Genomic DNA, 57,671 nt, shown 5'->3' with positions numbered 1-57,671 from the left:
CCTTCAAGGGCAGGAAGTTCGACTTCTGCATGTCCAACCCGCCCTACGGCGTCGACTGGAAGCAGTACGCCAAGAAGGTCACCGAGGAGCGCGACGAGGCGGGCCCGTACGGCCGGTTCGCCCCCGGCCTGCCGGCGACCTCGGACGGGCAGATGCTCTTCCTGCTCCACCTGGCCCACAAGATGCGGGCGCCCAAGGACGGCGGCGGCCGGGTCGGGATCATCATGAACGGCTCGCCGCTCTTCAACGGCGCCGCCGGGTCCGGCCCCTCCGAGATCCGCCGGTGGCTGCTGGAGAACGACCTGGTCGAGGCGATCGTCGCGCTGCCGACCAACATGTTCTTCAACACCGGCATCGCCACGTACATCTGGATCCTCGACAACACCAAGCACCCCGACGCCAGGGGCCTGGTCCAGATCATCGACGGCACCTCGTTCTGGACCAAGATGCGCAAGAACCTCGGTTCCAAGGGCCGTGAGATCTCCGACACCGACCGCGAGAAGGTCGTCAGCCTGTACGTCGACTTCCTCGACGCCGACCCCGACTACTCCAAGGTGCTGAGCAACGACGAGTTCGGCTACTGGACCATCACCGTCGAGCGACCCCTGCTTGGCGAGGACGGCAAGCCGGTCGTCGACCGCAAGGGTCAGCGCAAGCCCGACCCGAAGAAGCGCGACACCGAGAACGTCCCCTTCACCTACGGCGGCTCGACCGCCGGCCGGGCCGGCAAGATCGAGGTCATCAACGCCTACTTCGACGCCGAGGTGAAGCCGCACGTCCCCGACGCCTGGATCGACTGGGCNAAGGNNAAGNCCGGCTACGAGANCCCCTTCNCCCGCCACTTCTACAAGTACGTCCCACCCCGCCCCCTCGCCGAGATCGACGCCGACCTGGAGAAGCAGGTCGCCAAGATCCTCGACCTGCTGCGAGAGGTCGAGGGTGATCGCTGAGAGGCTCGACCTCGTCGACTCCGGTGTGTCCTGGCTCGGGAAGGTCCCGCCGCACTGGACCACAAAGCCACTGTGGTCCATGTTCGAACGCATCAAGGATGTGGACCATCCGGAAGAGCAGATGCTGTCCGTCTTTCGCGAGTACGGCGTCGTGGCGAAGGACTCGCGCGACAACATCAACAAGACTGCCGAGAACCGCAGCATCTACCAGCTCGTCCACCCAGGCTGGCTGGTCGCCAACCGGATGAAGGCATGGCAAGGTTCGGTTGGCATCTCCTCGCTCCGCGGGATCGTTTCCGGTCACTACATCTGCTTCGCGCCGCGCCATAGTGAGGACGCCCGCTACCTCAACTGGCTCCTTCGCTCGACCACCTACACCAACGGCTACGCACTGCTCTCGCGCGGAGTGCGCATCGGTCAGGCCGAGATCGACAACGACGAGTTCCGGCTGATGCCGATCCTGCTCCCGCCGCTAGGGGAGCAGCGCGCCATCGCCGACTACCTCGACCGCGAGACCGCCCGCATCGACACGCTTATCGAGGAGCAGCAGCGCCTGATCGAGATGCTCCGCGAGCGGCGGCAGGATCTGATCCGAGCGGCGATCCTCGGATCGGCAAACCCCTTCTCACCACCTGCTGAAGCAGCGTTCACCGCGATTGGTCACCACTTCTCAGTGACCCTCGGGAAGATGTTGGATGCTGGCAAGGCGGTTCGTGCCGAAGATCGGCTGCTCCCCTACATCCGAGCTGGGAATATTCAGGACGCCGGGCTGAAGCTCGACGACGTGAAGGAGATGCCCTACTCGGAGGCGGAGGCGGCGAACCTCAACCTACTCAAGGGCGACTTGCTCGTAGTTGAGGGCGGAGCCGTCGGGACGAACGCGTTGGTTCGGGAGGACATGCCTGGGTGGTCCTTCCAGAAGACCGTCAACCGACTCCGTCCACTCGGTAATTGGTCGTCCGCTTGGCTGGGTTATGTCCTGCGGACCTACCGGGACATCGGCGTGATTGACATCGTATGCAACAAGTCGACGATTCCGCACCTGACGGCCGAGAAGCTCCGCGCCATGCGCATTCCTTCCGTGGATCCGCAGGAGCAAGTGCTCGTGGCCGCAAGACTTGATCGTCAGACCATAAAGATCGATGTCCTGATCGAGGAGACCGCGCGATTCATCGAGCTCTCCCGAGAGCGCCGGTCGGCGCTCATTACCGCCGCCGTGACGGGACAGTTCGACGTTGGCGAGGCCGCCTGATGGCCGACCACAACGAGGTCGTCTTCGAGTCCGAGATCTGCGCGTACCTGGAGGCTCACGGGTGGCTGTACTCGGCGAACGACACCGGGTATGACCGTGAGCGGGCGCTCTTCCCCGCGGATGTGTTCGCCTGGTTGGAGGAGACTCAGCAGGCGGCGTACGGGAAGGCGTTGAAGGCGGCCGGGTCGGCGGCGAAGTTCCTCGATGTGCTGGCCACGGCGCTCGACAGGCCGCTGGAGCACGGCGGCGGGACGTTGAACATCCTGCGTAACGGGGTCGTCTACATCGGTGGTGGCCGGTTGAAGCTGGCGCAGTTCCGGCCGGAGACCAGCCTGAACGCGACGACGACTGCGCAGTATGCGGCGATGCGGGTGCGGGTGATGCGGCAGGTGCGCTTCTCGACCGCCGATCAGCGCAGCATCGACCTGGTGTTCTTCGTCAACGGGCTGCCGGTGGCGACGGTGGAGCTGAAGACGGACTTCACGCAGTCGCTGGACGAGGCGATCCGCCAGTACCGCAAGGACCGGCGCCCGGTTACGAACGGTCGGGCGGAGCCGTTGTTGTCGTTCGGGCATCGGGCGCTGGTGCACTTCGCGGTCTCCAACGACCTGGCGGCGATGACCACCAGGTTGGAGGGGGAGAAGACGCACTTTTTGCCGTTCAACATCGGCCATGACGGCGGGGCGGGGAACCCGCCAGGTGCCGAGGGGCGGTCGGCGACGGCGTACCTGTGGGAGCGGGTCTGGGAGAAGGACGCCTGGCTCACCATCGTCGGGCGGCTGATGATCGTGGAGACCCGGGAGGAGTGGGACGTCGCGACGGGGACGTCGGTGCGACGTACCAGCATGCTCTTCCCGCGGTTCCACCAGTGGGAGGCCGTGACGACCATCGTCGACGCCGTACGCGAGGAGGGCGTCGGCCACCGGTACCTGATCGAGCACTCGGCCGGGTCGGGGAAGACGAACACGATCGCCTGGACCGCACACCGGCTGGCGCGGCTGCACGTGGACGACGAGAAGGTCTTCGACACGGTCCTCGTGGTCGTGGACCGGACGGTGCTTGACGGGCAGCTTCAGGAGGCGATCCGGCAGATCGACGGGTCCGGCAGGATCGTGGCCACGATCAGCCCGGAGGACGTCCGCAAGGCTGGCGCGACGTCGAAGTCCGGGCTGCTGGCCGCCGCGCTGCGGAACGGCGAGCTGATCATCGCGGTGACGGTGCAGACGTTCCCGTTCGCGATGGACGAGATCCAGGCGGACAAGGGGCTGACGGGCAGGAAGTTCGCCGTGATCGCCGACGAGGCGCACTCGTCGCAGTCCGGCAGGATCTCCTCCCAGCTGAAAGCCGTGCTCACCGCCGAGGAGATCAAGGACCTCGCCGACGGCGGCGAGGTCGCCCTGGAATCGCTTCTGGCGGCGCGGATGAGCGAGCGGGCCGACTCGCCGAACATCTCCTACTTCGCGTTCACCGCGACCCCGAAGGCCAAGACGCTGGAGATGTTCGGGCGGAAGGGGCCGGACGGGAAGCCGGTCGAGTTCCACCTGTACTCGATGCGGCAGGCGATCGAGGAGGGGTACATCCTCGACGTTCTGCGTGGCTATCAGTCGTACGACACCGCGCTGAAGATCGCCGGTAAGGCCACCGCCGACAGCGAAGTCGAGGAAAGCGCCGCGCGTAAGGGGCTGATGCGGTGGGTGAAGCTGCACCCGACCAACATCAGCCAGAAAGTCCAGATCATCGTCGAGCACTTCCACGCCAACGTCGCCCACCTGCTGGAGGGCAGGGCGAAGGCGATGGTCGTCACCGACTCGCGCAAGGCCGCGGTGAAGTACAAGAAGGCGATCGACGCCTACATCGCTCGCCGGGTCGCGGAGGATCCGTCGTACACCTACCGCACGCTGGTCGCCTTCTCCGGGTCGGTGACGATGGACGAGAACGAGGTGTGGACCTCGGAGTGGGGGCCGGTGCCGGCGGAGGACGTCGAGTTCACCGAGACCAACCTCAACCCCGGCGCCGGCGCGGACCTGGCCGCGGCGTTCAAGGGCGGGACCTACACGATCATGCTGGTGGCCAACAAGTTCCAGACCGGCTTCGACCAGCCGCTGCTCTCGGCGATGTACGTCGACAAGAAGCTCTCCGGGGTCACCGCCGTGCAGACGCTCTCCCGGCTCAACCGCACCCACCGCACCGCGGGCGGGGAGATCAAGCGCACGACGTTCGTCCTCGACTTCGTGAACACGCCCGACGACATCCGGGCCGCGTTCGAGCCGTACTTCACCGGTGCGACCCTGGAGACCGAGACCGACCCGTACGTCGTCGCCCACCTCGCCGCCAAGCTCGCCCAGACGGGGATCTACACCGCCGACCAGGTACGGAACGTCGCCGAGTTGTGGGTGAAGCGGAAGGGTAACANCGCGCTCTCGGCCGCGATCGCTCCGGCGAAGCACGAGTTCGCGAGCCGCTACGCCGCCGCGATCGAGGCCGACGACAAGGTCACGCTCAGCACCCTCGACCTGTTCCGTCAGGACGTCTCCACCTACGTCCGGCTCTACGACTTCATGAGCCAGATCGTCGACTACGGCGACCCGCACCTGGAGATGCTCTCCATCTTCCTACGCCTCCTGGAGAAGGTCATCGCCGACTCCTCCTGGGCCGCCGAGGTCGACCTCTCCGACGTCGTCCTGGTCGGGGTCAGACACGAGAAGCGGATCGCCGTCGACATCTCGCTGACCGGCGACGGCGAGCTCAAGGGAATCAGCGCCGCCGGGACCGGCGCCCGCAAGGAGCCCAGGTACGTCGCGCTCCAGGTCGTGATCGACAAGATGAACGACCTCTTCGGCGCCGAGTCCTTCACCGAGTCCCAGATCCGCGAGTTCGTCGACGGCCTGGTCCAGCGACTCCTCGCCTACCCCGACCTCGTCAGGCAGACCCAGGTCAACTCGAAGAAGCAGTTCATGGACTCCGACGACTTCAAGGCCGTCGTCACCGAGGCCGTCCTCGACAACCAGGANGCCCACAACACCATGGCCGACTACTTCTTCAGCGACGGCCCTGGGATCAACAGCGTCATCCTTGCCCTCGCGGACGCCTTCTACGAGGTCGCCACGTCACAGGAGACCGACTGACAGAATGTCCGGTCAGGGGCGCTTTCGTCCCTCGGGAAATCGGCCTGCTCCGAGCCACCGGCATCAGTCGGGTCACGGCGTCCAAAGCGTCGGCATGGCCGTCGCGAGATGACCGAACGCCGCCTACAGAAACCCGATCACCGGATCCTGGCCCTCTGCCTCCGAAGACCGTGACCTACCGAAACCGGTCCCTCACCGCGCCAGTATAGCGGCGCTCCAGAGCCCATAGGCGCGGGTCTCGCGCCGGATCCGCCAGCACCCGTCGTGACCGGCCACCGAGCCCTGGGCGCGCTGCGTCGATCATGCGTGCCTGAGCAAGGGCGTACTCGGCGGGGCGCCACCGGANCCGGTCATGTTCAGCCCGAGGCCGAGCTCGCCTTGCCCGGCCGAGAGTGGTTGGTCCGTGACGGGGCAGGGCGCTGGCTTGGACCATCTCAGGGTGGGTAGGAGACTCATGCCAGCGTAATGGCTACTCAAGATCCACGGTCACGCGGCGCAGGCGCTCGGGTGTGCACCTCGTGAACCCGGACGACGAACCAGCACCCGGCAGCCGCCGGCACCCCGGGACACACAGAGTGCCCGTGACCTGCACGAACACACACATGACGGCACTATGCGATACTAGACGGCAGGCTGTCCTACGGGCTTTTAACCGGCGGGTTTCCCGCCCTGCAGCTGCCGCGAACCTTGAACGATATTGGTTTGGCCTGCATCGTTCGAAAAATTGACCCTCCGGCGCGGGTCCGTCGGGCCGCGCGTGTGCTCGATGTGTGCTCATTGTGTCGTCACCCGCTAAACGATCTCCGTTTGTCGCGCTGCGTCGCGGGCGAACCCGGCCGCCGGGAGAGGCGGGCTCGCGGCGATGTACCAGATGATTTTGATCGCTATGGCGGGCCAGTGCTGCTATGTCGGAGATCAACAAGCCGAGAAGTCCTGATATCTGACTATGCCTGCGGTCGCGCGGTCGGCTCCGACGCACGAGTCTTGTCAACGGTTTCCGAAAACTGGATCTGGATCTGGCTCAGCCACCCCGGGCGGGCTGGACGCCCCGGCCCCCGGCACCGCCACCGCCCCCACCGCCCCCACCCGCGCCGAACAGCCCGCCCCCGCCGCTCAGAGCTCCGCCTCTGGTGGACGATGAGTTCGTGCGTGCCGACGGCAGCGCCGCGTGCAGGTCGGCGAGGATGACCTGGTTACCGGCGGTGAGGCCGGACGTCACCTCGGTCCGGTCGGCCCCCACCGCCCCGGTGGTCACCCGGACGGTCACCGCCTTGCCCTTCCGCAGGACCGAGACCGTGCTCAGCCCGCCGACCCGGTGCACCGCCGAGGTCGGCACGGTCAGCATGTTCCGGACCTCCCGTACCACGATCGACACGGTCGCGCCGGTGCCGTCGAAGAGCTTCGTCCGCGTCGCCGCCAGTGCGATCTTGACGGGGTAGGTCGTGGTCGACCCGGTTGTGCTGTTCAGGACGCCGATCGAGGAGACGGTGCCGGTCAGCGGCGTCGACACGCCGTCGACGGTGACGTCGGCCCGGTCGCCGGGCCGCACCAGGTCCACGGCGGACAGCGGGACCGTGGTGACGACCTGCTTGCCACCGGCGCCGAGCACGGTGATGGCGTTGGTGCTGGAGAACGCGCCGACGGTCATCCCGGGTGAGATCGAGACGGCGGCCACCGTCCCGGTGACGGGGCTGGTCAGGGTCGTCTCCGCCAGGTTCTGCTGGGCCAGCGCCACCTGCGCGACAGCCGCGTCGATGGCGGCCTGGTCGGCCGCGAGCTGCTCGGCGGTGACGACCCTGGCCGCCCGGCTGGACGTACCGCCGCTGGACGTACCGCCGCCCACGCTGCGGGACGATCCCGCCGAGCTTCCGGAGCGGACGGTCGATCCTCCACCGGAGGAGCTGGGGGCGGGACCGTGGCTGGGGGCGGGAGCCGGCCCACCCGTCGCACCTGGCACCCACGGGGCCGGCGCGCTCAGCGGACGGGCGCTCGAAGTGGCTGGTTGGGTTGGTTGGGTTGGTTGGGCTGGTTCGGTCGGGATGGCCGAGGCGGCCGGAGCTGTCGGAGCGTCGGCTGTCGGAACGCCGGCTGTCGGAACGCCGGCTGTCGGAACGCCGGCTGTCGGAACGCCGGCCGTGCCGAGGTCGCGGACCGCAGCGTCCAGGTTCAGTTTGGCGGCGGCGAGTTGGGACACCAGCGTGGCCAGGTCCGACGGCTGTGACGGCCCTGGCGATGTGCTGTACCTGGCGACGAGGGCACCGATCGCGTGCTGGCACTGGAGGGCGTCAACGGAACCGGTCGGGTCGGGATCCTCGATCTTCACCGTGTACGGCGTGCCCGCGTCTAGACCGGTGAAGGCATAGGAACCGGTCACGGAGGCGACCACGGCGCCGTCCCGGAGCAGAGTGATCGCGTCGTCGGCGCCGGCGGTCCCGCTGATCTTCCCGGTGGCGTCCGACGGGGCGGCGAGGACCGGCGTCGTCGTGTACGTGATCGGCGCGCGGGGCGGCCCGGCGACCACCACGCAGCCTCCGCCGGGGGACGTCAGCTTCCCGAGATCGGCGCCGAGGCCGGCCAGCACGCTGTCGAGGGACGACTGGGCATTCTCGACGTCCTGCTGCGCTGTGGTGACCGCCGTCAGGAGGGTGCCCGGCTCCGTCGTCCCGTTGTCCGTCGTCCCGGCTGGAGCCGCCGCCGGGGTCGGCGCCGGGGAGCGTCCGGTCGAGGAACTGATCAGTTCGATGCCGGCGGACGACGAGCCGCCCCGGAACGAGCTGCCCGTCACGTCTGCCAGGGAGGTGGCCACGNCCCCCGCCGCTGTGAACGTGCCCGGGCCCGTCCCCGAAGCGGTCGCCGACGAGGTCTGGCCCGACTCGTCCGCGGTCAGTGCCAGCCGCGCGTTCGCCAGCGTCGCGTTCGCCGCGTCCAGGGCTCGCCGCAGCGGCCCCGGGTCCAGGCCGGCCAGCGTCTGCCCGGCCGTGACCTGGTCACCGATCGCCACCGGCACGGCGGTCACCGTTCCGGCGACCGGAAACGCCAGTGTCGCCTTGTTGACTGTGGCCACCGTTCCGACCGAGGTGAGGGCCTGGGTCACCGACGCCATGCTGGCGGTGGCCAGCCGGTAGGAGGGCCCCGGGCCCGCCGTGACCGCGAGCCCCGTTCCGACGCCGGTACCAGCCAACAGCACCGCTGCCGTGCCGCCCACCACGACCTTGCGGGGCCGACCCAACCGGCGGCGCGACGGCCGCGGCTTCTCCTCAGGCGCTGCCTTCTCGGACACTGCCCCTTCAGGCATTTGTGGACCCGGTGCGACCGGAGCCGGTGGCGCCGGAGCCCGCACTGCCGCCCCCCTGGCCGCCGAAGCCGCCGCCGCCGAAGCCGCCGCCGCCGAAGCCGCCGCCGCCGAAGCCGGCGGTGCAGCGGCCGTTCGTCTTCGGGCTCAGCGTGATGTGGGTCGCCGTGACGGCGCCAGTGTCGTCGGTCTGGCCGTTCGCGGTCGCGCACTGCCCGACGGCCAGTGCCTTGGCCGTCGCGGTGACCGACTGGGTGTACCTGGTGTCCCCGTTGACCTGCGCAGTGTAGGTGATGGCTGCCCCGCTGCCGCTGCCGCTGCCGCTGCCGCTGCCGGTGACGGTGACGGTCGAGCCGGACACCGAGGCCACCTTGCCCTCCGCGCGCGCGCCGAATTCGTCTCGGAAGCCTCCCGGCCCTCGGGTGCCCAGCGAGCGCGGACGCGGGCTGCCGCTCGGCCGGGGCTGGCCGGTCGGCCGTCGCCCGGCGGTCGGCTGTGTGCAGGCGTCCCCGACCGGCTGGCTGATCAGCACCGTCGTGGCGGTGAACGAGGTGGGCCTCGGCCTGGGGCTGGGCGCCGCCGAGTCCGGCGTGCCACCGGTGCCGCCCGCGCCGCCGGCCGGCGAACCGGATGCCCCGTTCCCGGTCGGCACGTCGGCGGCGAAGACGCACACCCCTGGCCTGACGTCGGCGAGGGTCGCGGCGATGATCTGGGTGAACGTGGTCGTCCCGGTGAACTTCACCGTCACCTGCCCCGACGGCTGGCTCTGGACCTCGATGCTGCCGGAGCTGGCGCTGGCGGCGTCGACCTCGGCGATGGTGCCGAACGCGGCCGGGCCGCCGGCGCCGGATCCACGGCCCCCCTGACCGGGCGGGCCGCCCGGCTGGCCGGTGCTCGGACTGCCCTGTGCCGACGCCGCGGTCGAAGAGCCACCGCAGCCGGCGAGCGCCGCGACCAGCATGGTCGTGGCGGCGGCGAGGGCGAGCCGCGTCGGGCGGCCGCCGGTCAGGGACCTGGTGAGCGGTGCTTGACCAGTCAAGATCTCGATCCTCGTCCTGGGATGGCTACTCGCTGCGGAGTGCGTCGATGGGAGCCAGCCGGGCGGCCCGGCTAGCGGGGTAGACGCCGAAGGCGATACCGATGGCGACGGCCACGGCGATCGCGCCGAGCACCGCCCACCACACGATCGCCACCGGGTTGTCGATGAAGTGCGGCAGCACCAGGGCGCCGGTGATGCCCAACAGCGCGCCGACCACCCCGCCGGCGAAGCTGAGCACGGACGCCTCGGCCAGGAACTGGCGTCGGATCGCCGCCGGTGGTGCGCCCAACGCCTTGCGCAGCCCGATCTCGCGGGTGCGCTCGGTCACCGAGACCAGCATGATGTTCATCACGCCGATCCCGCCGACCAGCAGGGACAGTGCCGCGATGCCGGCCAGCAGCACGGTGAGGGTCTTGCTCACCGAGGTCGCGGTGTCCAGCAGCGACTGCTGGCTGGTGATCGTGAAGTCGGCGCTGGCCGGGTTGGCGATGCCGTGCTGGTTCAGCAGCAGGTCGGTCGCCTCCTGATAGGCCGCTGAGAGCGTGGACGACGAACGTGCCTCGATGTAGATCGAGGAGACCGAGGTGCGGGTCGTCCCGCCGAACAGTCGGCTCGCCGCGGTGGACAGCGGCACGACCGCCTGGTCGTCGAGGTTGCTCGTGGTGTTCGAACCGGCCGGATCGAGCACCCCGACCACCGTGAACGGAATGTTGTTGATCGTCACGCTCTGGTCGACCGGGTCGCGTCGGCCGAACAACTGCTCGGCGGTGTCCGAGGCGAGGACGGTCACCGCCGCCGACTGGGCGTCGTCCGTGGTGGTGAGGAAACGGCCCTCGGCGAGGGTGCGGTTGCGCACCGGGCGCCAGGCCGCAGTCGTGCCGACCACCGTCGTCGTCCAGTTCGTGGCCCCGTTCACCAGCGTCAGTTGGCCCTGCTTGACCGGGGCGACCCCGACGATGTCCGGTGTGGAGACCGGTGACGACAATGCGGCCGCGTCCGTCATGGTCAGCGTCGAGGCGGAGCCGAACCCGCCGCGCAGGCCGGTGGTGGGGCTCGTCGAGCTGCCTGGCGAGACGATGAGCAGGTTGCTGCCCAGGGCACTGATCTGCGATCCGACCTTGTTCTGCGTGCCGACGCCGAGGCCCACGGTGAGCACCACCGCGGCGATCCCGATCAGGATGCCCAGCACAGTCAGCCCGGAGCGCAGCCGGTGCGTGCGGATCGCGTCCCACCCGGTGCGCAGCGTCTCCAGCCAGCCCATCAGGATGCCGCCGTGTCGGACTCGACCAGGCCGTCCCGGATCCGCACGACCCGGTGCGCCCGGGCCGCCACGTCCAGCTCATGAGTGATCAGGACGATCGTCCGGCCCTGCTGGTGCAGCTCGTCGAGGAGGTCCAGCACGTCACCGGTGGCGGTGGAGTCCAGGTTTCCGGTCGGCTCGTCGGCCAGGATGAGCGACGGGTCGCCGACCAGCGCCCGGGCCATCGCGACGCGTTGCTGCTGGCCGCCGGACAGCTCGCCCGGCCGGTGCTCAACCCGGTCGGCGAGGCCGACCCGGTCGAGTGCCGCGACGGCCCGCGCCCGGCGGACCTCGCGGCGCATCCCCCGGTAGGTCAGGGGCAGCTCGACGTTGCGCCACGCGGACAGCGACGGCAACAGGTTGAACTGCTGGAACACGAAGCCGATCCGGCGGTTGCGGATCTCGGCCAGGTCGGCCTCGCTCATCCCGCCGACGTCCTCCCCAGAGAGCCGGTAGCTGCCCGAGGTGAGCACGTCGAGGCAGCCGATGATGTGCATCAGCGTCGACTTCCCGGACCCGGACGGCCCGACGATCGCGACGTACTCGCCGGTTCCGATCCGGGCCGAGACACCACGCAGCGCCGTGACGTCCAGCGATCCCGCCCGGTAGGACTTGGTCACCTGGTCCAGCTCGATGACAGGGGCGTTGACGACGAGGGTGTCGTTGTCCGAATACGGCGGGAGCGGCGTCGCCGGACCCGCCGTCCCTCCCGACCTTGCCTGCTCTTGCCCTGCCTGCTCTTGCCCTGCCTGCTCTTGTCCTGTCTGCTCTTGTCCTGCCGGTTCCTCCGGCGTCCAGGCCAGTTCGTTTTCCGTTGTCCCGACCNCCTCAGCCNCCCCCGCCGAAGCCGCCGCCCCGACCAGCGGAGCCGCCACCCCCGCCTCCGGGGAAACCGCCTCCGCCGCCGAACCCGGCACCGCCCCCGAACCTGCCCGTACCGCCCTGGCCCGTGGCCCGGCCCGGGCCGGTTCCGGACCCGCTCCGGGTGGCCACCTGCGGGGTGTCGACCACGACCTTGTCGCCTTCCGACAGCCCGGAGACGACCTGCGTGAAGCCGCCTCCGGTGGGTCCGGTCGTCACGGTCGTGGCGGTCTTCCTGCCGTTGGACAGGACGTAGACCGTGGGCTTGCCGTCGGCCTGAGTGATCGCCGCTGTCGGGACGACCAGAACGTCGCCGAGCTGCTTGTAGGTCAACGAGACTGTCGCGGTGTCACCCGCGTGCATCCCGCCGGGGCTGCCGGTCACCTTGATCATAACCGGGAAGGCTGCCGTCCCTCCGGAGCTCGACGCGATGAGGCCGACCGACGACACCGTCCCGTAGACCGTGTTCCTGCCGGCGTCGGAGGTGCCCGCACCGCCCTGGCTCGCGGGACCGGAACCGGCTCCCGGCCCGCCGCTACCGCCAGTTCCACCGCCACCACCGCCACCGCCGCCACCGGGGAGCCGGCCGATCGGCACGCCTCCGGTGCCACCCGTGCCCGGCACGATCGTCGCCTGGTCGCCCTTCGCGATCAGACCGACCCCGCTGGAGTCCACGGTGGCGTTTACGATCCACGAGTCGGTGCTGATCACCAGGATCTGTGCGCCGGACGACGAGCCGGACGAGCCCGACCCCGAGCCCGACCCCGACCCCGACCCCGACCCGGCGGCCGACCCCAGGCCGGACGAGGCGGCGCCGCCCGATCCGGACCCGCCTGCCGAGCTCGCGGATCCGCCGGACTGGCCTGATCCGCTCCCGCCGGAGGATGCCGCCACCTGCTGGCCGACCACCAGGGACAGGCTCGCCACGACACCCTTGACCGGTGCGGTGAGAGTCGCGCCGTCCAGCGCGGCCTGCGCGGTCGACACCCCGTCGGTCGCGGTCGTCACCGAGGCCTGATCGACGGCGAGCTGTGTGCTGGACGCCCCGGAGTCCTGGTCGGAGGCTAGCTTGGCCTGGCTGTTCGCCAGCGTTAGCTTGGCTTGGACGAGACTCGCGGTCAACGACGCCGAGTCGATGGTCGCCAGCGGCTGGCCGGCGTTCACCGGGTCGCCCTCGCCCACCAGGACGCTGGTGACCTTCCCCGCCGCCGTGAAGTTCAGGGCTGCCTCGGTGGCTGGTTCGATCGTTCCGGTCGTCGTGATCGACTGTTTGATGGTCCCGATGCTGGCGGCGACGGTCCGCGACGAGGAGGCGGCCGGCCCGGACGAACCGCCGCGGGTGAACACGTAGGTCGTGACCGCCGCGGCGACGACGACTGCCGTGACCGTGGCGACCACCCACCGGTGGCGCGCGATCAGCCGGACTGGAGAGATCATGAGCCGCCGTTCGCGGATGGCAACTGATTCTGCACGGCGGCAAGCATCGCGGGGATAGCTGAACCTGGCCTTTACGGCACCTGTGCGTCAGCTATGAGTTCACCGGCCCATCGTCGCGGTTGGCGGTCGGGTCGAATGCTGGTGATTGATTGATGTGAATCCGGGGTTTGTGTTGTCGTGCCGTTCCGGCGGTGGTTCGCTGCCGGTGCCATTGCTGCTGGAGGCGATGGTCGACGCGCTGCTGGCCGGAGTGACGTCAGACCTCGACGAGCGCCAGCCCTGGCACGACCAGGTCGCCCAACTCGCTCATCGTCTGCACGAGGCACGGCTGTCTCGCCGCGACGGTGCTCGGCTGTTCGCGGGCGTCTTCTTTCCCCTGCCCGACGCGCTGGCGTACGGCGAACAATTGGTCTCCGCTCTCCGCGTGGGGGGACTGTCCAGCCGAGATGCCGCGTGGTCGACGGACACGATCACTTACTACGTGGTCAGTCACAGCACTGAGGAACAACTGAGGAACAACTCGCCGCCGCTCTGCCCGATCCGTCCGCGAGCGCCGCACGGCTCATTGGCCCGGTCGGTCCACGACGTCACCCGCAGCTGTTCGCTGCGCTCGACCATCTCCCTGCTCCGCACCAGAAGGAGCACTTCGACTTCGGCCTGCGTCTTGTCATCGGCGGCATCCGCCGTGCCGTCGGGTAAACAGGATCATGGGCGGCCGGTGCCTACCCGCGGCGATCCGAGTACCGTCGCCCAGGCCATGAGATGGCCCTCGGCCACGCGCCACGCGCCACGCGCCACGCGCAAGCCGTCCAACACGATCGCGATCCGCGTGGTGCGGTGCTCCCTGCTGGCGGTCGGATTGGCAGACCTGACGGCCTGCTGCTATTGGGAGATCAGGGTATCTGTCATTGGTAGAGTAGAGACATGGTCGACGTCGGCTCGCCGGCCGGTCATTTCATCATCGCGGGCAGCTCCGCACCGCGAGGGGCAGTGGTCCACTCGGGCGCGGGACGTATCGTGCCGCTGCGGACGCGCCCGCTGAGCATGGCCGAGCAGGACGTCGACAAGCCGACTGTGAGCCTCGCCGCGCCACGCCCCCGACGATGTGGCGCTGCAGGAGCAGGCAGAACACGAAGACCGGCAGGCAGGCCAGGTCGCTGCCGGCCCCCAGGCCGCGGCGATCCCGAGCACCGTCGGCACGAAGCCGATGGTGATCCGCACCTGGATGCACAGAGGGATGGCCTTGCTCGGGTGGTAGGCGGCCCGGGTGAGGCCGGTGACCACAGTAGTCGTTGGGGACGGGGCTTCTCGTAGGTCAACTCCTGTACCGGTGTGCCGGAATTTCCTAGAAACCGCGGTCCGTCGCCACCACGATGGTCCCATGATCTTGATTACTGGTGCGACCGGCACCGTCGGTCGCGAGGTGCTGCGCCTCCTAGTCGGCCGGGGCGCTCGGATTCGGGCGATGACGCGAGAACCAGCCCGTCTCCGTCTTCCTGATGGCGCGCTGATCGATGTCGTGCAGGCCGACTTCGAACGTGCTGACTCGCTCCACAGCGCGGTCGCTGGTGTGGACAGCGTCTTCCTGCTGACCGCTCCGAGCCCCACCGGCTCGGTCGCCGAGCATGACCTGGCCATGATTCAGGCGGCCCGTGCCTACGGCGTCCGGAAGGTTGTCAAGCTGTCCGCCATCGGCGGGAAAGCCGATGACGCCGACAATCTGCCCTCGCCCAGGCACCGTGCCGGCGAACAGGCGCTGGTCGCCAGCGGACTGACCTGGTCCGCGCCGGATTCGATCCGTCCATCGCGGACTCCGCCGTCGACGGCTACCAGCTCGTCCGGGACGGCGGTAACGCAGTCATCACCGACGATGTCGACCTGTTCGATATCAGGCCCCGGCCAGCGCGGCTTCGTACGCGCCGAGTCCTGATGCGCCCAGCGGGCCGGCTCGGGCAGGGCAGATCCCGCCGGATCGGAACCGGGCCATGGCGAGGGCGGCGGCGCTTGAGGATCGGCTGTTCGCGACCGCGCCGCCACCGACGCGGGGCCGGGAACATGGTGCCTTCGGCCGGACCGTGCGCGGGGAGTGGGTGACCGCGGATCTGGTCGGCCCTTCCAACCTGCGCCTTTTCCTCGGCGTCCTCGACCGGCCGCTGGAACCCGCGCAGCTGGGCGCCTACCGCCGGCAGCGTGGCGCCGCCAGCCGCGACTTCGATCGGCTCCAGGTTGCCGTCGGGCGGCGGTTGATGGTCGTCGTGGCCCGTGGCACGGACCGTGAGCCCGNCTGGGTGGAAGTGACCGGCCATCTCGGGCCCCCGCAGGCTGGCGAGGTCTGACGCCGGGACCCATCGACGAAGTCTCCCTACGGCGGCGCGCACGGCGACGCTAGAAGGTGTCACAGGGCGGACCCTGAGCGTAGGAGCCGGGGATGGTCAGGGCGTAGCCGATCAAGGTGATGGGCGGGACCGAGGACGGCTTGCCGGGCGGCAGTCGCGAGGATGGCCTGTGCGCGGGCGGGGAGGCCGAGCCGGTTCCAGTGGAAGATCACGTGTAGTGCGATGATGGCACGTATCCAACGGGTAAGCTGGCCCTCTTCGCGGAGCTTCCGGAGCGTTCCGCCCGCGTCCTCGAACGCGTCGAGCCAGCTGCCGAGGAGGTCTGCGCGGGCTTCGCCGACGAGGAGACGGTGGACGTCGCCTGTGAAGGAGGCCCAGACCTGCGGGTCCGACGGCGGGTTGGCGAAGACCGAGCGCTGCTCTGCGATCCGTGCCCAGACATCTCCTTGCTCGTTGAAGTCGAGTCCTGCGGTGCGCATGAGCGCCGTGCACAGCACGAGGGAGTGTTCGCGCCGGTTGGTCGGGTTGGTGGCGAGGAACGACAGCAGGTGGTTGCTGTCGTGGTGGAACAGCTCGTGGGCGGCGTTCATGCTGGCGGGGCCGCCGAAGGCGTGGACCTCTGGCTCGTAGATGTCGGCGGTCCAGCGGACTCCATCGGTGAGCAGCGCGTGGGGGCGGTCGGTGGTCGTGTCGTACTGGCCGTCCGTGTCCTGCGCGGTCAGGTAGCGGATGCGCCAGGCGCCCTTGCGGATGAAGAACGCGGATGAAGAACCAGGAGGTGATGAGCCCGTCCGCCTCGGCGCGGGGCAGGATGCGCGCCAGGTGACCGATGGCTTGGTCTTCCCGCCCGCGGGGCTGCGGGCCGGGGTAGCGGATGTTCAGCTGTTTCCATGGGGTCTCGTGCATGTCGGGCCTTCCGGTCAGCAAAGCAGGAGGCAGGCGTCCCAAGACGTCGTGGTCCCGGCCACGGCGAGCTCGGCCCCGGCCGACCCGTCGAGGAAGCCAGGGGATGCGTCCGCCGCAGCGGCGGTGTCCTGGTGCAGACGCAGCAGCGGTGCGAGGGCGATAGGGGTTCGCGCGTCGGCCGCGATCCGGCGTGCGGTGGCGAGTAGCCCGGCGGTCCCGTGGCAGAGGCCGGGTTCAGTGAGCCGGGCCAGTTGGGCCGGGTCGCGGATGCAGGCGGCGAACGCCGTTTCAGCGAGGTGCTCGCGGGTGGTGTCGCCGAGGGCGCGGGCGGCGAGCTGTTGGGTGCGGGCGATACCCGGAGCGCCGTAGCACCACGACGGCCGCAGCGGGCCGCGTTGGCGGGGCTCGCCGCGGTCGAGGTCGTCGAGCGTGACGAACTCCGGCCACCACGATCNTTCGCTGGCTGGCCGCCGCCAGGTATCGAGCCACTGGCAGATCGTCCTGAGCGCCTGTTCCTGTCCGTCGACTCGGACGCCGTCGAGCAGGGCGAGGGCCAGAAGCGCGGCGGGGCCCGTGATGCCGTGGGCGATCCCGTGGTTGCCATGCCCACCGGGCGGGCCGGCCTTCGTGCGGCTGGGGCCGTGGGGGCACCACCAGCCGGGCAGGCCGTCGATCGGCTCCGTGAGAAGCACCAGGTAGGCGAGGACCTCGCGGAGCAGGTCAAGATCGTCGAGGCGGCGGGCTACGACGCCGAGCCCGGTCACCCCGCCGGGCCGGGCGGCCACATGACGGCGCCCGCAGCCGCACACGACCCGGTAGAGATCATGCTGGGTCACGGTCGACCCGGGCCGGGGTGAGATCGTGGGACTGGTGCGAACGGGCGNCCCCCGCCGGCCTCGCCCCGGCCAGCGCCGCCCCGCAGTCACACNCCCCGACCGGAAAATGCGCCTCGACCCGGGGTCCGGGTCCTCCCGCCAAGCCAGCGTCCACCCGTCCTGCCCGGCTGCTTACCACGTTTCTTCTTCCCGCCCCCGGCGGCACGGCGCTCAGCCCGGTTCGGCCCCNCCCGGCCCGGCAGCNCCCCGTCCGACGACGGCGGCAACGACGGGTTCCCCGAGTTCCGCGAGCCCGCCCGCCTCAACCGGTCGACCTCCGCCGCCAGCTCCTCGACCCGACGTTCCTGCCCAGCCAGCCGCTCCTCCCGCTCGGCGATCCCGGCCCGCAGCTGTTCGATCAGCCCCGCCCGCGCCACCACGAGAGCAACCAGCTCCTCACGCGACATCTCCTCCGGCGGCGGCACCCCACCACATCACCACACGCACCAGATCCGATGCGCCACACATCAGCCAACAGTCGGACCCGGAACGAGCGCCAACCACTCACAGCAACATCAACAATGAAGCTGAATGTTTACGACGGGCCATGGTGCGGATCATGGCCCAGTGGACGAAGGTGGCAGAGCTGGCCGGGTCGCGTTCGTAGTCCCGAGCGAGGCGGCGGTGGCCGGCGATCCAGGCCAGGGTGCGGTTCCACCACCCACCGCTTCGGAAGCGGCTGGAAGCCTTTCTGTCCTTCCTTCTTCCGGACGATCTCCACGGTGGTCTTCATGACGGTGGCGGCCCAGGTCACGANCCGGCCGGCGAACCCGCCGTATGCTCGGACTACTACGAGACCTCCGTCCCGCTCCACGGCCCTCGGCCGGCCACGAACCTGCCCGCCACCAGACAGGACAGAGGTTGTCGAGGAACGTGAGCAGGCTGTCCGGTGGCCGGTAGCGTTGGGCCTACGACTCTCGGACGCGAAGACCCGCGTACGTCAGGACTGCTCCCGCCCTTCCCGGCATGCCCCGGTCAAGGCTGTCCTCAGCTACGTCGTCCACGAACAGGAACCGGCAGCTGGGGGCGGTGAAGTAGTGGTCGACCAGCAGTTGGCGGGCGCCGTCGCGGTCCTGACGGTTCGTTCGTTCGGGCGCTGACGCATGGTCGGCGGCCGGTGGCGATCACCACCGATAAGGCACCTGTCTACCCGAGGCTCCTCGACGAGCTGCTGCCTGGGATGCCTGCCATGTCGACGCCGCCCGGGAGAACAACCGGATCGAAGCCGACCACGGCCGACTCAAAGCACGACGCCGCGCGGGCTGAAATGGCTGCGCTCGGTCCAAACTCTCAGCGCCGGACACGCCTTAGTCCAGAACGTCCGCCGCGGCCACTTCCGAACTCGGGATCGACAGCAACCCACAGCTGAGGCTGGCCGCCGCGTTCACCGAACTCGCTACCGCTATCTGACCGACAGACGCCCCGGCCCGCTGGCANGCCCAGCTTCCCCGTAACGCAACAGAGCCCCCGGGGATCACCCTCGGCTTGCTGGCAGGCGGACACGTCGCCGACGGCCACGTCCGCGCCGGCGCCGCCGTCAGTCCTTTCCGAACAGGCCGAGATAGCGGCGGGNGCTGTTCGGGCTCAGGTTCGGGTTGTGCAGGGAGGATTGCACGTTGTCAGCTTCCGCGTTGTTGTAGTAGGCCTCGTAGGCGAGGAGTCCGGCGTTCGCCGCGAAGAACTCGTGCATCTTCTCGATGTAGAACGGGTTGTCGCCGCCACCGCCGGTCGAGCGCACCAGTCCCCATTCGGGGACGGCGAACCGCTTGCCGTGGGCGCGGGCGAAGGCGGCGACGGTGCACAGCCCGGAACGCTGCTGGCATTGCCGGGTCCAGACCTGCTCCGTCGTGGACGCCGGATAGGAGTCGTAGGAGTCGATGCTGACGACGTCGACGTAGGCGTCGCCGGGGTAGGCGGACCAGACGTCCGCGCCGCTGCCGGGCAGGCTGTCGCGGTGCGCGGTCATGTTCCAGTCGATCTTCACGTGCGGAGCGGTCGACCGGATCGCGGTGGCGGCGTGTTGGAAGCAGCTTTTCCACGCCTGCGGATCCCGGACGTGCCACCAGAACCAGTCCCCGTTGAACTCCCAGCCGAGGCGCACGTAGGCGTCGCCGCGGCCGTACTTCGACAGAGTCTGCCCGAACTGGGCCCAGTAGCCGTCGTACTCACCGCGAGCGCACGCCTGTTCATTGCCGTTCTGCGGGTACAGCGGTTGCGCCACCGACAGCTCCCCGGGAAAGGCTGCCCGGGTGAACGCCCCGACCGGCCAGGACGCCGTGGTGATGCTCGGNCAGTTGGCGCGGTCCGTGAAAACGATCGCGAGGTCGACGGGACGGCGGGTCCACGCCGCCCACGCGGTCACGTCTGCCGGGAAGTTTCCATTGGCGCCGGATACCCAGCCCAGCCCGGACGGTGCCGGCTCCACGGCGGAGGGGGGCGTGGTGGTTGGTGACGGCCGCGGAGCGCGGGGACGCTCGGGCTGATCCGAGCAGGCCGCCACGCCCAGCACAACAGCCATCACCATCGTCAGTGCGGTCAGCGGCATCCATAACGGCCTGCCCGGGCGAGCCCGGTACCCGGCCCGACCTCGCTGCCGGGCCGTCACGCTGCACGTTCCATCGGGTCCCTCGGTCCTTCCTGGCGCTCCGGTACCACGAAAACCAACCATACCGTTACGTCAGTGTCGTATCGGACAGTCGTCGCGGATGTGGCGGGCGAGCCCAGGATCGATCATGCTGGCAGGNCGGNCGATCGCGGCGNTCAGATGCCGGNGAACACCGAGCCCCCGCGGGTACTGCTCCACGGGGACACCTGGACCTGCTTGACTTCGATAAGAGTGGCGGCGTGCCGCCATATTTGCTCAGTTGACGGCACGCAGGCTGGTACCGCCCCTCCTGCGCAACCGGTTCAACGTGTCGGCGGTCGTGTCGTCGGCGGGAAGGAATACCACCAGCTGCTGAGCATCGGCGGGTGGGAGCTCCAGGACCTCGCGGTCAAGCCGCAGTTCACCAACCACGGGGTGTGTCCACCGCAGCGGACCGCGCCGTGGTAGCGCGTGCCGGTTCAGTCGCTGGGTGAAGTCGTCGCCGGCGACCGGAGCGAGTTCCGCCCTGAATTGGGCCGAGCGCTCGGCCGACGGGCCGTGCCACAGGTCGAAGGCTCGTTCGTCGGCGATCTGATCCCATTCCGGGAAGACCTCGCGGGCGCGCCTGTCGGTGAAGACGAAGCGCGTGAGGTTGGGCCTGTCGGTATCGAGCAGCCCCGACGGTCGGGCGACCAGGTCGAAGCCACTGGTGTACGCGAGGATGTCACCCAGGCGGTTGGTGACCAGTGCGATCCCTGGCTCGAGCTGGTCGAGCAGCTTGAGCACTGTCTGCCTGACCTCCAGCCGAGGTTGGGTGAGCGGGCCGATACACACGCCAGCGGCGATCTTGGCCAGGTAGCGCAGGTGCTCCCGCTCGGAGACGTCGAGGCGCAGCGCGTCGGCGAGCGCGTTGACGACGGAGGCCGATGGGTTGCGGTCGCTCCCCTGCTCGATCCGGACGAGATACTCAACGCTGATTCCTGCCAGCGAAGCCAGCTCCGACCGCCGTAGCCCCGGGACGCGGCGCCGGGGGCCTGCCGGCAGGCCGAGCGTCTCGGGCCGGGTGGCATCGCGCCTGGCGCGGAGGAAGTCACCCAGCGGCGTACTCACGCTCTTCACTGTAAGACCGGCACGGCCTCGGTACGCCGTCCGAGGCTGGCCCTATCAGGGCCAGCCTGCGCTCGGTCTGGCTGCCGCTGCCGGCGCGACCGAACATGTGACGCATGAGCGAAACCAGCAAACTTGTCATCGTCGTCGGCAGCGTGCGCGAGGCGAGGTTCGGACCGGTCGTGGCCTCATGGGTCGCCGAACAGGCCTCCGCGCATGGGAGCTTCGACGTAGAGGTCGTCGACCTCGCCGACTTTGAGATCCCCCTATCCCTGCCCGCCGCGTCGCCGAAGTACGCCGGAGACTCATACCCGCGCCCGGCGGGCATGGCACCCCTGACCGCGCGACTCGACGCCGCGGACGCGTTCGTCCTAGTAACCCCCGAATACAACCATAGTTACCCGGCGTCACTGAAGGCTGCCATCGACTGGCACTTCACCCAGTGGACCGCGAAGCCGGTCGCTTTTGTCAGCTACGGCGGCGCGGCGGGTGGTCGGCACGCGGTCCTGCACCTGGAGAACGTCCTCACCGAGCTGCACGCGGTGACCATTCGCGACGGGCTGGCATTCCCGAACTACTTCGTGAACTGGGATGCTGGCCGGCCAGCTGATCCCGACGCTCCCGGCTACGCCAAGACGTTGTTCAACCAGCTTGCCTGGTGGGCCGCCGCACTCCAGAAGGCACGCGCCGAGGTGCCCTACCCCGACTAGTGTCTCGTGATGATGGGCCCGCAGGCCCCCTCCTCGCGCAGCTGATCGGTGAGCTGTCGACAACGGACCCCGCAGGCGTGCCGTCGGGCAGGCCGACCGCGGCGCTGTGGACGTTGACGTGCATGACCCGGTTGGCCCCGTTCGGTGTTACCGGCCGCCCGCGGCGCCGCGGCGGGCGAACTCCTCCTGGGNGAGGNGTTCCGGGCAGTCGACCCGGATGTCGGACGGTCCGAGGCGGTAGTCGAAGAACGCGCAGCGGTGAACAGTGGGTTGGGCGTGGCGGGCGGGTCGGGCGTGGCGGGGNGNGGGNTNGAAGTGCCGGCAGGNGGTGCACGCGCGCGTCACGCTGATCAGATGTTCGGCGTGCAGGCATTCCAGCAGGTCCAGGAGGGTTGCGAGCAGGTGCTCGCCGTCCGGGCGGGGGATCGTGGAGGTCGCTACCTCGACCGGGGCGGTCCACCGGGAGACCGCGTGCGCGGTCCGTTGGCCGTCGGCGGTGAGGTGTAGCCGGTAGTGACGCCGGTCGGCGGGGTCCTGCTGGCGGCCTACGAGCCCTTTGCGGCGCAGGGCCGCCACGGCGTCGCTGACGGTGGGGTCGGCCACGTCGAGTTCACGTGCCAGCGCGCTGGTTCGGGCCGGCGGGGGNGGTCCCGCATAGATGCGGGCGAGGACCCGAAGCTGGGNGGGGGACAGGTCGTGCGCCTCGGCCAGGCGGCGGGCGAGCACCTGCAGGGCCTCGCCGATCCGGTCGAGGGCGGCCACGATCTTCGCGTCGAGTCCGGGGTGGCGTTCCTCGGGGGTGCCGGGCGGTCTCACGCGCACGGTCCGAACGCCGCGTGTATCGCCAGCACCGCTGCCTCCTGCCGTTGGGACTTTCCCGGGTTCGCGACGGCCGACCCGCCGCGAGGGTCGTAACGGGGAAGGTCGGAACCCGCGAGTGGACCTTAGCAATCCGATCCGCCCGGACCGGATCGTTAGGAGTCCTTGACATCAAAGGTCGTCCCGCACATAGTTCTCCTTGTCGACTGAAATTGTCGAGATAGCGGCCGATGCCGGGTTGGGCCGTGCGGCGCGGGAGCGTCGCCGGACCGGGCGGGTTCGGTCCGCGTCCGTGGGGGAACACCAAGGAGGCGAGCATGCCGAAGCTTGCCCGCAGTGACTGGTACGACCTTGCCCGCGACACCAACTGGTCGTTTGGCTATGTGTCCGAGCAGGACGTCTTCCCAGAGGAGCTGTCGGGGACGGGCCGGGTCCCAGCCGAGGGGTGGCTGGCCTGGGACGAGCCATACAAGATCACTTATCGGGAGTACGTGCACAACCAGGTGACGAAGGACACCACGACGTACTCGGTCAAGAACGCGATCGCCCGCTCGGCGCTGTTCGAGAAGCTCGACCCGGGATGGAAGTCGGTGATCCTGGCGCACTACGGCGCGATCACGATGCCGGAGTACCTCGCCTCCATCGGTGAGGCGCGGATGGGCCGGTTCGGGCGGGCGGCGGCGTGGCGCAATACGGCGACGTTCGGCACGCTCGACGAGGTCCGGCACGGCCAGATCCAGGCGTTCTTCCCCTATGGGTTGATCGGGAAGGAGCCGCGGGCCGACTGGGCGCTCAAGGCGTTCCACACGAACGACTGGATCGTGCTCGCGGTCCGGCAGCTGTTCGACGACATGTTCGTCGCCAACGACGCGCTGTCGATCGCGCTGCAGCTCACCTTCACCCTTGAGACCGGTTTCACGAACCTGCAGTTCCTCGGCATGGCGGCCGACGCGATCAAGGTGGGCGACCTGGAGTTCGGATCGCTGATCTCCAGTANCCAGACGGACGAGGCCCGCCATGCCCAGCAGGGCGAGCCGACCATCAAGATCCTTGCCGAGGGCGGCCACAAGGACTGGGGCCAGTTCCTCATCGATCACATGTTCTGGCGGTCATGGCGGGNGTTNGCGCTGCTGACCGGCCNGTCGATGGACTACTACACCCCGCTCGAGCATCGGACGATGTCGTTCAAGGAATTCATCGAAGAGTGGGTGATCAAGCAGTTCTCCGACCAGTTCCGGGACTTTGGCCTGGAGTATCCGTGGTACTGGGAGGAGTTCGTCAACGAACTCACCTGGTACCACCACGCGATTCACCTCGGGGTGTGGAACTGGCGGCCGACGGTCTGGTGGAACCCGGACGCCGGCGTCTCGGCGGACGAGCGGGTGTGGCTGGAGGAGAAGTACCCGGGCTGGAACCGCACGTTCGGCAAGTACTGGGATGCCATCGGCGACAACATCCGCGCGGGGAAGGTCGAGGCCACCTTCCCGGAGACGCTGCCGTTGGTGTGCAATCTGTGCCAGCTGCCGATCGTGCGGGCCGCCGGCGTGGAGGCCGGCGCGCTGGCCTCGGCCGCTCCGCTGCGCCACACCCACGGGGGCCGTGACTACCTGTTCTGCTCGGAACCCTGCAAGTGGATCTTCGCGCGGCGTCCGGAGCGGTTCGCCGGGCACCGGTCGCTGGTGGACCGGTTCCTCGCCGGCGAGATCAGCCCGCCCGACCTCGGCGGCGTGCTCGCCTACATGGGGCTGTCGCCGGCCGAGCAGGGACAGGATGCCACCGGCTACGCCTGGGCGCAGGCCGCGGCGGCGGGCGCAACCGGCGCCAGGGCGGCACGGCGATGACGTCTTGGGCACAGGTGACCCCCGGAGCGCGGGAGCACTGCCACGAGTACGTCCACGAGTACGTCCACGAGTACGTCCACGAGCACTCCGAGGGGGCCCGATGGCTCTGCTGCCGCTGAGCGCGGTTTTCGAACACGACTTCGTGTCGCTGCTGGTGGCGGTGGACGACGCCGACACCGTCGAGGTCGTCGGCCAAAAGATCGCTCACCACGTTGTGGGCCGGCGTCTGCCGGCCAGCGACGCGCCGGTGGGGATCCGCCACAACGGTCAGGTGCTCGCCCGCGAGGCGCGCATCGGCGAGGCCGGCGTCGGCCCGCTCGACCATGTCGAAGCCTTCTTCGATGAGTAGCGCGTCGGCGGGTGGTGCGTCGGCGGGTGGCACCACAGTGGCGTGGACCGACGTCGCCTCGCTGGACGAGGTGTGGGAAGGCGATGTGCTCGAGGTGACCGCGGGCGCCGAGCAGGTGCTGCTGGCACACCTGCCCGGCGGGGCGCTACGGGCGTACCAGGCGGTGTGCCCGCACTCGCGGTTCCCGCTGGTCAACGGCGCCGTCGAGGACGGGGTGCTCACCTGCGCCGCGCATCATTGGGAGTTCGACCTGGCGACCGGCGAGAGCCTCAACCCGAGCGACTGCCGGCTGTACAGCTTCCCGGTGCGCGCCGACGGCGAGCGGATCATTGTCGGGATCCCACCCGACGGCCGACGTCACTACCACCGCTGCCGTGGCGATGCGACCGCGGCCCCGACGGGGAGACGATTTTCATGACCGCCGACTCCAGCCGCCTGGTAGGCCCCATCGTCCGCGGATTCGATCCGGACGTCGTCGAGGCACTGCACGCCGCGATCGAGAAGGACAACCCCGACCAGACGCTGGTCGTGGAGGACCGCAACGGCTACGTGCGCATCAACGCGCCCCGCTTCCTGCGGGTCACCCGCACCAGCCTGGAGGAGGCCGCCGGCCGGTCCGTCCCGCTCGCCACCCTCGAACCCGCCCTCGCCGGCTTTGCCGGGCGGATGCGGTACGTGAGCGACGACGAACTCGTCTGGTACCTGGACCGGAAGGACTGAGGATGNCCNCCNCCCCCACGGCGAGGCCTCTGCGCNCCTGGAGTGTGTTCGACGGGGCCCGCCGCAAGCCCAACGAGTACGAGACCGTCACCGGCCACTTCCACTACCACTTCGGGCGGCAGCCGGCCCCGTTCGACCTTGATCCCAACAGTCCGATCANCCGGTGGTNCCTGCGCTNCCGCGAGGGCTCGCCGCTGCGGGGCGTGGACTGGGAGGAGTNCCGCGNCCCCGCCCAGCTCAACTACCGCCGCTACATCGCCCTGCAGCACGACCGGGAGATCTACGCCGAAGGTGTCGTCGACCACTTCGAGGCCCTCGATGCGGATGCCGGCCTGGACCCGGTCTGGGTGGGCGTCCTCGCGCGGCTTTACCTGCCCGCCCGCTACCTGTTCCACGTGCTGCAGATCACCAGCCTGTACGTCGGCCAACTCGGACCCAGCGCCTACGTCAGCAACGCCGCGTTCTTCCAGGCCGCCGACGAACTGCGCGCTCTGCAGTGGATCGCCTACCGGGCCAAGGCGCTGTCGTTGGTCCACGGCGCCGACCTCGCCGACAGCCGGGTCACCCGACGGTTCTGGGAAGACGACCCGGCCTGGCAACCCGCCCGAGAGGCGCTGGAGCGGTTGCTGGTCGCCTACGACTGGGCGGAGGCCTTCACGGCACTGAACCTCGTCGTCAAGCCGGCGCTCGACACCCTGCTCAAGACCGCCCTCGCCGATCTCGCGGACGCCAACGGCGACGGCCTGACCGCCCAGCTGCTGCGCGAGTCCGGCGTCGACGGCGCCCGCAGCCGGGCGTGGAGCGCGGCCCTGGCCCGCCACGCCATCGCCGGACGCCCCGACAACGCCGCGGTTCTCGCCGCCTGGGAAGAAAACTGGCGCCCCCGCGCGGAGAAGGCCGTCGCGGGCTTGGCGGCCCTGTTCGACAATGCCCCGAACCCGGCCAGCCCGGCCGAGGTCGCCACCACCGTCGCCGCGACCACCGCGGCGTTCCGTGCCTCCTGGACCGGCACGGCGGATCCTGCCTGAACCGGCGGATCCCGCCTGAACCTCCGGCCTCCACCACCGATCCGCCCCCGGGAAGGACCCATGTCCGTCACCGACGACTACCTGACCAACAACGCCGCCTACGCGAAGACCTTCGCCGGGCCGCTTCCGCTGCCGCCGTCCAAGCACATCGCCGCCGTCGCCTGCATGGACGCACGGCTCAACGTCTACGCGATCCTTGGCCTGGGCGACGGCGAGGCTCACGTCATCCGCAACGCCGGCGGCGTCGTCACCGACGACGAGATCCGTTCCCTCGCGATCAGCCAGCGCCTGCTCGGCACCCGCGAGATCATCCTGATCCACCACACCGACTGCGGCATGCTGACCTTCACCGACGACGATTTTAAACGCTCGATCCAGGACGAGACCGGGATCAAACCAGAATGGGCCGTGGAGTCGTTTACCGACCTGGCCGAAGACATACGCCAGTCGATTGCGCGGATCAAGGCGAGCCCGTTCATCCCGCATACCGACGCCATCCGCGGCTTCATCTTCGATGTTGCCACCGGACTGCTCACCGAAGTCGCGTGATATCCGCCTGCCGCACCCTGCTGTTCAGCGCCTTCGAGTATCGACTCACCATTACCGGCATCATCATCGGTTCTTTCTGACGGCACCGTATTTCTGACGATGCCGTATTTCTGGCGGCACCGGGCTTCGCCCGCCGTCGGGGTGCTTCGGGGATCCGTACCGTCGATCCGCGAAGCACCCTGGGGGCCAGGTGGGTGGGGTCGGTGGGCGGCACCGGAGCCGGTGATTCCCACCGGCCCGACCCACCGGCCCCACCCGTCACCTGGTCAGTGGGTCAGCCGCGCTTGCGGCCGGACTCACCGAGAGTGATCTGGTCGCCGTTGACGATGCCGGCCCGGCGCAGCGCCTCGGCGATCGCGCCGTCCGGCACGCTGGATCCACCGCGGCCACCGGAACCGTTCCTGCCACCGGCACCGCGCCCGCCGGCACCACCGGCACCGCGCCCGCCGGCACCACCGGCTCCGCGCCCGCCGGCACCACCGCGTTCGCCACTCGCGGTGCCCCGGCCGCCATTCCGCCGATCACCATGATCACGGCTTCCGCCGCGTCCGGCGCCCGCACTCGCGGTGCCCCGGCCGCCATTCCGCCGATCACCATGATCACGGCTTCCGCCGCGTCCGGCGCCCGCCCCCGCGGCTCCCCGCCGGTCACCCTCGCCGTCCCGGCGGCCCGGGCCCCCGGCACCGGCCTCGTCGTCCAGCCGCAGCGTCAGCGAGATCCGCTTGCGGGGGATGTCGACGTCGAGAACCTTCACCGTCACGATGTCGCCGGGCTTGACGACCTCGCGCGGATCGCTGACGAAGTTCTTCGACATCGCCGACACGTGCACCAGGCCGTCCTGGTGAACGCCGATGTCGACGAAGGCCCCGAACGCGGCGACGTTCGTGACGGTCCCCTCCAGGGTCATGCCGGGGACCAGGTCCGCGAGCGNCTCGATCCCCTCGGTGAATGCCGCCGTCCTGAAGGCCGGCCGCGGGTCACGGCCGGGCTTCTCCAACTCGGCGAGGATGTCGGTGACGGTCGGCAGGCCGAAGGTGTCGTCGACGAACTCGCTCGGCTTCAGGGCTCGCAGGACCGCCCCGTTGCCGATGAGGGAGCCGAGGTCGCCGCTGGTCGCCGCGAGGATGCGCCGCACCACCGGGTAGGACTCGGGGTGCACGCTGGAGGCATCCAGCGGGTCGTCCCCGTCGGGGATGCGCAGGAAGCCGGCGCACTGCTCGAACGCCTTCGGCCCGAGGCGGGGGACGTCCTTCAGGGCGGCCCTGGTCTGGAACGGCCCGTGCGTGTCGCGGTGGCGCACCACGCTCTCCGCGAGGCTCGCCCCGATTCCGGACACCCGGGTCAGCAGCGGGGCGGACGCGGTGTTGACGTCCACCCCCACCGCGTTCACGCAGTCCTCGACCACCGCGTCCAGGGACGACGACAGCCGGGACTCGGACAGGTCGTGCTGGTACTGCCCAACCCCGATCGATTTCGGGTCGATCTTCACCAGCTCCGCGAGCGGGTCCTGCAGCCGCCGGGCGATCGACACGGCCCCGCGCAGTGAGACGTCGAGCCCCGGAAGCTCCGCCGCGGCGTAGGCGGACGCCGAGTACACCGACGCCCCCGCCTCCGAGACCGTCACCTTCGTCAGCGACAGCTCCGAGTGCCGGCGGATGAGGTCCTCGGCGAGCTTGTCGGTCTCCCGGGAGGCCGTCCCGTTCCCGATCGAGATCAGGTCGACGCGATGCTCCCGGGCGAGCCGGGCCAGGGTGGCGATCGACTCGTCCCACCGCCGCGCCGGGACGTGCGGATGAATGGTGTCGGTGGCGACCACCTTGCCGGTCGGGTCGACCACGGCGACCTTCACTCCGGTGCGGTACCCCGGGTCGAGACCCATGGTCGCCCGGGTTCCGGCCGGCGCCGCGAGCAGCAGGTCACGCAGGTTCGCCGCGAACACCCGCACGGCGGTGTCCTCGGCGGCCGTCCACAGCCGCATCCGTAGATCGATGCCGAGGTGCACGAGGATGCGGGTGCGCCAGGCCCAGCGGACCGTGTCGAGGAGCCACCGGTCCGCCGGTCGGCCCGCGTCGGAGATCCCGAACGCCTCGGCGATCCGCGTCTCGTAGTCGGTCGGCCCGGGCGGCGGGGCGGCGTCCGGCTCCGCCGGCACGTCCGGTTCGAGGGTCAGGTCGAGGATCTCCTCCTTTTCCCCCCGGAACGCCGCGAGGATGCGGTGCGACGGCAACGAGGTGAACGGCTCCGAGAAGTCGAAGTAGTCCGAGAACTTCGCCCCCGCCTCCTCCTTGCCCTCCCGGACCCGGGATACCAGGACACCACGCGACCACATCCGCTCGCGCAGCGTGCCGATCAGGTCGGCGTCCTCGGCGAACCGTTCGACGAGGATCGCCCGCGCCCCCTCCAGCGCGGCACCCGCGTCGGCCACACCCTTCTCCGGATCGACGTAGGCCGTCGCCGTGGCGTACGGGTCGAGCGAGGGGTCGCCCAGCAGGCTCTCCGCCAGCGGTTCGAGGCCGGCCTCCCGGGCGATCTGCGCCCTGGTCCGCCGCTTCGGCTTGAAGGGCAGGTAGATGTCCTCCAACCGGGCCTTGGAGTCGGCGGCGAGGATCTGCGCCTCCAGGGCGTCGTCCAGCTTGCCCTGCGACCGGATCGATTCGAGGATCGCGGCGCGCCGATCCTCCAGCTCCCGCAGGTAACGCAGCCGTTCCTCCAGCGTGCGCAGCTGCGTGTCGTCGAGGGTGCCGGTCGCCTCCTTGCGGTAGCGGGCGATGAAGGGCACGGTGGCACCACCGTCGAGCAGGTCGACCGCCGCCGTCACCTGCCCCTGGCGCACGCCGAGCTCCTCGGCGATCCGCTGATGGATGGAACGCTGCGGGACAGATGTCGTCGTCACAATCCCTGATCCGCCTTCTCGTCGATCTTCGGTCGCCGGGCCGGGGTCGGCCGCGTCGTCGCTCGGGCGCCGCGCGGTGAGACCCGCGCCGACGCCCTGACTGCGAGACTACGGGTGATCACGAGGTTTTCCGCCCGCGGGCGGCGGTCCCGGTGCGCGTTCCCGCGTTCCCGCGTTCCCGCGGCCTCCTGGTCTCGAGCGCCGGCCTCCTGGTCTCGGGCATCGTCCCCGCGTGGCGCGGTCACGGCGGCGACCGGCCCGGCCCGGCGTGGTCCGCCCGGCCGGAGAACCGGTTCCGGGCTGGTCGGGTCGTTTCCGCTACCAGCTCTGACGAGCTGGGCGGTCTGATTGCGTTGCGGGGTATATCCCATTGGTTCGGCATGACCTACGATGTGCCCGTGCACACTGGGGACGGGGCTGCCGGCGCGGGCCGCGTGTATTCTCGGCATTCCGCCGCTGAGGTCGCGGTGAGTGGGCGGGTGGGTTCCCACGGGGGCGACCCGCGTTTTGCCGCGCCGGGGTGTGAAGTGAGCCACGGGAGCACCCTGGGCTCCATCTGTGGCCCGGTCACCGGTGGAAGTGGGGCCGACGGGATTCGGCACGAGGCTTTCCTGTATCAGGGCGACGCCGGTTTCCTCAGCGCAACGCGCGATTTCGTGCTCGCCGGACTCGCGGTCGACGAGGCCGTCCTGGTAGCCGTGACACAGCCGCGGATACGCCAGTTACGCGCAGCCCTCGGTCGGGCCGCGCAGCGCGTCTCTTTTCTCGATATGGCCGAGCTTGGTCGTAACCCGGCCCGGGTTATTCCGGCCTGGCAGGATTTTCTGGATCTCGGTGTCGAGCGCGGTCGGCTGGTACGGGGGATCGGCGAGCCGACATGGCTGGCCCGGTCCGGCCCGGAGCGGCGGGAATCCATGCTGCACGAGGCGTTGCTCAACGAGGCGTTCGCCGCGCCGCCGGCGTGGCGGCTGCGGTGCCTCTATGACGTGGGCCGGATCGGCCCGGCGCTCGTTGACGAGATCTGGCGCACCCATCCCGCGGTGGTGGAGGGCGGGCTGGGCCGGATCAGTTCCCGGTATCGACCGCCCGGGTCCGCCGTCGCGAGTCCGGGCCCCGACCCGCTGGCCGAGGCCCTGCCGGACCTCGGCGTTCCCCGCGTCGAGTTCGCCTTCGGCCCGCGCGACTTGGGGCACGTCCGCGCCGAGGTGATCCGGGTCGCCCTGGCCTGGGGCCTGGGCGCCGAGCGGACCGGCGAGTTCGAGCTGGCCGTGCACGAGGTCGCCACGAACAGCGTGCACCACGGCGGGGGCCACGGAGCGGTCCGCCTCTGGACGGACGACGCCTGCCTGATCTGCGAGGTCCGCGANGGCGGCCGGCTGTACGACCGGTTGGCCGGACGCCGCCGCCCGGACCTGTCCCTGGGCGGCGGCCGCGGGCTGTGGCTCGTCAACCAGCTGTGCGATCTCGTCCAGCTCCGGTCGACCCGGGTTGGCACGACCGTGCGGATGTACATGTACGTCTAACGGGGCTTCGCCCCAGCCCGGCCGGGTCCGGCTCGCCGGCCGGGTTCGGTGGGCCGGGCAGGTTTGATGGGCCGGGCAGGTTTGATGGCGGCGGGGCCGACGCGGGAAGTATGGCCGACCCTGCACCGCTCGGCGGCCGGATCCTAGCCCCCGGACTGTCCGGCAACCTTGTCCAGGACCGCGGTGTGCAGCTTGCGGACGCCGATGGGGGCGAACGCGCGCTCGAAGAAGCCGCCGACACCGCCCGCACCGTCCCAGGTCGTCGTCGCCGTGACCAGGCTCTGGTCCGGCCCGGAGCCGTGGACGATGTGCCAGCGGGTGCACAGCGAGGAGTTCTGGTCCGCCTCGACGAGAGTGCTCGCATCGGGGACGGAGACGGTCGCGTCGATCTGACGCACCCGCTTGCGGGTTGCCTGGAGCCGATAGGCGATGCGGGTCCCGGCACCGTGGCCCCCCGCCAACACCCGGTACTCGGAGACGTTCTCTGGCCAGGCTCGGGCGCGGGCGCCCTGGTAGTCCGCGAGCTTCGCGACAACCTGCTCGGGGGTGCCCGGCACGACCCGCCTGACGACGACCTCGATCTGTCCCACCAGCTCCTCCTTCCTCGCTCCGGCCGGCTCTCGGCCGAAGTCCGCGTTCCTCCCGGCAGCCGTGCTCGTCCGGGAGGGAACCCGTGGCGCCACGGGCGGGCCGCCAGGCTCGCGTGCCCCTGACCGTCTCATCTGACCCGTAGTCCGTCGCCCTCGCCCGTCGCGCTTCCCGGCTTGNCGGGCGCCGAGCGGCGCAGTTGATTACTTGGAGTTACAGTCGGCGAGCAGGTGGACGCCCACCAGAGCGGCCAGATCGCGCGCCGCCGGGCCGAGTGTGGCGAGCGCCGCCGAGAGCGTCGGGGACCGCTACCCCGGGTCGATCCCGCAATGCCGCCGGAGCCGGAGGATGAACAGCAGAATCACGAGCAGAGCCGCCAGCCCGGCGGCGGACCCCGCCGCCCGCGGGTTGTCGGCGGCCTTCTGCCGGCCGGCCGTGAGGGCGCTGCCCGCGGTGTCGCGCACCTGGCCGGCCTTCGCCGCCACCTGCGGGTGCGCCTCGAGCTGCTTGTGCACGGTCTGCGTGGCCGTACCCGCGGCGCTGCCGGCCGTCGCGCGGGCCTTCTGTGCGGTCACGGCGAGCTGCGGGTGGGCGTCAAGCTGCCGGCGTACGGTGGCCTTCGCCTGATCCGCCGTGTCCCGGGCCTTTTCGGCCGCGATCTCCGTCGTCGCCGCGACCTTCGGGCGGACCGCCTCGGTCGCCGTGGTCACCCGGCGTTTGATGTCCTGTGCGGTGCGACCGGCGACCTTCTGCGGGCTGACCCGGTCGGAGAGCTGGTCGAGGTCGCTGCCGAGCCGCGCCCGGGTCGCCTCGATGTCGGACCGGATCTTATCCGGACTCGTGCTTGTCACTGCGAACCTGACCTTTCTGATGCTTCTGCCGGTGGTTCCGCGGAAACACGGGGTGGTGGGCGGCACGGGAGTGGCGACACGGGGTGGTGGGCGGGTGGACGAACCCGAGGGTGGTGGGGGACGAACTACCCGCGGCGGCCCTGCGCCCACTGGACGTCCTCGCGCAGCGTCTCCACGGTCTGCGCCGGAGTGGGGTGGACCGTGCGCACGGTGGAACGACCCCTCATGGCCAGCACGGCCGCGACGACGCCGAGGACGACAGTGATGATGAGGGCGGCCCAGCCCAGCGCCATCACCTCCCCCAAGCCGAACATGACGGCCAACAAGGCGAAAAGCAGGGTGAAGTAACCGGCGCCGCCCGCTACGGCGAACATGCGGGCGCCCTTGCCGGCCTTCTCCACCTCCTCGCGCATCTCGGCCTTGGCGAGGGCGAGCTCCTGGCGGAACAGTGTGGAGATGTCCGAGACGACGTCGGACACCAGCTCCCCGGTTGATTCGTGGTTGCCGGTTGATTCGCGGTCACCGGTCGATCCGTGGTTGCCGGTCGATCCGTGGTTGCCGGTCGATCCGCGGTCCCCGCTCGTGCTCCCGGCAGCCGGCGGGCCCGGCGCGGCCCGGAGAGCCTGGGTGGCATCCGATGAGGTCCGCACCCGTGCACCAGCCACGTATGGGGCGCTATCGTCCGGGTAGGGAATACCGATCGTTCCCGACTGCCGCCGGTGCGCACTCCTCATGGGTTCTCCTTGCGGCTTCTCCTGGCGGGGCGTCCGCGTAGCCGTACCCGCGGAACAACGTACGATCTGCGGATTCCCTAGGATCGGCGGCTTAACCCCGGCAGTCGCGCCACCTGGGACGAATTACCGTCTCGTCCGCTTTCCGCCGGGCTCCCGCGCCCGCGGCCGGCGCACCCGGTCGTCAGTCCACCCGTTCCTGCGGGGAGGAGTGCTCCCAGTCGGCGAGGATCGTCCGGATCCCGGTGACCAGTAGCAACGGCTGATCGAGCATGACGTGATGGCCGGCGAGCGGGATCTCGATCACCGGTGCCACCCGCCCGAGCAGGTTGTACATCTGGACACCGATGTCGGGGGTGAGCAGGCCCTTCTCGGCCCGAAAGAGCGCGACCCGGCAGTGCACCTTGCGTAGTACCTCGGGCGACGGGGTCCGGTTGCCGAACACCTTCGGGTCGAACTTCCACGTCCAGCCGCCCTGGACCGACCCGATCGAACCCCGGGCGACGTGATCGATGATGAACGGCAGCACGTAGGGCTGCTCCGGCACCGCCCGGAACCGGGCCAGCGCGTCGGTCGCTGTCGGATACACCCGCAGCGGGCCGAACGCCGTCCGGTCCCGGGCCGCCCGTTCCTCCGGGGTGAACTCCTGCACGGGGGAGTCGACGACGACGATGCCGGCGACCCGGTCCGGGTACTGGGCTGCGGTGGTGATCGTCACCCAGCCGCCCATGCTGTGCCCGATGATGATCGGGGGCGAGGCGACCTTGGCGTGGTCGATGACACCGATCACCTCGGCCGCCCAGGTACTGAGCGAGTAGTCCTCGCGCCGGTCGCTGTCACCGTGGCCGGACAGATCCAGTGCGATGACGCGGTACTCCCGCGGAATCATCGGCGCGATGTGGTCCCACCAGCCCGCGTGGGCGGCACCACCGTGGACCAGCACGATCGCCGGCCGGCCGCCCCTGCCCCAGCAGCGGTAACTGATAGTCGCGCCCGCCACCTCGGTCTCGTGCCGCTCCGGTCGGTGGTCAAGGGCGGCCTCGAACCAGGCCGGTGCTTCGTCATCCATCCCAGGTCTCTGCCGTTCGGTTCGTCGGGCGGGTGGTTCCATCGTCGCCGGCCGCGGCGACGTGTCCCACCCCTGATACAACACCGCCAGGCCTGCGTTCAGGCCGTTCGCGGCCGTGTTGTCGGATTGGCGATGAGACGGCCACCGCGGGGCGGCGATCATGTAATGCTGGACCGGCCTGCGTAGATGCGTCGGCGGTCGACCCGCCTCGGCCGATGCGCAGGACGCCCGACGCCGCCGGGTGCGAACAGCGCGTGTGCACTCGGTCCGGCGAGGTGACCGGTCCGGTACCGGAGCCCGGCGGCCCCGTGCGGCGTCACNCCCGTTCCCGGGAATACGCGTCGTGTGCCACGGGCATCCCNCCGCCGCGGATATTCCCGTGACCGCCGCCACTCCCTTCGCCGCACGGGGTGCAGCGAAGCATTCTGATGTTTCCCATGTGCAACAGAACCGGTAATCTAGCCCGAAATTTCGACCTTTCGGGGACTGCCGTCCGGCCCGGGCGAGCCGCCCGCCCCGTTGCCGACCCCGCCGGCCCTGGTGCCCGAGTCGTCCGTCTCCGGAGGTGCGGGGGACGTCGCCAGAACCCTGGCGATCAAAATCGGGCTGGCGTGGAGGCGGCCGTCCCACTGGCCGCCCTACGGCACACGCCGGTGCAAGATCGGTTTCCGGGAGACGGCATCGTGACCATTCTCGCCCCACGAGGCACACTGCGGCGCTCTTTGGCAAGAGTCGAGGGTGCGGAAACCGTTAGGGACCTTGGTCCCGTCGCGCCCGACAGATGGGGGTCGTACACTTTCACCAAGTCCCGACGAGGCCGTATACCTGCGTTCCCCCCGTACGTTGGGTGAGATGGTCTCGTCGGGACTACTTGTGTCCGGTTGCATCCAGACCGTTCCCGAGCGAACGGCCCTGGTTCGACCGTTGAGGATCTTTTCCTGGTCGCCCACTCCGACCGGGTGATTTCTCGACAGCCGGTCAGCCCCGGCCGGCCGCGTCATCCATCCGGTTCATCCGTCTTCAACTGATCGTCGTCCGCGTGCCCACGGGCGTGGTTCGCGTGGCGATCAGTGTCTGCCGCAGTGTCTGCTCGTTCCCGCCCTGCGTCCTCGGTCGAGGTCGCGGTTCATCGACAGGAACGGACAGCGGGGTGGCGTCCGCTGCCTCCGTGGCTACCTGGGAGAGTATTACTCGGAGTGATTGAGCGTTGCGCTGGGTATCGGAGGCGCGACGATGCAGGTCTCCCGGCCTTGGCCGTGCCCGGGAAGCGGCTGGTCGGGACCGGTGTCGTAACGGCGGTGTCGTAACGGCGGTGTCGTAACGGCGGTGTCGTAACGGCGGTGTCGTAACGGCGGTGCCGTAACGACGAGGTCCGGACGGCTGCGGTGCTGGAGGAGCAGGTCTGGGTCGCCGTGGGCGGCCCCGTGGTCGTCGCGGTGAGTGGCGTCGCCGTCGATCACCACGTGTTGCGGGTTGGCGGTTTTTAGTGACGGATGCCTTTCCCCTCTTGCGGGAATATCGCCTTGCTGACAGGTCTGGCTACGTTCGGACAGATATGAGATGTTTCGTGGGGAGTGGCCATGGGCTGCGGACATGCCGGCGATCGGGATCGATAGCCTGTTTTGGGCATGTACCGACAAAGCCGATGGTTGCCTCCGTAGGGGTCGGAGGGAGCGCGGTAGGTCGCTGGCGGGAGGCCGGCGGAATTCGGAGTCGGTGATGCCGCGAAGGCCGCGGCTCGTCCCGACCGGGTCCTTCGTCGCGGCGCAGCCGCTATGGGGGCTGGCCGGCTCGCTCGCACGGGAATGACTCGGAAGGTAGGGGTGAACAGGTGCATGTCCCTGCGGCGCGTATCGTCTTCTCACCGGAGGATCGCGCGGAGATCGCATCGGCCGCGACCGAGATCCTGGCCACCGGTGCGCTGACCTTGGGCGTCCATACCGCTGAATTCGAGGCGGCATTCGCCGCGGCTCACGAGGCCCCGTTCGCGGTCGCCGTGAGCAGTGGAACAGCCGCATTGGAGATCATCCTTCGCAGTCACGGTGTCGAAGGCGCGGATGTCGTCGTGCCGACGAACACGTTTGCGGCGACCGCTTTCGCGGTGCTGCGGGCCGGTGCCATGCCGGTTTTCGCGGATGTGAGTTCGGACACCTTTGCCCTGACCGCCCGCAGTGTCGAGGCCGCGGTGACGCCGCGGACCCGCGCCGTTGTCCTGGTCCATATCGGTGGGCTGATCCCGCCGGACGTGGCCGAGTTGCGGGCCTTCTGTGACGATCGAGGCATCGCGCTGGTCGAGGACGCGGCACATGCCCACGGCAGCCGCCACGGCGACGGCCACGCTGGGTCGTTCGGGATCGCGGGAGCGTTCTCGTTCTATCCAACCAAGGTCATCACGAGCGGTGAGGGCGGAATGATCCTCACGTCCGATCCCGCCATTCACGAAGCCGCTCGGATCTATCGTGACCAGGGCAAAGCCGGTTTTCTCGGGAACGTCCATATCAAGCAGGGGTACGCCTGGCGGCTCAGCGAGATTCATGCGGTCACCGGCCGGGTGCATCTGCGGCATCTCGCTGACTTCCTGGCGNCCCGCGCCGCCGTAGCCGCGCGGTACGACGCCGCGCTGGACNCCNNGGGTNCCGNCNCCCGCCTGCAGGTGCCGCCGGATGGTCTCTGCAACTACTACAAGTACATCGTCCTGCCCCGCCCCGGAATCGACCGCGGCCGGCTGAAGAAGGAGCTGAAGGAACGCCACGGCGTCTCCCTGAGCGGTGAGGTTTACGAGTCGCCGCTGCACCGGCAGCCGGTCTTCGGCGACTATGCGCTCCGGTCCCTTCCGGTCGCCGAGGACATCTGCGCCCGGCACGTGTGCCTGCCCATCCATTCGGACATGACCGAGGCGGAGGCCGACCATGTGGTCGCGTCCTTCGCCGCCGCGCTGCAGAGCCTGAGCCTGGACGGATGACGATGAAGATCGCGGTAACCGGAGGGTCNGGTTTCATCGGCAGCCATGTGGTCGACCGTCTGCTTGACGCCGGTCACGACGTTCTCTCACTGGACGTCGAACACCGGCCGGTCGACCCCCGGGCTAGTTACCAGCACCTCGACGTGCTTGATCTGCCGGCGGTCACCGCCGCGCTGAGGGGCGTCGAGGCCGTCTTCCACATCGCGGGGATGTCCAATGTGGACTTCGCGTTCGCCGACCCGGTGCGCACCGTGCGGCTCAACGTCGAGGGCACCGGGAACATCTGCGAGGCGGCGCGGCAGGTCGGGGTTCGCCGGGTGCTGTTCGCCAGCACCGTCTGGGTGTACGGGGCGGTCGGTGACCGGGCCGGTTCGGCGCCGCTGACGGAGGACGCCGAGATCACGCTGGGCCGCGCCGGGCATGTCTACACCTCGACGAAACTGGCCGCCGAACTGCTGCTGCACAGCTATCAGCAGACCTACGGGCTGCCGTTCACGATCCTGCGTTACGGCATCCCCTACGGCCCCGGAATGCGTGACGAGCTGGTGCTGGCCCGCTTTGTCCGCAAGGCTCTGAACGGCGAGTCGCTGACGGTGGCCGGCGACGGTCTGCAGTTCCGCAACTACGTTTTCGTCCGGGACCTGGCCGAGGCGCACGTGCTGGCTCTGACCCCCGACGCGGCCAACACTACGCTCGCCCTCGAGGGCAGCGAATCGGTCAGTGTGCTGGAGATGGCACGGGCCGTCCAGGAGTACTTCCCCGGCACCGCCATCGAACACATGCCTGCGCGCCCCGGGGACTTCCGCGGTCGGGAGATCTCCGCGCAGCGGGCCGCGGAGGTGCTCGGATGGCGACCGACCACACCCTTCTCGGAGGGTGTCCGGCAGTACATCGAGTGGTATCTGGCAAATCGACGGCCTCCGGCTCAGGCGCTCCCGCCTGTCGGCGACCTCGATATCTCCGCGGCCTCCTCGGAGTGACCATGGCGCAGATCGGCGGTAGCACGGTGAATGGACCATCCGAAGATGATGTTGAGGCGGGGGNCGGCGGCCCNCCAGCCGCCGGCGAACCGGGGGTCACGGAACCTGTCCTGCCAGGGCCGGCCGCAGCGGGGGGNCCGGNCGCCGGCGCCCTCCCCGCCGATCCGCGCACGCACGGCGTCGATGTCCGGCCCGCCGGGACGCCGACGCGACGCGGCGGCGCGCTGCTGCTGTCGGGCTCGCTCGGGATGGGCCACGACGTGATGGCACAGGCGTGCGGCGCGTCGCTCACCCGGCGCGGGTTCACCACCCGGACCGCCGACAGCCTGCGCATGCTCGGTGGGCGCAACGGCTCCCGGGGGGAGAAGGTCTTCCGTGGCATGATCGCCGTTCCGGGCCTGTATGATGCCGTGCACTTCTCACAGATGAGAACCGGTGGCCGGCTCGCCCAGGCCATCGAGAGGACCTCGAGCCGGTTCGTCGTCCCGGCATTGCGCGAGGAACTGGCCGCCCAGCCGACCGATCTCGTGATCTCGATCTTCGCTACCGGAGCCGCGGCGGCCAGCCGGGTCAAGGCCGAGTTCCCCGGCCTGGTGACGGCGGTGTTCTCCACCGACTGCTGCGTGCACCGGCTGTGGGTACACGACAACACCGACCTCTACCTGGTCACCTCGCAGACCGCCGCCCGGTACGTGCGGCGGTTCTCGCCGAACGCGCTGATCTCGGTGGTCCCGACCCCGGTCCGGGAACCCTTCTACGACCCGCCCACCCAGGAGGAGGCGCGGGCCGCGCTCGGCATCCCCGCGGACGCTCCCTGCGTGCTGCTGATGTCCGGCTCCTGGGGGCTGGGACCGTTGGTAGAGGGTGCCGCGGCCATGGCCGCGGCGGGCATCTACGTGCTTGCGGTGGCCGGCCGCAACCAGCGGTTGGCCGCGCGGTTGGCGTCTCTGTCGGAACAGCAGCACAAGGTCATCCCGTTCGGCTTCACCGATCGCGTCCCGGCGCTGATGGCGGCGAGCGACCTGGTCGTCACGTCGTCCGGGGACACCTGCAGCGAGGCTCGGGTGATCGGCCGGGACCTGCTGCTCATCGACGTGGTGCCGGGGCATGGCCGGGATAACCTTCAGAAGGAGCTCGAGCGAGGTCATGCCGAGGTGACGAACACCGACCCGGTGTCGTTGACCAGATCCGCGCTCGCGTGCCTTGACCGGGTCAAGCCACCGTCGGACCGGGTGGCGATCGGCCCGCACGCGTGGGAGCGGGCATTCGGGGCGGCTCTGGCGCAGATCGGTTTCGGCGCGGACTGGTGAGGCGAACCCACGGTTCGGGACGGATCCCGAGGGCCACGATGTTGGACGGGACATGAGCAGAGCCCTGGTGATCGGTCTGCCGACCGCGGTCGTCTCGGCGGCTCTCTACGGGATCGCGCCGCTCGTCCAGGCCCGCGCTGCCCGCCGGGAGGAGGAGAGCTCGGGGCTGGGGCTTGCGCTGCTGGCCCGACTGGTGCTGCGCCCCCTGTGGCTGATCGGCCTCGCCGTGGAGGCGGGCTCGTTCCTGCTGGAGGTGTATGCGCTGTCCGTGGCCCCGGTGGCGATGGTCGCCCCGGTGATGGCCCTCGACATGATCGTCTTCACCCTGCTGGCGCAGCGGGTGCTCGGCGAGAACATCAGCCTGACCGGCTGGCTGGGCGTGGTCGCGATGGTCGGCGGTATCGGCCTGCTCGCCTTCGCCTTCACGCGCCGAGCGGAGGTCGGCAGCTCGGCCAGCACCGATGTCCTGCTGGCCTTCCTGGTCCTCGGTCTGGTCTTCGCGCTGCTCTGCGCGTCCCTCGCCAACCTGGCCGCGGTGCGGGAGATGGTCGCGGGCGCCGCGTTCGGATTCGGGGCCGCGGCCGGGGTCAGCTACGCCATCGCCACGCTGGCGACCCGCCAGATCGGCCTGGCGGTGAACGAACGACGTGAGGGGCAGTCCACGCTGGTGGACCTGCTCACCACTCCGACGCCCTACGTCCTCGTGCTGTTCTCCGTGCTGGCGCTCGGTCTTCAGCAGCGTGGCCTGCAAGGGCGCGCCGCCGTCATCGCCTTCCCGGTGACCAGCGGGGTCTCCGCCTTCCTGCCGGTGACTCTGGGCCTGACGCTGTTCAGCGAGCCGGCGCCCGACGGCGTCCGCCGCGCGGCGTTCATCGTCGCGATGGTCCTGGTCGCGGCCGGAATCGCCGCTCTCGGCCGTGATCGGATGGCGGCAGACCGGTCCGTGGACGAACTTGAGAGCGTGCTGCGACCCACCCCCGACGACCGCGGGTTGGGGGACGGCGTCGCGCCCCTGGACGGCCGGCCGGAGGTGGTCGAGCCATCGGAGGCGGAGCCGGGGCAGCCGGCAAGGGCCCGGGACGAAGCGGCTTCTAACGCTCGTACCGGCACGGTTGCTCACCGCAGCGGCATGTCGAAGAACTTATAGTGATGCGCCGTGTGCTTTCGGTGAGATAGTCGTCGTGGCCGGCCGCTCGGGTTCACCCCCCGATCGCCCGGGCGCCCGGCCGTCTCCCGCTTGCCCGCCTCGCACGTTTCCCGCTCGCACGTTTCCCGCTCGCACGTTTCCCGCGTATCCCCGCCGCCCAGGTTTGCTGCCCGGCCCGGAGCAGAGCAGGCGCGGACCGGGCGATCAGGGTTTCCTCTCCGGCCGGGTCGTCGAGGCGCCGCCAGCCGCATCTCGACGACCCGGCTGGCTCGTCAGACCCCGAATCGCTGAAGGGCCTTGCGCACCCGCAGGTTCGCCTGCGCGAAGGAGATCTTTCCGTCCACGTAGGCCGACAGCGCCGCGCGGCGGACACGCTCGACGCGCTGATCTTCGATCGGAGTGTTGAGCAGGTTGGTCGTGGCGGTGGCCACGGCAATCACCTCCCAGTGGCAGGGNAANANGGNATTGCAACTCGCGGGNGACCTCGGNCGGCACACCGGACCGGAAGGCGGGGAACGAGGCGACGATGCCTCGGCCGATCCTTTCGACACGAGGTCGATCCGAGATCGGAGATGAGCAGATGGACCCGGAGAGCGGGCGGACGCTGCGCTGCGCCGCCTCGCTAGGAGGGCGACGGGATGGCGACTCTGCGCTCCGCCCGCCCCGGCTGACCGAGGATCCGGGCAGGTGCGTTATGGCGCCGCACGCGGGTAGCCGTATTATCACATATGGTCACAACGACTGCCCTCCTCCGCGTTGGGCGGGCGCTTGACGCCCGCGTGGCCTGTTCCGGTCGGGTGCAAGGTGGCCAGACGCCGACCTGCCGGGCTGTGACGGGAGACCGCAGGAGCCTTGTCACCCGATCGCCTCGCGGCGAGTGACGCGCTGCCGTATCCACATCACGTTACAATCATGTAACAACCGCGACAAGACGAACGTCCAGGCAACGAAGCTCGACCGAACATCTACAAGAGTGCGCGACCGGGAGGCATTGCGCAAGAGCCAACCGGCTCGTGGCGAGACTTCCTGAACAGGTATCTCGGCCCCCAGGCCGATGGAACGATGCCGTTGATCGAATCGTCTCCGCATGGCGGGTCCGGCCCGGCGCCGGTCCCGCTCTGAAACACCAGGGCCTGAAACACCAGGGCGGTGCATCCTGGCCCGGGCATCCCGGCCCGGGTAGGGGTTGACCGAGGATCACCCGGTTACCGGCGTGATCGGCGGGGTTACGGTCACCGGAGCGATGCGCATCGAACCGTGGGGGAGAGCCGAAAGCGGACGGCCCGGTTCCGGTCGCGACGTGCCGGAGCGACCGGAACCGGGCCGAGGCCGACCAGCGGCGATCTCGCTTTTTCCGATGGGATTTTTCGGTGGGAACAGGACATCCCACCCCATTCCCCCGGATCAGGGCTGGGTGGTGGTTCAGCCCGGGATGATCCGGCTCCGGTCGAACTCGCCGTCCCGCGCGCCGGCCAGGAACGCGTCCCACTCGGCCGCCGAGAAGGCGAGCACCGGCCCGGTCGGGTTCTTCGAGTCACGGACGGCGACGCCCCCGCCGAGCGCCGCGACCTCCACACACATACCGCCCGCGCCGTTGCTGTAGCTGCTCTTGCGCCAAGCCGCCTCGATGGCATTGTCGGTGATCGGCTTCATATATCTGATCATTTCATTTCCTCTGCGACCGAGAGTATCATCTGGATGGACTCTTCCGGCCGCAGGGCTGCCGCCAGAAGATGATCCAGCTTCACTCTATAGCGCCTGACTTCGGAGGGGCGCTCAATATAGAGACTTCCGGCCGCTTCCTCTATATAGACCACTTCGTTGTCTCCCGACTCGGGGAATCCGAGTATCGAGAATGTGCTTCCCAGGCTGGCATGCGCGCCCACGGAGAAGGGAAGTACCTGAATTGTCACGTTCGGCAGCTCGGACTGTTTGGCGAGGAACTCAAGTTGGCTTCGCATGACGGCTCTGCCGCCGATTGTCCGGCGTAGGACCGCCTCGTCCAGAATCACCCAGAGGCGAGGATGATCGGCGGCGGTGAGCCGGCGCTGCCGGTCCAGCCTGAGCGCGATCTTGCGTTCGACCTCGTCCTCGCTCACCTCCGGATCGTCGGCCCGGATGACGGGCCGGGCGTAGTCGCTGGTCTGCAGCAGCCCATGGACGAGCTGCGATTCGTAGACCGAGATCGAGGCGGCGTCGCCCTCCAGGCCGATATAGATCTCGAACCAGGCGGGGACCACGTCGTGGTAGGTGTGCCACCAGCCGTGGCGCCGGGACTCGCGGGCCAGGGCCAGCAACGCGTCCCGGCGTTCGTCGTCGGTCACGCCGTAGAGAGCCAGCAGGTCGGACACGTCCCGGGTGCGGACCGGCACGCGGCCGTTCTCCATCCGACTGACCTTGGAAACCGAACAGCGCAGCAGTTGGCAGACCTCGTCGACGGAGATGCCCGCCCCCTCGCGAAGTCGTCGTAACTCGGCGCCCAGGCGCCTTCGCCGCACGGTCGGACCGCCGCTCGTGGCCATCGCTCGTCCTTCGGGCTCTTCGGGGTGATGGATGCATCCTGCCACTTGTTCGCCACTCCTCACCCAGGGCGCGCATCGCTGGGTAGCGAAACTCTTACAGAAGCTCTTGCAGAAGAGGCGTGCAGGGGTCATGCTTACCTTGAGTAGCGATGATGCACCTCAAGGTGAGAGTGTGGGGCAGAGCTGGTTGCGGGGAGACGTCGATGGTCATCGCGCAGGGTCCGGGATGTCGGTAGGGAGACCGCGCCGAGACACGGCGCCCCGCACCTGTGGTGCCTCCATGCCCGGCGGCCGCGTCGCCGGTCCCGCATGTGTCGACGCCGGCGGCTGTCAGGCGTCACCCCTCAGGCGTCAACCGTCAACCGCCGGTTCCGGCTGAGTGGATGACGATCCTCGCCCGGAGCCGGCCATCTCGCCGTTGTCCGCCGCGCTGTCCCCGTCGCGCGGCTCTCCGTCGTGCGGCTCTCCGTCGCGCGGCTGTGCGTCGCGCGGCTGTGCGCGGAGGGGATTTCTTCCGCGGCGGCTCCGGCGGGCAGATCCACGATCATCATTATCGGACAATCACCGAAAGGCGCGACAATGACGACTCGCCAATTCCAGGTTTATGACGGCGATGGCGAACTGGTGGCCACCTTCCCGGAATGGGAGGCGGCGCACAACTGGGCTCATCTGCGCGCGAACGAGCCGGTGACCTCGCGGCCCGTGCAGATCGAGGATCGGGTCGAACGCCGTACCTGGACGATCGAGGCGGACCGCTGCCGGCTGACCGTGTGGCGGCGACGGGTCGAGTACGGATACTGCGGGAGTGGCGACCTGCGGCATGCCGCTAACGCTCGTAAGCACGCCCGGGCGTCCTGAGCCGGTCCACTCGTGGCTGCTGGTGACTCCCGCCTGCGGGTTGGCGTGGCCCCCGGCCCGTGACGGCTCCGGGGAAGTCCCGGCAAGTTCCGAGGCTTCTCTCAGGTAGTCCACAGCCTCTCCGGACATCGTCCGTCCCATGAGTTCGACGCGGCACCCGGCCCGATGGTCTCCCCACCTCGTGGTGCGTCTCGCCCTGGTGGCCTGGGGGATCGCCGTGGTGGCCCTGTGGTGGTTCGACACCTCCGCGTCCAGCGTCCACGGCGCCGGGCCCGCCATGACCGCGGTCGGTCGGGTCTGCGGCCTGCTGGCGGCCTATCTGGTGCTCGTGCAACTGCTGCTCATGGCACGGATACCGGCCTTCGAACGCGCCGTCGGTCTCGACCGGCTGGCCGCGTGGCACCGCGGCCTGGGCACGAACGTCATCCTGCTCATCGTCGTCCACATCCTGCTGACGGTGTGGGGTTACGGCTTGGCCGGGCATCATCAGCCGCTCGCCGAGCTCGTCACGGTGATCATGNCATACCCGGAGATGTGGAAGGCCACCGTCGGCACCCTGCTGTTCGTGGCCGTCGGGGTCGCGAGTGCCCGGGCGGCCCGGCCGCGCATCTCGTACGAAGTCTGGTACGCGCTGCATCTCACCACCTACCTCGCCGTGTTCCTGGTCTTCTTCCACCAGACGGAGACCGGTGGGGACTTCGTCGGTCACCCGGTTAACCGGCTGCTGTGGACCGCGATGTACGTCTCCGTCGCCGCCTGTCTCGTCGTCTGGCGCCTGATCCTGCCGATCGCGGCCGTGGCCCGGCACCGGATGACGGTCGATCGGGTGGTGGAGGAGGCACCCGGCGTCGTCTCGGTGTGGATCCGCGGTCACGACCTGCACCGGCTCGGTGCGCGTCCGGGGCAGTTCCTGCTGTGGCGGTTNGCCNCCCNCGGGCATCTCGTGACCGCGCNCCCCTACTCGCTGTCGGCCCCGCCGACAGCGCATCAGCTGCGTATCACGGTCAAGGCCGCCGGCGACCACTCCCGGGCGGTCGCCCTGCTGCGACCGGGCACACCGGTCGTGGCGGAAGGTCCCTTCGGACATTTCACCGCCGCGCGGGCCCACCGGGGCCGGGCGCTGCTCGTCGGCGGGGGCAGCGGAATCGGACCGGTTCGGGCGCTGGCAGAGGATCTTGCCGGTCGTGGCGACGACGTCGTGGTTGTGCACCGGGTGAGCCGGCCGAGCGATCTCGCGCTGGGACGGGAGTTTGAGGCGCTCGCCGAGAGCAGTCGAATGATCGTCCACCGGGTGATCGGTNCCCGGCGTGAGCTCGGATACGACCCGCTGGAGGCCCGCTTCCTCGATGCCGCCATCCCGGACGCCGCCGACCGCGACGTCTTCGTCTGTGGCCCTCGTGGGATGACCACCACGGTCGTCCGGGCGCTTCGCGGTCTCGGCGTTTCCCGTGACCAGATTCACACCGAGGAGTTCGATCTCCGTTGAACGACAACAACGACAACAACGACAACGCCGAAAAACCCTACCGGGGAAGGCTCGGTTTCGTGGCGCTGATGGGAGCCGCCATCCTCGTGGTCGGTGCGAAGGCCGCGACCGGACACGGGGAGCGGCTGGTGGCACTCGCCGCGTCGCCGACCGCCGCCGGGGCGACCCCTCAGCCCTCCGCCGGGGCGACCCCTCAGCCCTCCGCTCAGCCCGCTCAGCCCTCCGCGTCGGCGGGCACACCGGCCCCGTCCTTCTCCGCCACCGCGGGGTCCACAGGTTCGGGCTCCGCCGGAACGGTTACCACCCGGACGGTGACCGGGGACGCCATCGATACCCGCTACGGGCCGGTGCAGGTCCAGCTTGTCCTGGTCGGGAAGAAGATCACCGATGTGGTTGTCCTGCAGATGCCGGACCGGGAGCGGCGGGACATCGAGATCAACGAACGGGCCGTGCCGATCCTGCGCCAGGAGGNGCTCGACGCCCAGAACGCCCGGATCGACACCGTCTCCGGCGCCTCGTACACCAGCAACGGGTACGCGTGGTCCGTCCAGTCCGCCCTGGACAAGGCCGGTGCCTAGCCTGCCGGTGTCGGGCGGGCCGGTGCCGGTTCGGCCCGGACGGGTCCGCGCCGAACCGGTGATGGGCACCGTCGTCAGCATCGACGTCCGCACCCCGCTCGCCCCAGCGGATCTGGCGGCGGCGATCGAGGCGGCGGCTGCGGTCCTGCACCGGGCGGACGAGGATTTCAGCACGTTCCTGCCCGGGTCCTGGGTCTCTCGAATCCGGCGCGGCGAGGTCGACCTCGGTGCCTGTCCCGACCACGTCCGCGAGGTCTACCGGGTGGCCCGCGCCTGCCGGGAGCGGACCGGCGGCAGGTTCGACCCGGCGTGGCGGGGCGACGGCACGCTGGACCCCACCGGTCTGGTCAAGGGCTGGGCGGCCGAGGCGGCCTCCCGGGTGCTGACTGACGCCGGAGCCGCGGACCACTGCGTCAATGCGGCGGGGGACCTGCGGGCCAGGGGAGTCGCCTCGGCGCCGGGGCGACCCTGGCGGGNGGGGGNGTCGGATCCCTTCGACCGGAGCCGACTCGTCGCGGTGGTCGAGGGCACCGAGCTGGCCGTCGCCACCTCGGGGGTGTTGGAGCGGGGCGCGCACGTGATCGACCCGCGCACCGGCATCCCGGCGACCGAGCTCGTCGCGGTCACCCTCGTTGGACCGGACCTCACCCTGGCGGACGCCTACGCCACGGCCGCCCTCGCCGCCGGCCGGGACGCGTGGACCCTGCTTGTCGATCTTGCTCGGGAGGGATGGGCCTGGCTGATCGTCGACGCCGTCGGTCGGCTGGACCATTCGGGGGGATTCCCCGGCCAGGTGGCCGCCGCCGCGTCCGCACCCCCCGCATCACCCCCCGCATCGGACGGGTCCCGTTCCGCGTCCGCCGGATCCCGATGACCGGTCTTCCCGGCGAGCAGGACGAGACTGGGTGGGTGGACCGTCCGATCAGGGTCCTCGTCGTCGACGACGAGGAGGCGATCACCGACCTCGTGACCATGGCACTGCGCTACGAGGGCTTCGACGTACGCGCCGCGCACTCCGGGCAGGCGGCGTTGACACAGGCCGCCCTGTCCCCGCCGGACCTGCTCGTGCTGGACGTCATGCTCCCCGACATCGACGGGTTCGCGGTCTGCGAGCGGCTGCGGCGATCGGGGCAGGGCGTGCCCACCCTGTTCCTGACGGCCCGGGACGCCACCGAGGACAAGGTGCACGGACTGACCCTCGGCGGGGACGACTACGTGACGAAACCGTTCGCGGTCAGCGAGCTGATCGCCCGGGTCCGGGCGATCCTGCGCCGGGCCGGGGCCGCCGACGGCGCGCCCACGCCGCTGCGTTTCGCCGATCTCGAGCTCGACCCGGAGACCCGCGAGGTGCGGCGCGCCGGGCGGCACGTCGACCTCACCGCCACCGAGTATCGCCTGCTGCACTACCTGCTCGCGAACGCCCGCAAGGTGCTCACCCGGGCCCAACTCCTCGACCACGTCTGGGGACATGACTTCGGCGGTGACGCGCGGGTCCTGGAGACCTACGTCAGCTATCTGCGGCGCAAGATCGACGACGTGCCACCCCCGCTGATCCACACGGTGCGCGGCGTCGGCTACGTGCTGCGCCTGCNGCGTTGAGCCGGCCGGTCCTGTCCCTGCGGGCCCGGCTGCTGCTGGCCCTGGTGGGCNTGCTGGCCGTCGGGATGGCTCTCGGCGCCGTCGGCACGCGAGGGGCTCTGGGGGCCTACCTGCGTGGCCGGCTGGACCAGCAGGTCCGGGACGCCCATCCGCTGATGGAGCAGTTGCTCCTGCGGGCCGGCGGGGACGGGGACGGGGATGACCACTACCCAGGTTTCGGCACCACGTTCCTGGTGGGCACCTACGGCGCGTTGTACGACGGCGCCGGCCGCCGGCTCGCCGAGGCCAGCCCCGGCCCGGGTGGCCCGGGTGGTCCGGGTGGCCCGGCGGCGCCGACGCAGCGTCCGGCGGTGTCGGCACGCCTGCTCGCCACCGCCCGGCTGCATCCGGACCTCGCGACCGTCCCGCTGTGCACGGTGGGCGCCGAGGACCATGGCGGCCGGTTCAGGATGCTCGCGGAGCGCTTCGACAACGGGTATGTGCTGATCGTCGCCGTGCCCTTCGCNGAGGTGAACGCCACCCTTGACCGGGTCACCAGGATCGAGGTCGTGGCGACCTCGGTGGTCACGGCCGCGCTGGCCGTGCTGGCATACGTCATCATCCGGCTTGGGCTGCGTCCCCTGACCCGGATCGAGCAGACCGCGGACCTGATCGCCCACGGCGACCTGACCAGGCGGGTCGCCGACGCGGACCGCCGGACCGAGGTGGGTCGGCTCGGGCTCGCCTTCAACGCGATGCTCACCCGGATCGAGGCGGCGTTCCGGGCGCGTGAGGTCTCCGAAGGGCGTCTGCGCCGCTTCGTCGGGGACGCGAGCCACGAGCTGCGGACCCCGTTGACATCGATCCGCGGGTACGCCGAGATGTTCCACCGCGGCGCCGCGGAGCGGCCCGAGGACCTGGCGATGGTCATGCGCCGCATCGAGGAGGAGTCCGCGCGCATGAGCGAGCTGGTGGATGACCTGCTGCTGCTCGCCCGGCTGGACCAGCGACCGGTGCTGGAGCGCCAGCCGGTCGACGTCGCGGCGATGGTCCGTGACATCGTCACCGACGCCCGTGTGGTGAGCCCGGGACGGACGATCGAGGTCGACGTGCCGCCGATCCTCGAGGTGCTCGGCGATGAGGGCCGGCTGCGGCAGGCCGTCGGNAACCTCGTCCGCAACGCCGTCGTCCACACCCCGCCCGACGCCGGGATCTCCGTCTCCGTGGGCCCCCTCGAAGCCGGCTCCCCGGGGCCGACGGGCGATGGTCCCACCGACGGGATCGTGGTCTCGGTGGTCGACCACGGCCCGGGCGTCCCCGAGGATGCCGTGGCCCACCTCTTCGAACGCTTCTTCCGGGCCGATGCCGGGCGGTCCCGGGACGCCGGCGGGACCGGTCTGGGCCTGTCCATCGTCGACGCCGTCGCCACCGCGCACGGCGGGCGGGTCGAGTACCGGCCGACCCCGGGCGGCGGGGCGACGTTCCGTCTCGTCCTGCCCGGTCCGTCGCAGCCCGACTGACCTGTTCACCTTCGCCGGAAACGGGCCCGGAGACGTGGCGGGCGCGCGCTAGGCGGCGAAGGGGGNGGNGNTCTGGTTCATCACCTCGGTCGTGCTGGCCGGCGCCCTGGGCCCGCGGCGATCCGGATCAGATAGCTCGGGTAAGATGGCCGTCACCACAGGTGATCGTCTTGAGGGGGTGAGACCCATTTCCGCTGTGTCAGGGTGGGTGCTCTCCTCCCGCGGTCGCGCGGTTCGCTCGAGGTAGGCGATCGGGAGGGTGCCCTTCGGCATCCCGAAAGGCTTCCCGTGTCGACATCCGGCCCTTCTCCTTCCTTTCTCTCCCCTTCTCGTCCGTCCTTTCCCTCCTCTTCTCGTCCGTCTTCCTCACCGTTTTCGTCCCTGCCGCGGTCCGTCGTCGTCACGCGGCTGCGGGCCGCCGGCTGCGTCTTCGCCGAGGACGAGGCACGGCTGCTCGTCAATGCGGCCCNGACCCCGGGCGAACTCGCCGCGATGGTGCGGCGGCGCGTCGCCGGTCTGCCCCTGGAACACGTGCTCGGCTGGGCGGAGTTCCACGGCCTGCGGATAGCCGTGGACCCCGGGGTCTTCGTGCCCCGCCGCCGCACGGAGTTCCTTGTCGATCAGGCGGTCGAACGGGTTGCCGGCCGGTCCCGGCCGGTCACTGTCGTCGATCTGTGCTGTGGCTCGGGGGCGATGGGGGTCGCGCTGGTGGCAGCCCTGCCCGGGATCGAAGTACACGCCGCCGACATCGAACCGGCCGCGGTGCGGTGCGCCCGCCGCAACCTCGCCTCCGCCGGTGGCCAGGTCTACGATGGTGATCTTTACGAGCCGCTGCCAGCCGTCCTACGGGGCCACGTGGACCTGCTGGCCGCGAACGCCCCCTATGTACCCACCGACGCGATCGAGCTGATGCCGCCGGAGGCTCGCGAGCACGAGCCGCGGGTGGCGCTCGACGGCGGGGCGGACGGGCTCGATGTTCTGCGGCGGGTGGCCGCCGAGGCGCCGCGGNGGCTGGCCCCGGGCGGTCACCTGCTGGTCGAGACCGGCGAGCGGCAGGCGGCATCGATCGTCGAAGCCAGCGCCCAGGCCGGTCTGATCCCCACGGTCGCCAGTTCCGCCGACCTGAACGCCACCGTCGTCATCGCCACCAGGCCGGCCGCGGCTCCCGTGTCCGCGGTGGGCGCGGCAGCTGGACAGCTGCCGCCAGTCGGGTAGGCCCAGCCCTTATCCGCGGCTGCCCGCGGAAAGGCCGCGGGCAGCCGGATGCGGCCGGATGCAATGGATGCGGATGGACCGAAGCCGTCCTCGGTGAATCCCCGGGACCTGCTCGTCAGCCAACAGGAGATGTTTCAGGGCAGGACGTCGTAGGTGTAGGTGTCGGTCATGTCGAGCACGCTGCGGGGGGTCGCCGGGGTGCTCGGCGTGCTCGACGTGCTCGACGGGGCGAACGGGGAGACCAGCGGGTCGTCGATCCGATGGCCGAGGAGGCTTGCCGGGGCGGTCATGTCCGGCTGGTACACGCGGCCGTGACGCCGCATCCAACCCTCCCAGACACGGTCGACGTTGCAGTGGTGCACGAAGAAGACCGGGTCGTTGGGGGACGACGCCAGCGACATGTCCCTGCCCCCGCCAACCCAGCGGTGGACCTGGTTGTGCAGTCCGGTGCCGATGAAGCCTTCGAGACGGTTGCGGAACCCCCGCGAACTCACGTTGAAGGGAGCCTCGTCGTAGCTCGCGAGTGTCGGATCGGCGACGGTGTCGAAGGCTGCGGTGATATCGGCGTTGCTCGGCAGGATCGACGATCCGAACGTGGCGCTGCCGAATCTACGCCGCACGCCGCGTTCGGCGACCTGCTGGAGCGCGCCGCTGCTGCTGGTGGAGATCCGTACCCGGAAGCTGGTCGGGTCGGCGGGGTCGAAGAAGAACGCACCGCCGGGGATCGGGGTGCCCTGGCCCCCGAAACCGTCCGGGGTGTTCCGCCACAGTGCCGAAGCAGCGGGGTTCGGCGCCGTGGCGGGGGCGGAGGGTGTCCCGTCGCGCGCCCAGTCCCAGTAGGGCAGCCCGAAGTTCGGGTCGCCGAGAACGCGCTGGAGGTGCACTTCCAGCCAGCCAAGCATGACCCGGTGCCAGGGCAGGAAGACGGGGCCGGCGTGCGCGGCGTTGCGGTTGCTCGGTGACCCTCCCGGGGGGACGGGGGTGTTCATCGCGATGACATGCCAGATGACGAACAGGTCGTAGGTCCGTACCGGTCGGCTCGGACCGGGGATGCCGAACTGATTCGTGCGCAGCGTCGTAGGTTCGTGTTTGAGGAGCTTGATTCCGCGGATATAGGCCTTTCTCGCGTCGTCGTCGAGAAGGATGTCGCGCCGGACGACCGCCATGTCATGCCCCTTCCGGGAGCTCGTCGTGGGCGTCGTGGTGATGGTGCTCGCCCGGATCGCCGTGCGGGCCATGGTCGTCGCCAGAGGCCCCGGGGGAGAACTCCTCGGGGAAGGCGGTGATGATCAGGCGTACCAGGTCGACGACCGAGGGGATCTGATAGTTGGGCAGGCCGTGGCAGTGTGCCGTGCCGTCGTTGGAANCCCCAATGTGGACGTTCAATGGTTGGCCGTCGACGGTGATCTCGTAGGTGGTCGTGATGACGACGTGGTGACCGTCGAAGTCGTCCTCGCGGNCACTGCGGGCCGGGTCGCCATGTACGTGTTCCGGCCGGGGAAGGCTAGCAAGATAGTTGGCGAGAAAGGCGGGATGAGTGACGTCTGTCGGGTCCGGTGGCATGTAGTTCCCCCGAATTCCAGGCGGTGCGGTGAGGTGGTGAGGCGGTGAGGTGACCAAGAATCTACCGACGGTACGGGTCTGGCAACGAGGTGTCGTCCAGGCGTCTGTGCGTCACGTGGGCCGGCGACGCCGCGGCGCCGCCGGTGCCGGGGATGCGTCAACCTGCCGACCGAGGTGTTATCGGATGGTCGACAGCGCCTTGTTCACGTCTTCGGCGTCGAACTCGACCGGGTCGAACTCGTCTGCGTCCCGCAGGCCCAGCCATTCCAGGCGTTCGTCGTGTTCCGGATGGCCGGGGTCGCCGAGGACCTCGACGAGCTCGCCGATGCGGGCTGCTGATCGCGAGATCGTTGAGGTCCGCCTTGACCTGGGCCTCCGCCGTCGCTTGGAGAGGGCCGGGTAGCCGCCGCGCGGGATGATGTCATCACCGCGGCGGTCGCTCAGCTCGAGCCGATGCCCAACGTCCCGCCGGCTGCCGAGGTTCGGTCGATGAGAGCGGCGATGCCGTCGAGGATCCGGTCCACGCCGAAGAGAAACTCCTCGGTCTCCTCGAAGCCCGCCGGGCCGTCGCCGATCTCGCCCGCCCAGGCGATGCGGTGCAGCCGCGGATAGGTCCGCTCGTCGACGAGCTCGCGCAGCAACGCCTCGAAGCCCCAGACAGGCGGCGCGTCGCCCCCAGCCGGCCCTGCCTCCGCGTCAGCTCCAGCCCCAGCGCAAGGAGCCACAGCCGTCCGGGCCTGGGCGGCAGCCCGGGCGGCATTGTGGGCCATTCGGGCCTCGCTGAGGGCGTACGAGCTGAGCAGGCCGATCACGCGGAGTTTGTCGGCGTCAGACAGGCTGGTGCCGTCGAGGGTCTCCAGCCCCTTTTCGACGAAGGTCAGCGAATTCGGCGCAAGCGGGGGCGCGGCCATCGGCATCTGGGTGATCCAGGGATGGCGGTCGATCATCTGGCGCTGGACGATCACCCAGGCTCGCAGCCGGGCCCGCCAACCATCGCCCTCGATGACGAGGCTTTCGGCGCCCTGGGCGCTGGCGTTCCACATCATCTGGAGCAGCTCGTCCTTGGTGGCCAAGTGCCGGTAGAGCGACATCGTCGTGTAGCCGAGCTCCTTCGCCACGCGGGCCATCGACACCGCGTCCAAGCCCTCGGCGTCGGCGATCCGGGTCGCCGTCGCCACGATCGCGTCTACCGACAGCTCCGGCCGCGGCCCGCGCTGACCACGCTCGCGGCGGCCCCAGAGCAGGTCGAGGCCCGGCGGTAGCGGCGGTGACTTCTCGCTGACCATCGACCTCCCTCCTTGACTGCGAGAATACGGCTTGACGTCAACTGTATATGGCGCATACCTTTCATGTATGCCATACACAGTAATCGCGGACGGGATCCGCAAGTCCTACGATGGCCGGGCGGTGCTCGACGGCGTCGACCTGGCTATCGAGCAGGGTTCCGTCTTCGCGCTTCTCGGTCCGAACGGGGCGGGCAAGACGACGATGGTGCGCATCCTGGCAACCCTGGTCGCCCCTGACGCGGGGACGGCCGTGATCGCGGGCTGTGATCTGCTTCGCGACCCGGTCGGCGTCAAGGGCGCGATCAGCCTGACTGGCCAGTACGCCGCGATCGACGATCTGCTTACCGGCCGGGAGAACCTCGAGATGATGGCGCGGCTGCGCCACCTGCCCAGGCGCGTGGTCCGGTCCCGGGTCGACGACCTGCTGGCCGAGTTCGACCTGGCCGACGCCCGGGACCGCCGGGTGAAGACGTACTCCGGCGGGATGCGCCGGCGCCTCGACCTGGCGGCCAGCATGGTCAAGCGGCCCCTCCTGTGCCAGCGCGGGCACAGGCACCGCGGGCAGCGGACCTGCTCGCGTGACCGGGTGCCACCCTCAGAATGATTGTTCTCGATACCAATGTCATCTCCGAGCTCATGCGCGCAGCACCAGCCGACCGCGTCGTAAGGTGGGTAACCAGCCGACCCGGTGACGCCTTGAACACGACCTCGATCACCGTGGCTGAGGTCCGTTACAGCCTCGTCCGACTGCCATCCGGTCGCCGCCNTGAGTTGCTGATGGCAGCCGCGGACGATGTCTTCTCGGCGTTCCAGGACAGAGTCCTGCCCTTCGCGCCACGGCGGCCCGTCACTACGCCAGCCTCGTGGTCGAGCGTGAACAAGCCGGGACTCCGATCAGCGGCTTCGACGCCCAGATCGCGGCTATCTGTCGAGCCCGCAACGCCGTCCTGGCTACCCGCAACACCAGCGACTTCACCGGCCTGGGCTTGGAACTGGTCGACCCCTGGGAGGCCGAGGTGCTGCCCGCCGAACTGCAGGTTGCGTTCCGCCTCAAGCGCCGTCAGCAGGGCTAGCATCGGGCCGCCCACCGGCTGGTCCGTCGGCGGAGGTTCGTGGACGCCCGATATGATACGGGCTGCCCGTTCCGCTGCGTGCCCGAGGCGTCGCTGGGCGCTGGCCGTCACGCGCGGGACCGGGTAGCCGTCGTGCAGTCTGCTCGTGTCCGCATGGAGGAGCCCCGTGAGCACCCGGGTCGAGACGCTGGAGTTTCAGGCCGAGGCGCGTCAGCTTCTGCAGCTGATGGTCCATTCGATCTACTCGAACAAGGACATCTTCCTGCGGGAGCTGATCTCTAACGCGTCCGATGCCCTGGACAAGCTGCGCATCGCGTCGTTGGTCAAGGACGGCCCGCGGGTCGACAGCGCCGACCTGCGCATCGAGATCGAGGCCGACGTCAACGCTCGCACTCTGACCGTCCGCGACAACGGCATCGGGATGTCCCGCGACGAGGTCGTCGGGCTCATCGGCACCATCGCGAAGTCCGGCACGGCCGAGCTGCTGCGCAAGCTGCGGGAATCCGAGGACGGCGCGGCGTCATCCGATCTGATCGGGCAGTTCGGCGTCGGCTTCTACTCCACCTTCATGGTGGCCGACAAGGTCACCCTGCTGACTGGGAAGGCCGGTGAGAGCGGCGGCACCCGGTGGGAGTCCGACGGCGCGGGCACCTACGTCATCGAGACGGTGGACGACGCGCCGCGGGGAACCGCGGTCACGGTCCACCTGAAGCCCGAGGACAGCGAGGACCGTCTCTACGACTACACCGACGAGAACAAGATCCGGGAGATCGTCAAGCGGTACTCCGACTTCATCGCCTGGCCCATCCGGCTGGTGTCGGCCCCCGCCGCGAAGGACCGAGACTCGAACGACGACGGGACAGCCGAGTCCGGCGCCGGCGCCGAGAATGCCGGCGACCGGCCGCTCAACTCGATGAAGGCGCTGTGGGCCCGGCCGCAGAGCGAGGTCGACAAGGCCGAGTACGACCAGTTCTACCAGCACCTCAGCCATGACTGGACCGGCCCGCTCGAGGTCATCCACATGAAGGGCGAGGGGACGTTCGAGTACGAGGCCCTGTTGTTCATCCCGTCGCGAGCGCCGCTCGACCTGTTCACCCGGGATGCACGCCGCGGCGTCCAGCTGTATGTGAAGCGCGTGTTCATCATGGATGACTGTGCGGAGCTCCTGCCGAACTATCTGCGCTTCGTCCGGGGCGTCGTCGACACGCACGACCTGTCGCTCAACATCTCCCGAGAGATCCTCCAGCAGGACCGCCGGATCCAACTTGTGCGGCGCCGGCTGGTCAAGAAGATACTGGCCTCCATCAGGGCTCTTCAGGAGAACGACGCCGAGCGCTACCGCACGCTGTGGAAGGAGTTCGGCGCCGCCCTCAAGGAGGGCCTCCTCGAGGATGCCGACAACCAGGATGCGATCCTCGGCCTCGTCTCGGTGGACTCGACGCACGACGCCGATCGGCCGACCACGCTGCGCGAGTACATCGAGCGTATGAAGGACGCCCAGAACGAGATCTACTACCTGACCGGCNATTCGCGCGGAATGATCGAGAACTCGCCGCACATGGAGGCGTTCCGGGCCAAGGGCTACGAGGTCCTGATCCTGACCGACCCGGTTGACGAGGTCTGGGTCGAACGGGTGGCGGAGTTCGACGGCAAGCCGCTGAAGTCGATCGCGAAGGGCGAAGTCGACCTCGACACCGACGACGAGAAGAAGAGCAGCGAGGCCGAGCGGGAACAGCTGCGCAAGGACTTCGCCGCCCTACTGCCCTGGCTGGCGGCCAAGCTTGAGGACGACGTCAAGGAGGTCCGGCTGTCCAGCCGCCTCACCACGTCGCCGGCCTGCCTCGTCGGCGACACGTTCGACATGACGCCCGCGCTGGAGAAGATGTACCGGGCGATGGGGCACGAGATGCCACGCCCCAAGCGCATCCTCGAACTCAACCCGACGCACGCGCTGGTCATGGGCCTGCGCGCCGCACACGAACGGGACGCGGATTCCGCCGCCCTCGGCGACACCGCGGAGCTGCTGTACGGCATGGCGCTGCTCGCCGAAGGCGGAGAACTGCGCGATCCCGCGCGATTCACCCGCCTCCTCGCCGAACGCCTGGCGGAGGCGCTGTAGCGGCCGCCAACCGAGCGGGCCGTGTTTGTGCCGCGCNACGTATTCGACTTCGAGTGCGCCGAAGTGGCGCAGGCTGTCGACAGGAATCCTGCCGCGGTCCGTCAGCATGCAGGCGACCGCACACCGTAATGAGATTCGAACTCACTGTGAGGCGACAGCCCTGGCCGCGGGGCCGCGCCAAGTGCTGCGGGAAAATCCGAGCGCGACCCGTCAGCGACACCGGCGGGCGTTGAGCCGGGCGGCCTGGCGCGTCAGGTAATCGCGCTCGGCGAGGTTGGGTGCCTTGTGGGCCGCCTCGGCGTACAGCCGTGCCGCCGTCGCCAGGTCGCCGTCGCGCTCGTGGAGGTACGCCGCCACCGCGGCGTGGCGGGGCAGTGAGTCGTTCAGCGCCGCGAGCGCCGCCAGCCCGGCGCGCGGTCCGTCGGCCTCGCCGACGGCCACTGCGCGGTTGAGCCGGACGACCGGGCTGTCGGTCAGACGCGCGAGCTCGTCGTACCACTCGACGATCTGGACCCAGTCAGTCTCCTCGGCGGTGGGCGCGTCAGCGTGGAGTGCCGCGATGGCGGCCTGGGCCTGGAACTCGCCCAGCCGGTCGCGGGCGAGGGCCGCCTGCAGGATCTTGACGCCCTCGGCGATCAGCTCAGTGTCCCACCGGCTGCGGTCCTGCTCGGCGAGCGGCACCAGGCTGCCGTTGGGCGCGGTCCGGGTGACGCGCCGGGCGTGGTGGAGCAGCATGAGG

Annotated in this window: 49 protein-coding genes and 7 pseudogenes (2 of these 56 cut by a window edge); 31 read left to right on the top strand and 25 right to left on the bottom strand. The window is 69.7% G+C overall.

Annotation, left to right across the window (positions count from 1 at the left end; translation table 11 throughout):
- The 3 genes from ALLO2_RS09120 to ALLO2_RS09110 form a co-directional block, all read left to right on the top strand.
- On the top strand, nt 1-950 hold the 3' portion of the coding sequence (locus ALLO2_RS09120; protein ID WP_035731131.1) for a class I SAM-dependent DNA methyltransferase. It extends 802 nt beyond the left edge of the window; 950 of the gene's 1,752 nt are visible here — the last part of the coding sequence; its start codon lies beyond the left edge, outside the window; it ends in the stop codon at nt 948-950.
- Nucleotides 951-1,029: 79 nt separating this feature from the next.
- Nucleotides 1,030-2,202 carry a restriction endonuclease subunit S gene (locus ALLO2_RS09115; protein WP_139168505.1) on the top strand — a complete coding sequence of 391 codons (1,173 nt, stop codon included), beginning with the start codon at nt 1,030-1,032 and terminating at the stop codon, nt 2,200-2,202.
- Nucleotides 2,202-5,327, top strand: coding sequence for a type I restriction endonuclease subunit R (locus tag ALLO2_RS09110; RefSeq protein ID WP_035731129.1), 3,126 nt, complete (start codon nt 2,202-2,204; stop codon nt 5,325-5,327). The genes ALLO2_RS09115 and ALLO2_RS09110 overlap by 1 nt, the downstream gene beginning before the upstream one ends.
- Before the next feature lie 1,021 nt (nt 5,328-6,348).
- Here the strand turns inward: ALLO2_RS09110 and ALLO2_RS27930 are convergent.
- The 5 genes from ALLO2_RS27930 to ALLO2_RS09085 all read right to left on the bottom strand — a co-directional run bounded on the left by ALLO2_RS27930 (nt 6,349) and on the right by ALLO2_RS09085 (nt 13,256).
- Nucleotides 6,349-8,607, bottom strand: coding sequence for a biotin/lipoyl-binding protein (locus ALLO2_RS27930; RefSeq protein ID WP_304413238.1), 2,259 nt, complete (start codon nt 8,605-8,607; stop codon nt 6,349-6,351).
- A 7-nt stretch (nt 8,608-8,614) separates the two neighbouring features.
- Nucleotides 8,615-9,658 carry a hypothetical protein gene (locus ALLO2_RS25535; RefSeq protein WP_023840164.1) on the bottom strand — a complete coding sequence of 348 codons (1,044 nt, stop codon included), beginning with the start codon at nt 9,656-9,658 and terminating at the stop codon, nt 8,615-8,617.
- 25 nt (nt 9,659-9,683) lie between these two features.
- Entirely contained in the window at nt 9,684-10,919 is a 1,236-nt protein-coding gene (locus ALLO2_RS09095; RefSeq protein ID WP_023840163.1) for an ABC transporter permease, read from the bottom strand.
- A complete protein-coding gene (locus tag ALLO2_RS09090) occupies nt 10,919-11,761 on the bottom strand; it encodes an ABC transporter ATP-binding protein (RefSeq protein ID WP_082456620.1) in 843 nt (280 codons plus the stop codon). Before ALLO2_RS09090 ends, ALLO2_RS09095 begins: the two co-directional genes overlap by 1 nt.
- A gap of 25 nt (nt 11,762-11,786) precedes the next feature.
- The gene (locus tag ALLO2_RS09085; protein WP_023840161.1) at nt 11,787-13,256 is read right to left on the bottom strand and encodes an efflux RND transporter periplasmic adaptor subunit; all 1,470 of its coding nucleotides are present in this window, start codon (nt 13,254-13,256) and stop codon (nt 11,787-11,789) included.
- Nucleotides 13,257-13,482: 226 nt separating this feature from the next.
- Between ALLO2_RS09085 and ALLO2_RS28155 the strand changes: the two are divergent.
- Nucleotides 13,483-13,716 (top strand): annotated as a pseudogene (locus ALLO2_RS28155) (TetR/AcrR family transcriptional regulator C-terminal domain-containing protein); the annotation flags it as partial.
- Nucleotides 13,717-13,745: 29 nt separating this feature from the next.
- On the opposite strand, the gene ALLO2_RS27795 reads toward ALLO2_RS28155, so the two are convergent.
- Nucleotides 13,746-13,874 carry a hypothetical protein gene (locus tag ALLO2_RS27795; RefSeq protein WP_255361092.1) on the bottom strand — a complete coding sequence of 43 codons (129 nt, stop codon included), beginning with the start codon at nt 13,872-13,874 and terminating at the stop codon, nt 13,746-13,748.
- Nucleotides 13,875-14,637: 763 nt separating this feature from the next.
- Between ALLO2_RS27795 and ALLO2_RS09080 the strand changes: the two genes are divergently transcribed.
- Nucleotides 14,638-15,186: an SDR family oxidoreductase gene (locus ALLO2_RS09080; RefSeq protein ID WP_023840159.1), complete on the top strand. Its 549-nt coding sequence runs from the start codon at nt 14,638-14,640 to the stop codon at nt 15,184-15,186.
- Between the two features lie 465 nt (nt 15,187-15,651).
- Here ALLO2_RS09080 and ALLO2_RS09070 read toward each other — a convergent pair.
- From ALLO2_RS09070 to ALLO2_RS28150, 3 pseudogenes are all read right to left on the bottom strand, one after another.
- Nucleotides 15,652-16,498 (bottom strand): annotated as a pseudogene (locus tag ALLO2_RS09070) (thiopeptide-type bacteriocin biosynthesis protein).
- A 14-nt stretch (nt 16,499-16,512) separates the two neighbouring features.
- A pseudogene (locus tag ALLO2_RS09065) lies at nt 16,513-17,265 on the bottom strand (lanthionine synthetase C family protein); the annotation flags it as partial.
- 717 nt (nt 17,266-17,982) lie between these two features.
- A pseudogene (locus tag ALLO2_RS28150) lies at nt 17,983-18,154 on the bottom strand (IS5/IS1182 family transposase); the annotation flags it as partial.
- Nucleotides 18,155-18,457: 303 nt separating this feature from the next.
- On the opposite strand from ALLO2_RS28150, the pseudogene ALLO2_RS24230 reads away from it, so the two are divergent.
- Nucleotides 18,458-18,783: pseudogene (locus tag ALLO2_RS24230) on the top strand (DDE-type integrase/transposase/recombinase); the annotation flags it as partial.
- 127 nt (nt 18,784-18,910) lie between these two features.
- On the opposite strand, the gene ALLO2_RS09050 reads toward ALLO2_RS24230, so the two are convergent.
- Together ALLO2_RS09050 and ALLO2_RS09045 are read right to left on the bottom strand one after the other, a co-directional pair.
- Nucleotides 18,911-19,918, bottom strand: coding sequence for a glycoside hydrolase family 26 protein (locus ALLO2_RS09050; protein ID WP_369808136.1), 1,008 nt, complete (start codon nt 19,916-19,918; stop codon nt 18,911-18,913).
- 315 nt (nt 19,919-20,233) lie between these two features.
- The gene (locus ALLO2_RS09045; protein WP_011434677.1) at nt 20,234-21,067 is read right to left on the bottom strand and encodes a helix-turn-helix domain-containing protein; all 834 of its coding nucleotides are present in this window, start codon (nt 21,065-21,067) and stop codon (nt 20,234-20,236) included.
- 113 nt (nt 21,068-21,180) lie between these two features.
- Here ALLO2_RS09045 and ALLO2_RS09040 point away from each other — a divergent pair, with 113 nt between their 5' ends.
- The gene (locus ALLO2_RS09040) at nt 21,181-21,774 is read left to right on the top strand and encodes an NADPH-dependent FMN reductase (protein WP_011434678.1); all 594 of its coding nucleotides are present in this window, start codon (nt 21,181-21,183) and stop codon (nt 21,772-21,774) included.
- Nucleotides 21,775-21,921: 147 nt separating this feature from the next.
- Here ALLO2_RS09040 and ALLO2_RS23245 read toward each other — a convergent pair whose 3' ends face one another.
- The gene (locus tag ALLO2_RS23245; RefSeq protein ID WP_051875024.1) at nt 21,922-22,596 is read right to left on the bottom strand and encodes a MarR family winged helix-turn-helix transcriptional regulator; all 675 of its coding nucleotides are present in this window, start codon (nt 22,594-22,596) and stop codon (nt 21,922-21,924) included.
- Nucleotides 22,597-22,910: 314 nt separating this feature from the next.
- Between ALLO2_RS23245 and ALLO2_RS09030 the strand changes: the two genes are divergently transcribed.
- The 6 genes from ALLO2_RS09030 to ALLO2_RS09005 all read left to right on the top strand — a co-directional run bounded on the left by ALLO2_RS09030 (nt 22,911) and on the right by ALLO2_RS09005 (nt 27,080).
- Nucleotides 22,911-24,434 (top strand): aromatic/alkene/methane monooxygenase hydroxylase/oxygenase subunit alpha, encoded by a 1,524-nt coding sequence (locus tag ALLO2_RS09030; RefSeq protein WP_035731205.1) that lies wholly within the window; start codon nt 22,911-22,913, stop codon nt 24,432-24,434.
- 100 nt (nt 24,435-24,534) lie between these two features.
- Nucleotides 24,535-24,783, top strand: coding sequence for a toluene-4-monooxygenase system B family protein (locus ALLO2_RS09025; protein ID WP_011434681.1), 249 nt, complete (start codon nt 24,535-24,537; stop codon nt 24,781-24,783).
- Nucleotides 24,776-25,201, top strand: coding sequence for a Rieske 2Fe-2S domain-containing protein (locus ALLO2_RS09020; protein ID WP_023840149.1), 426 nt, complete (start codon nt 24,776-24,778; stop codon nt 25,199-25,201). Before ALLO2_RS09025 ends, ALLO2_RS09020 begins: the two co-directional genes overlap by 8 nt.
- Nucleotides 25,198-25,503, top strand: coding sequence for an MmoB/DmpM family protein (locus tag ALLO2_RS09015; protein WP_011434683.1), 306 nt, complete (start codon nt 25,198-25,200; stop codon nt 25,501-25,503). Before ALLO2_RS09020 ends, ALLO2_RS09015 begins: the two co-directional genes overlap by 4 nt.
- A 44-nt stretch (nt 25,504-25,547) precedes the next feature.
- The gene (locus tag ALLO2_RS09010; protein WP_232234984.1) at nt 25,548-26,531 is read left to right on the top strand and encodes an aromatic/alkene monooxygenase hydroxylase subunit beta; all 984 of its coding nucleotides are present in this window, start codon (nt 25,548-25,550) and stop codon (nt 26,529-26,531) included.
- 60 nt (nt 26,532-26,591) lie between these two features.
- Entirely contained in the window at nt 26,592-27,080 is a 489-nt protein-coding gene (locus tag ALLO2_RS09005) for a carbonic anhydrase (RefSeq protein ID WP_011434685.1), read from the top strand.
- Nucleotides 27,081-27,354: 274 nt separating this feature from the next.
- On the opposite strand, the gene ALLO2_RS09000 is transcribed toward ALLO2_RS09005, so the two are convergent.
- On the bottom strand, nt 27,355-29,973 hold the full coding sequence (locus ALLO2_RS09000) for a Tex family protein (RefSeq protein ID WP_035731116.1): 2,619 nt from the start codon (nt 29,971-29,973) through the stop codon (nt 27,355-27,357).
- A 527-nt stretch (nt 29,974-30,500) separates the two neighbouring features.
- On the opposite strand from ALLO2_RS09000, the gene ALLO2_RS08990 reads away from it, so the two are divergent.
- Nucleotides 30,501-31,496: a sensor histidine kinase gene (locus ALLO2_RS08990; RefSeq protein ID WP_035731112.1), complete on the top strand. Its 996-nt coding sequence runs from the start codon at nt 30,501-30,503 to the stop codon at nt 31,494-31,496.
- A 143-nt stretch (nt 31,497-31,639) separates the two neighbouring features.
- Here ALLO2_RS08990 and ALLO2_RS08985 read toward each other — a convergent pair whose 3' ends face one another.
- The 5 genes from ALLO2_RS08985 to ALLO2_RS26315 all read right to left on the bottom strand — a co-directional run bounded on the left by ALLO2_RS08985 (nt 31,640) and on the right by ALLO2_RS26315 (nt 36,198).
- The gene (locus tag ALLO2_RS08985) at nt 31,640-32,086 is read right to left on the bottom strand and encodes an SRPBCC family protein (protein WP_011434688.1); all 447 of its coding nucleotides are present in this window, start codon (nt 32,084-32,086) and stop codon (nt 31,640-31,642) included.
- A 306-nt stretch (nt 32,087-32,392) separates the two neighbouring features.
- Nucleotides 32,393-32,935, bottom strand: a complete 543-nt coding sequence (locus tag ALLO2_RS08980; RefSeq protein WP_023840147.1) for a DUF3618 domain-containing protein — start codon at nt 32,933-32,935, stop codon at nt 32,393-32,395.
- Nucleotides 32,936-33,060: 125 nt separating this feature from the next.
- Nucleotides 33,061-33,585, bottom strand: a complete 525-nt coding sequence (locus tag ALLO2_RS08975; protein WP_232234983.1) for a phage holin family protein — start codon at nt 33,583-33,585, stop codon at nt 33,061-33,063.
- Nucleotides 33,586-33,850: 265 nt separating this feature from the next.
- Nucleotides 33,851-34,735, bottom strand: a complete 885-nt coding sequence (locus tag ALLO2_RS08970) for an alpha/beta fold hydrolase (RefSeq protein ID WP_023840146.1) — start codon at nt 34,733-34,735, stop codon at nt 33,851-33,853.
- Between the two features lie 1,187 nt (nt 34,736-35,922).
- Nucleotides 35,923-36,198, bottom strand: coding sequence for a hypothetical protein (locus ALLO2_RS26315; protein ID WP_035731110.1), 276 nt, complete (start codon nt 36,196-36,198; stop codon nt 35,923-35,925).
- A 368-nt stretch (nt 36,199-36,566) separates the two neighbouring features.
- Here ALLO2_RS26315 and ALLO2_RS08960 point away from each other — a divergent pair, with 368 nt between their 5' ends.
- From ALLO2_RS08960 to ALLO2_RS08945, 4 genes are all read left to right on the top strand, one after another.
- Entirely contained in the window at nt 36,567-37,697 is a 1,131-nt protein-coding gene (locus tag ALLO2_RS08960) for a DegT/DnrJ/EryC1/StrS aminotransferase family protein (protein ID WP_035731108.1), read from the top strand.
- A gap of 2 nt (nt 37,698-37,699) precedes the next feature.
- Nucleotides 37,700-38,677 carry an NAD(P)-dependent oxidoreductase gene (locus ALLO2_RS08955; protein WP_035731106.1) on the top strand — a complete coding sequence of 326 codons (978 nt, stop codon included), beginning with the start codon at nt 37,700-37,702 and terminating at the stop codon, nt 38,675-38,677.
- A gap of 2 nt (nt 38,678-38,679) precedes the next feature.
- Nucleotides 38,680-39,987: a glycosyl hydrolase gene (locus tag ALLO2_RS08950; RefSeq protein WP_035731104.1), complete on the top strand. Its 1,308-nt coding sequence runs from the start codon at nt 38,680-38,682 to the stop codon at nt 39,985-39,987.
- A 52-nt stretch (nt 39,988-40,039) separates the two neighbouring features.
- On the top strand, nt 40,040-41,134 hold the full coding sequence (locus tag ALLO2_RS08945; RefSeq protein WP_011434695.1) for a DMT family transporter: 1,095 nt from the start codon (nt 40,040-40,042) through the stop codon (nt 41,132-41,134).
- Nucleotides 41,135-41,406: 272 nt separating this feature from the next.
- On the opposite strand, the gene ALLO2_RS26310 is transcribed toward ALLO2_RS08945, so the two are convergent.
- From ALLO2_RS26310 to ALLO2_RS08935, 3 genes are all read right to left on the bottom strand, one after another.
- Nucleotides 41,407-41,565, bottom strand: coding sequence for a hypothetical protein (locus ALLO2_RS26310; RefSeq protein ID WP_023840144.1), 159 nt, complete (start codon nt 41,563-41,565; stop codon nt 41,407-41,409).
- A 991-nt stretch (nt 41,566-42,556) separates the two neighbouring features.
- The gene (locus tag ALLO2_RS08940) at nt 42,557-42,799 is read right to left on the bottom strand and encodes a DUF397 domain-containing protein (RefSeq protein WP_011434697.1); all 243 of its coding nucleotides are present in this window, start codon (nt 42,797-42,799) and stop codon (nt 42,557-42,559) included.
- Nucleotides 42,796-43,656 (bottom strand): helix-turn-helix transcriptional regulator, encoded by an 861-nt coding sequence (locus tag ALLO2_RS08935; RefSeq protein ID WP_023840143.1) that lies wholly within the window; start codon nt 43,654-43,656, stop codon nt 42,796-42,798. Before ALLO2_RS08935 ends, ALLO2_RS08940 begins: the two co-directional genes overlap by 4 nt.
- Nucleotides 43,657-44,235: 579 nt before the next feature.
- On the opposite strand from ALLO2_RS08935, the gene ALLO2_RS08930 reads away from it, so the two are divergent.
- The 7 genes from ALLO2_RS08930 (at nt 44,236) to ALLO2_RS08900 (ending at nt 50,891) form a co-directional block, all read left to right on the top strand.
- Complete coding sequence (locus tag ALLO2_RS08930; protein WP_011434699.1) at nt 44,236-44,514, top strand: hypothetical protein; 279 nt, start codon at nt 44,236-44,238, stop codon at nt 44,512-44,514.
- Nucleotides 44,515-44,653: 139 nt separating this feature from the next.
- Nucleotides 44,654-46,000, top strand: a complete 1,347-nt coding sequence (locus tag ALLO2_RS08925) for a ferric reductase-like transmembrane domain-containing protein (protein WP_035731102.1) — start codon at nt 44,654-44,656, stop codon at nt 45,998-46,000.
- On the top strand, nt 45,997-46,578 hold the full coding sequence (locus ALLO2_RS27060; protein WP_369808135.1) for an FMN-binding protein: 582 nt from the start codon (nt 45,997-45,999) through the stop codon (nt 46,576-46,578). The genes ALLO2_RS08925 and ALLO2_RS27060 overlap by 4 nt, the downstream gene beginning before the upstream one ends.
- Nucleotides 46,571-47,452: an FAD:protein FMN transferase gene (locus ALLO2_RS08915; RefSeq protein WP_035731100.1), complete on the top strand. Its 882-nt coding sequence runs from the start codon at nt 46,571-46,573 to the stop codon at nt 47,450-47,452. Before ALLO2_RS27060 ends, ALLO2_RS08915 begins: the two co-directional genes overlap by 8 nt.
- The gene (locus ALLO2_RS08910; protein WP_051875022.1) at nt 47,449-48,177 is read left to right on the top strand and encodes a response regulator transcription factor; all 729 of its coding nucleotides are present in this window, start codon (nt 47,449-47,451) and stop codon (nt 48,175-48,177) included. The genes ALLO2_RS08915 and ALLO2_RS08910 overlap by 4 nt, the downstream gene beginning before the upstream one ends.
- Nucleotides 48,178-48,242: 65 nt before the next feature.
- Entirely contained in the window at nt 48,243-49,676 is a 1,434-nt protein-coding gene (locus ALLO2_RS08905; protein WP_232234996.1) for a cell wall metabolism sensor histidine kinase WalK, read from the top strand.
- A gap of 288 nt (nt 49,677-49,964) precedes the next feature.
- Nucleotides 49,965-50,891, top strand: a complete 927-nt coding sequence (locus tag ALLO2_RS08900; RefSeq protein WP_232234981.1) for a putative protein N(5)-glutamine methyltransferase — start codon at nt 49,965-49,967, stop codon at nt 50,889-50,891.
- A gap of 134 nt (nt 50,892-51,025) precedes the next feature.
- Here the strand turns inward: ALLO2_RS08900 and ALLO2_RS08895 are convergent, their stop codons facing one another.
- Both ALLO2_RS08895 and ALLO2_RS08890 read right to left on the bottom strand, forming a co-directional pair.
- Nucleotides 51,026-52,057, bottom strand: coding sequence for a tyrosinase family protein (locus ALLO2_RS08895; protein WP_023840138.1), 1,032 nt, complete (start codon nt 52,055-52,057; stop codon nt 51,026-51,028).
- Between the two features lies 1 nt (nt 52,058).
- The gene (locus ALLO2_RS08890) at nt 52,059-52,454 is read right to left on the bottom strand and encodes a hypothetical protein (protein ID WP_035731097.1); all 396 of its coding nucleotides are present in this window, start codon (nt 52,452-52,454) and stop codon (nt 52,059-52,061) included.
- 174 nt (nt 52,455-52,628) lie between these two features.
- On the opposite strand from ALLO2_RS08890, the gene ALLO2_RS25530 reads away from it, so the two are divergent.
- Complete coding sequence (locus ALLO2_RS25530; protein WP_011434708.1) at nt 52,629-52,793, top strand: hypothetical protein; 165 nt, start codon at nt 52,629-52,631, stop codon at nt 52,791-52,793.
- 101 nt (nt 52,794-52,894) lie between these two features.
- Here ALLO2_RS25530 and ALLO2_RS08885 read toward each other — a convergent pair whose 3' ends face one another.
- Nucleotides 52,895-53,740, bottom strand: a complete 846-nt coding sequence (locus ALLO2_RS08885; RefSeq protein ID WP_011434709.1) for a TetR/AcrR family transcriptional regulator — start codon at nt 53,738-53,740, stop codon at nt 52,895-52,897.
- A 67-nt stretch (nt 53,741-53,807) separates the two neighbouring features.
- On the opposite strand from ALLO2_RS08885, the gene ALLO2_RS08880 reads away from it, so the two are divergent.
- The 5 genes and pseudogenes from ALLO2_RS08880 to ALLO2_RS28140 form a co-directional block, all read left to right on the top strand.
- Nucleotides 53,808-54,344 (top strand): ABC transporter ATP-binding protein, encoded by a 537-nt coding sequence (locus ALLO2_RS08880; RefSeq protein WP_011434710.1) that lies wholly within the window; start codon nt 53,808-53,810, stop codon nt 54,342-54,344.
- A pseudogene (locus ALLO2_RS28145) lies at nt 54,341-54,457 on the top strand (VapC toxin family PIN domain ribonuclease); the annotation flags it as partial. The gene ALLO2_RS08880 and the pseudogene ALLO2_RS28145, both read left to right, overlap by 4 nt.
- A gap of 146 nt (nt 54,458-54,603) precedes the next feature.
- Nucleotides 54,604-54,813, top strand: coding sequence for a hypothetical protein (locus ALLO2_RS26300; protein ID WP_023840136.1), 210 nt, complete (start codon nt 54,604-54,606; stop codon nt 54,811-54,813).
- A gap of 166 nt (nt 54,814-54,979) precedes the next feature.
- The gene (gene htpG / locus ALLO2_RS08870; RefSeq protein WP_035731095.1) at nt 54,980-56,932 is read left to right on the top strand and encodes a molecular chaperone HtpG; all 1,953 of its coding nucleotides are present in this window, start codon (nt 54,980-54,982) and stop codon (nt 56,930-56,932) included.
- A gap of 6 nt (nt 56,933-56,938) precedes the next feature.
- Nucleotides 56,939-57,043, top strand: a pseudogene (locus ALLO2_RS28140) (RNA polymerase subunit sigma-24); the annotation flags it as partial.
- 99 nt (nt 57,044-57,142) lie between these two features.
- Here ALLO2_RS28140 and ALLO2_RS08865 read toward each other — a convergent pair.
- Nucleotides 57,143-57,671: the final stretch of an RNA polymerase sigma factor gene (locus ALLO2_RS08865; RefSeq protein ID WP_035731191.1), read on the bottom strand. 617 nt of this gene lie beyond the right edge of the window; only the last 529 of its 1,146 coding nucleotides appear in the window; its start codon lies off the right edge, out of view; the stop codon is at nt 57,143-57,145.

Origin of the sequence: Frankia sp. Allo2 (assembly GCF_000733325.1) — a bacterium.
Taxonomy (GTDB): domain Bacteria; phylum Actinomycetota; class Actinomycetes; order Frankiales; family Frankiaceae; genus Frankia; species Frankia casuarinae.
Note: the sequence above shows the minus strand (reverse complement) of the source record. Positions and strands in the feature narration are given on the sequence as shown.

Coding starts and splice junctions, on each gene's coding strand:
- ALLO2_RS09115 (WP_139168505.1), top strand. CDS start 1,030: ATGTTCGAACGCATCAAGGATGTGGACCATCCGGAAGAGCAGATGCTG.
- ALLO2_RS09095 (WP_023840163.1), bottom strand. CDS start 10,919: ATGGGCTGGCTGGAGACGCTGCGCACCGGGTGGGACGCGATCCGCACG.
- ALLO2_RS27795 (WP_255361092.1), bottom strand. CDS start 13,874: ATGGTCGAGCGCAGCGAACAGCTGCGGGTGACGTCGTGGACCGACCGG.
- ALLO2_RS09080 (WP_023840159.1), top strand. CDS start 14,638: ATGATCTTGATTACTGGTGCGACCGGCACCGTCGGTCGCGAGGTGCTG.
- ALLO2_RS09040 (WP_011434678.1), top strand. CDS start 21,181: ATGAGCGAAACCAGCAAACTTGTCATCGTCGTCGGCAGCGTGCGCGAG.
- ALLO2_RS09025 (WP_011434681.1), top strand. CDS start 24,535: ATGGCTCTGCTGCCGCTGAGCGCGGTTTTCGAACACGACTTCGTGTCG.
- ALLO2_RS09020 (WP_023840149.1), top strand. CDS start 24,776: ATGAGTAGCGCGTCGGCGGGTGGTGCGTCGGCGGGTGGCACCACAGTG.
- ALLO2_RS09015 (WP_011434683.1), top strand. CDS start 25,198: ATGACCGCCGACTCCAGCCGCCTGGTAGGCCCCATCGTCCGCGGATTC.
- ALLO2_RS09005 (WP_011434685.1), top strand. CDS start 26,592: ATGTCCGTCACCGACGACTACCTGACCAACAACGCCGCCTACGCGAAG.
- ALLO2_RS08970 (WP_023840146.1), bottom strand. CDS start 34,735: ATGGATGACGAAGCACCGGCCTGGTTCGAGGCCGCCCTTGACCACCGA.
- ALLO2_RS08945 (WP_011434695.1), top strand. CDS start 40,040: ATGAGCAGAGCCCTGGTGATCGGTCTGCCGACCGCGGTCGTCTCGGCG.
- ALLO2_RS08940 (WP_011434697.1), bottom strand. CDS start 42,799: ATGATCAGATATATGAAGCCGATCACCGACAATGCCATCGAGGCGGCT.
- ALLO2_RS08935 (WP_023840143.1), bottom strand. CDS start 43,656: ATGGCCACGAGCGGCGGTCCGACCGTGCGGCGAAGGCGCCTGGGCGCC.
- ALLO2_RS08930 (WP_011434699.1), top strand. CDS start 44,236: ATGACGACTCGCCAATTCCAGGTTTATGACGGCGATGGCGAACTGGTG.
- ALLO2_RS08895 (WP_023840138.1), bottom strand. CDS start 52,057: ATGGCGGTCGTCCGGCGCGACATCCTTCTCGACGACGACGCGAGAAAG.
- ALLO2_RS08885 (WP_011434709.1), bottom strand. CDS start 53,740: ATGGTCAGCGAGAAGTCACCGCCGCTACCGCCGGGCCTCGACCTGCTC.
- ALLO2_RS08880 (WP_011434710.1), top strand. CDS start 53,808: ATGCCATACACAGTAATCGCGGACGGGATCCGCAAGTCCTACGATGGC.